The sequence below is a fragment of the Bradyrhizobium jicamae genome (genome assembly GCF_018130695.1).
GTDB classification, from domain to species: Bacteria; Pseudomonadota; Alphaproteobacteria; order Rhizobiales; family Xanthobacteraceae; genus Bradyrhizobium; species Bradyrhizobium jicamae_B.
This window is the reverse complement of the sequence record NZ_JAFCJX010000047.1, coordinates 1-42,732: the sequence shown is the minus strand read 5'-3', so window position 1 is coordinate 42,732 and position 42,732 is coordinate 1. Positions and strand designations below refer to the sequence as shown.

The 42,732-nt window shown below is 65.2% G+C and carries 37 protein-coding genes and 1 pseudogene; 15 read left to right on the top strand and 23 right to left on the bottom strand.

Features of this window, described 5'->3' with window-relative positions; all coding sequences use genetic code 11:
* Positions 1-266 precede the first annotated feature (266 nt).
* A complete protein-coding gene (locus JQ604_RS39365; protein WP_349631188.1) occupies positions 267-1,892 on the bottom strand; it encodes a flavin-containing monooxygenase in 1,626 nt (541 codons plus the stop codon).
* 233 nt (positions 1,893-2,125) lie between these two features.
* Between JQ604_RS39365 and JQ604_RS39360 the strand changes: the two genes are divergently transcribed.
* The 3 genes from JQ604_RS39360 to JQ604_RS39350 all read left to right on the top strand — a co-directional run bounded on the left by JQ604_RS39360 (position 2,126) and on the right by JQ604_RS39350 (position 5,281).
* A complete protein-coding gene (locus JQ604_RS39360; protein WP_212366137.1) occupies positions 2,126-3,724 on the top strand; it encodes a GMC family oxidoreductase in 1,599 nt (532 codons plus the stop codon).
* A gap of 7 nt (positions 3,725-3,731) precedes the next feature.
* Complete coding sequence (locus JQ604_RS39355; RefSeq protein ID WP_212366136.1) at positions 3,732-4,181, top strand: hypothetical protein; 450 nt, start codon at positions 3,732-3,734, stop codon at positions 4,179-4,181.
* 80 nt (positions 4,182-4,261) lie between these two features.
* Entirely contained in the window at positions 4,262-5,281 is a 1,020-nt protein-coding gene (locus JQ604_RS39350) for a S1C family serine protease (RefSeq protein WP_212366135.1), read from the top strand.
* Positions 5,282-5,424: 143 nt separating this feature from the next.
* Here JQ604_RS39350 and JQ604_RS39345 read toward each other — a convergent pair whose 3' ends face one another.
* The 5 genes from JQ604_RS39345 to JQ604_RS39325 form a co-directional block, all read right to left on the bottom strand.
* On the bottom strand, positions 5,425-6,204 hold the full coding sequence (locus JQ604_RS39345) for an alpha/beta fold hydrolase (RefSeq protein ID WP_212366134.1): 780 nt from the start codon (positions 6,202-6,204) through the stop codon (positions 5,425-5,427).
* Between the two features lie 4 nt (positions 6,205-6,208).
* Entirely contained in the window at positions 6,209-7,504 is a 1,296-nt protein-coding gene (locus JQ604_RS39340) for an O-acetylhomoserine aminocarboxypropyltransferase (protein WP_212366133.1), read from the bottom strand.
* Positions 7,505-7,549: 45 nt separating this feature from the next.
* Positions 7,550-8,854: a nicotinate phosphoribosyltransferase gene (gene pncB, locus JQ604_RS39335; RefSeq protein ID WP_212366132.1), complete on the bottom strand. Its 1,305-nt coding sequence runs from the start codon at positions 8,852-8,854 to the stop codon at positions 7,550-7,552.
* 61 nt (positions 8,855-8,915) lie between these two features.
* On the bottom strand, positions 8,916-12,452 hold the full coding sequence (locus JQ604_RS39330; RefSeq protein WP_212366131.1) for a molybdopterin cofactor-binding domain-containing protein: 3,537 nt from the start codon (positions 12,450-12,452) through the stop codon (positions 8,916-8,918).
* Positions 12,452-12,919, bottom strand: a complete 468-nt coding sequence (locus JQ604_RS39325; protein WP_212366130.1) for a (2Fe-2S)-binding protein — start codon at positions 12,917-12,919, stop codon at positions 12,452-12,454. The genes JQ604_RS39330 and JQ604_RS39325 overlap by 1 nt, the downstream gene beginning before the upstream one ends.
* Before the next feature lie 293 nt (positions 12,920-13,212).
* Between JQ604_RS39325 and JQ604_RS39320 the strand changes: the two genes are divergently transcribed.
* From JQ604_RS39320 to JQ604_RS39285, 8 genes are all read left to right on the top strand, one after another.
* Positions 13,213-14,661 carry a 6-hydroxynicotinate reductase gene (locus JQ604_RS39320; protein WP_212366129.1) on the top strand — a complete coding sequence of 483 codons (1,449 nt, stop codon included), beginning with the start codon at positions 13,213-13,215 and terminating at the stop codon, positions 14,659-14,661.
* Positions 14,658-15,572 (top strand): UPF0280 family protein, encoded by a 915-nt coding sequence (locus JQ604_RS39315; protein ID WP_212366128.1) that lies wholly within the window; start codon positions 14,658-14,660, stop codon positions 15,570-15,572. Before JQ604_RS39320 ends, JQ604_RS39315 begins: the two co-directional genes overlap by 4 nt.
* A gap of 15 nt (positions 15,573-15,587) precedes the next feature.
* Positions 15,588-16,172 carry an amino acid synthesis family protein gene (locus JQ604_RS39310; protein ID WP_212366127.1) on the top strand — a complete coding sequence of 195 codons (585 nt, stop codon included), beginning with the start codon at positions 15,588-15,590 and terminating at the stop codon, positions 16,170-16,172.
* A 27-nt stretch (positions 16,173-16,199) separates the two neighbouring features.
* Positions 16,200-17,402: an ABC transporter substrate-binding protein gene (locus JQ604_RS39305; RefSeq protein WP_212366126.1), complete on the top strand. Its 1,203-nt coding sequence runs from the start codon at positions 16,200-16,202 to the stop codon at positions 17,400-17,402.
* A gap of 170 nt (positions 17,403-17,572) precedes the next feature.
* Positions 17,573-19,462, top strand: coding sequence for an ABC transporter permease (locus tag JQ604_RS39300; RefSeq protein WP_212366125.1), 1,890 nt, complete (start codon positions 17,573-17,575; stop codon positions 19,460-19,462).
* Positions 19,459-20,250, top strand: a complete 792-nt coding sequence (locus tag JQ604_RS39295) for an ABC transporter ATP-binding protein (protein WP_212366124.1) — start codon at positions 19,459-19,461, stop codon at positions 20,248-20,250. The genes JQ604_RS39300 and JQ604_RS39295 overlap by 4 nt, the downstream gene beginning before the upstream one ends.
* A complete protein-coding gene (locus JQ604_RS39290; RefSeq protein ID WP_212366123.1) occupies positions 20,247-20,951 on the top strand; it encodes an ABC transporter ATP-binding protein in 705 nt (234 codons plus the stop codon). Before JQ604_RS39295 ends, JQ604_RS39290 begins: the two co-directional genes overlap by 4 nt.
* A gap of 10 nt (positions 20,952-20,961) precedes the next feature.
* Positions 20,962-21,417 (top strand): MarR family winged helix-turn-helix transcriptional regulator, encoded by a 456-nt coding sequence (locus JQ604_RS39285; protein WP_212366122.1) that lies wholly within the window; start codon positions 20,962-20,964, stop codon positions 21,415-21,417.
* Between the two features lie 124 nt (positions 21,418-21,541).
* Here JQ604_RS39285 and JQ604_RS39280 read toward each other — a convergent pair whose 3' ends face one another.
* From JQ604_RS39280 to JQ604_RS39270, 3 genes are all read right to left on the bottom strand, one after another.
* A complete protein-coding gene (locus JQ604_RS39280; RefSeq protein ID WP_212366121.1) occupies positions 21,542-22,210 on the bottom strand; it encodes a hypothetical protein in 669 nt (222 codons plus the stop codon).
* A gap of 2 nt (positions 22,211-22,212) precedes the next feature.
* Complete coding sequence (locus JQ604_RS39275) at positions 22,213-23,613, bottom strand: selenium-binding protein SBP56-related protein (protein WP_212366120.1); 1,401 nt, start codon at positions 23,611-23,613, stop codon at positions 22,213-22,215.
* Positions 23,614-23,918: 305 nt separating this feature from the next.
* Complete coding sequence (locus JQ604_RS39270) at positions 23,919-25,115, bottom strand: amidohydrolase family protein (protein ID WP_212366119.1); 1,197 nt, start codon at positions 25,113-25,115, stop codon at positions 23,919-23,921.
* A gap of 146 nt (positions 25,116-25,261) precedes the next feature.
* On the opposite strand from JQ604_RS39270, the gene JQ604_RS39265 reads away from it, so the two are divergent.
* A complete protein-coding gene (locus tag JQ604_RS39265; RefSeq protein ID WP_212366118.1) occupies positions 25,262-26,035 on the top strand; it encodes a ferredoxin--NADP reductase in 774 nt (257 codons plus the stop codon).
* A gap of 133 nt (positions 26,036-26,168) precedes the next feature.
* Here JQ604_RS39265 and soxA read toward each other — a convergent pair whose 3' ends face one another.
* The 8 genes from soxA to JQ604_RS39225 all read right to left on the bottom strand — a co-directional run bounded on the left by soxA (position 26,169) and on the right by JQ604_RS39225 (position 33,702).
* Complete coding sequence (soxA, locus tag JQ604_RS39260) at positions 26,169-26,942, bottom strand: sulfur oxidation c-type cytochrome SoxA (RefSeq protein WP_212366117.1); 774 nt, start codon at positions 26,940-26,942, stop codon at positions 26,169-26,171.
* Positions 26,939-27,259, bottom strand: coding sequence for a thiosulfate oxidation carrier complex protein SoxZ (soxZ, locus tag JQ604_RS39255; RefSeq protein WP_212366116.1), 321 nt, complete (start codon positions 27,257-27,259; stop codon positions 26,939-26,941). The genes soxA and soxZ overlap by 4 nt, the downstream gene beginning before the upstream one ends.
* Positions 27,259-27,735 (bottom strand): SoxY-related AACIE arm protein, encoded by a 477-nt coding sequence (locus JQ604_RS39250; protein ID WP_212366115.1) that lies wholly within the window; start codon positions 27,733-27,735, stop codon positions 27,259-27,261. The genes soxZ and JQ604_RS39250 overlap by 1 nt, the downstream gene beginning before the upstream one ends.
* Before the next feature lie 8 nt (positions 27,736-27,743).
* Positions 27,744-28,172 carry a sulfur oxidation c-type cytochrome SoxX gene (soxX, locus tag JQ604_RS39245; RefSeq protein WP_212366114.1) on the bottom strand — a complete coding sequence of 143 codons (429 nt, stop codon included), beginning with the start codon at positions 28,170-28,172 and terminating at the stop codon, positions 27,744-27,746.
* A 13-nt stretch (positions 28,173-28,185) separates the two neighbouring features.
* Positions 28,186-29,457 carry an NAD(P)/FAD-dependent oxidoreductase gene (locus JQ604_RS39240; RefSeq protein ID WP_212366113.1) on the bottom strand — a complete coding sequence of 424 codons (1,272 nt, stop codon included), beginning with the start codon at positions 29,455-29,457 and terminating at the stop codon, positions 28,186-28,188.
* A 54-nt stretch (positions 29,458-29,511) separates the two neighbouring features.
* Positions 29,512-31,692, bottom strand: coding sequence for a xanthine dehydrogenase family protein molybdopterin-binding subunit (locus tag JQ604_RS39235; protein WP_212366112.1), 2,181 nt, complete (start codon positions 31,690-31,692; stop codon positions 29,512-29,514).
* Between the two features lie 10 nt (positions 31,693-31,702).
* Positions 31,703-32,152: a (2Fe-2S)-binding protein gene (locus tag JQ604_RS39230; RefSeq protein ID WP_212366111.1), complete on the bottom strand. Its 450-nt coding sequence runs from the start codon at positions 32,150-32,152 to the stop codon at positions 31,703-31,705.
* Positions 32,153-32,304: 152 nt separating this feature from the next.
* Entirely contained in the window at positions 32,305-33,702 is a 1,398-nt protein-coding gene (locus JQ604_RS39225) for an MFS transporter (protein WP_212366110.1), read from the bottom strand.
* A 224-nt stretch (positions 33,703-33,926) separates the two neighbouring features.
* Here JQ604_RS39225 and JQ604_RS39220 point away from each other — a divergent pair, with 224 nt between their 5' ends.
* Genes JQ604_RS39220 through JQ604_RS39210 form a run of 3 tightly spaced genes read left to right on the top strand, consistent with a single transcriptional unit; the run spans position 33,927 to position 37,869 of the window.
* Positions 33,927-35,696 carry an ABC transporter permease gene (locus tag JQ604_RS39220; RefSeq protein WP_212366109.1) on the top strand — a complete coding sequence of 590 codons (1,770 nt, stop codon included), beginning with the start codon at positions 33,927-33,929 and terminating at the stop codon, positions 35,694-35,696.
* A gap of 21 nt (positions 35,697-35,717) precedes the next feature.
* Positions 35,718-36,743 carry an ABC transporter substrate-binding protein gene (locus JQ604_RS39215; protein WP_249159350.1) on the top strand — a complete coding sequence of 342 codons (1,026 nt, stop codon included), beginning with the start codon at positions 35,718-35,720 and terminating at the stop codon, positions 36,741-36,743.
* Between the two features lie 22 nt (positions 36,744-36,765).
* On the top strand, positions 36,766-37,869 hold the full coding sequence (locus JQ604_RS39210) for an ABC transporter ATP-binding protein (RefSeq protein ID WP_212366108.1): 1,104 nt from the start codon (positions 36,766-36,768) through the stop codon (positions 37,867-37,869).
* A 57-nt stretch (positions 37,870-37,926) separates the two neighbouring features.
* On the opposite strand, the gene JQ604_RS39205 is transcribed toward JQ604_RS39210, so the two are convergent.
* The 6 genes and pseudogenes from JQ604_RS39205 to JQ604_RS39180 form a co-directional block, all read right to left on the bottom strand.
* A complete protein-coding gene (locus JQ604_RS39205) occupies positions 37,927-38,709 on the bottom strand; it encodes an ABC transporter ATP-binding protein (RefSeq protein ID WP_212366107.1) in 783 nt (260 codons plus the stop codon).
* The gene (locus JQ604_RS39200) at positions 38,697-39,752 is read right to left on the bottom strand and encodes a dihydrodipicolinate synthase family protein (protein WP_212366106.1); all 1,056 of its coding nucleotides are present in this window, start codon (positions 39,750-39,752) and stop codon (positions 38,697-38,699) included. The genes JQ604_RS39205 and JQ604_RS39200 overlap by 13 nt, the downstream gene beginning before the upstream one ends.
* Positions 39,753-39,761: 9 nt before the next feature.
* Entirely contained in the window at positions 39,762-40,583 is an 822-nt protein-coding gene (locus tag JQ604_RS39195) for a GNAT family N-acetyltransferase (RefSeq protein ID WP_212366105.1), read from the bottom strand.
* Positions 40,570-41,607, bottom strand: a complete 1,038-nt coding sequence (locus JQ604_RS39190) for an NAD-dependent epimerase/dehydratase family protein (RefSeq protein WP_212366104.1) — start codon at positions 41,605-41,607, stop codon at positions 40,570-40,572. Before JQ604_RS39190 ends, JQ604_RS39195 begins: the two co-directional genes overlap by 14 nt.
* Positions 41,608-41,619: 12 nt before the next feature.
* Positions 41,620-42,384, bottom strand: a complete 765-nt coding sequence (locus tag JQ604_RS39185; protein WP_212366103.1) for an ABC transporter permease — start codon at positions 42,382-42,384, stop codon at positions 41,620-41,622.
* A gap of 42 nt (positions 42,385-42,426) precedes the next feature.
* Positions 42,427-42,732 (bottom strand): annotated as a pseudogene (locus JQ604_RS39180) (hypothetical protein); the annotation flags it as partial.

Genomic DNA, 42,732 nt, shown 5'->3' with positions numbered 1-42,732 from the left:
GGCGCTCGCCAACAAGGTCGCGCGCATCGCCTGGAGGTTGATGGTCAGCGGCGAACGCTACGATGCGGCACGCGCCGCTTCATTCCACGCAACACCGACCTCGAAAAGCTCCCGACCCGCCGCTTTCGCCAGTCCATGGCCGCCTACAACAACACCCCACGCAAATGCCTTGACTTCAAGACCCCGGCGGAGGTCTTTGCTGCTCAAGTGTTGCACTTCGAATGTGAATCCACCTCCTGGCTTTCGCCAGGACGACGGTGGAGGACTTACGCCAGCCTCAACTCATCATACCCATTCGCTGCGACCTCGTCGCATTTGGCGCGATAGGCCGGGGCGCTGCCGCTGTAGCGGGCGACGATTCTCGTCTGCTTTCCCTCGACGTTGGAGTTGATGCCGGTCATCCAGGAGTTGACCTCGTTGGAGAGCAGCCCGACGCCGAGCGCCTTGACGTGATCGGTCCAGGCCGCCGTTCCCGCGGGCGTCGCGTCGAGGAAGGTCAAGCCTCTCTCCGTCGCAAATGTGATCAAGCCGGTGACCCAATCGACGCTGTATTCGATGCTGCGCGGGATATTGCCGAGTGCGGTGTGCGGGCCCATCAGCATCATCATGTTGGGGAAGCCATCGACCATCAGCCCGAGATACGTTTCCGGGCCACGCCGCCACTTGTCCTTCAAGAGCGCGCCATTGGCGCCACGGAAATCGATCTTGTCGAAGCTGCCGGTGATGGCGTCGAAGCCGGTGGCGTAGATGATGATGTCGAACGCGAACTCCCGCTCGCTGGTCTTGATGCCCTCGGGCGTGATCCGCTCGATCGGGGTTTCCGAGATGTCGATGAGATCGACATTGTCGCGGTTATAGACCTCGTAATAGAAGGTCTCGAGCGGCAGCCGCCTTGTGCCGAAGCCATGGTTCTTCGGGATCAGTCTGTCCGCCACCACTGGATCCCTCACGCGCTCGCGGATCTTGCGCGCGACGAAATCAGAGATCGTGGCGTTCGCCTTGCGGTCGATCAGGATGTCCTTGAAATTGCCCTGCCAGATGCCGAAGCCGCGCTCGCCATAGAGCTTTTCATAGAACGCCTCGCGTTCGGCGTCCGAGACCTCGAACGCACCGCGCGGATCGGGCGTGTGGACGAAGCAGGCAAAGGTCTCCTGGCAGCGTCGGAAGATTTCGCCATAGCCGGCCTTGATCTTCGCCTGCGTCTCCGCGTCGATCTTGCCGTTGTGCAGCGGCGCGGCCCAGTTGGCGGTGCGCTGGAACACGGTGAGATGCCCGACCTCGCTCGCGATGGTCTGGATGGTCTGGATGCCGGTCGCGCCGGTGCCGATCACGGCGACGCGCTTGCCGGCAAAATCCACCTTCTCTTTCGGCCAGCGCGCGGTGTGGAAGGATTGCCCCTTGAAACGCTCAATGCCCTCGACGCGCGGCAGCGTCGGGGTCGACAGCGGGCCGATCGCAGTGACCAGAAAGCGGCAGCTATGGCGCGTGCCGTTGTCCAGCGTGATCGCCCAGCTGCGCGTCGCATCCTGATAGATCGCGGACGCGACGCGGCTTTCGAACTGGATGTCGCGCCGCAGATCGAACTTGTCGGCGACGAAATTGCAATAGCGCAGCGTCTCCGGCTGGCCGGCAAAGTGCTCGGACCATTCCCACTCCTGCAGCAGCTCCTTGGAGAAGGAATAGCCGTAGGAATAGCTCTCGGAATCGAAGCGCGCGCCGGGATAGCGGTTCCAGTACCAGGTGCCGCCGACGCCGGTGCCGGTCTCGAACACGCGCACCTTCAGGCCGAGCTCGCGCAGGCGATAGAGCTGATACATGCCCGACAGGCCGGCGCCGATGATGATGACGTCGTAGTCGAGCCGATCGGTCGAACTCTCGCGCGAACCGGTCACGTGGCGTGGCTCCCTGAAATGTTCGTTGTCGGCAAGGCTAACCGGAATGGGCGCGCAAACCAAATATTGAAAAGCGGGGCTGGTATCGCGATTTGCCGGGCAGGCTGGCCAAGCCATGCACCCCACCGTTCGGCTGCCTTTACTCGGTTGCCAGATTCACCCTATCGTCGCCGGCACGGGTCGCCCGCCAGGGACGACGGAAACGCGCAAGAACCAAGAACAAGGACCCAGGAATGAACGATCCCGTTGACGTCCTGATCATCGGCGCCGGCGCGTCCGGCGCGGCGGTGGCCTGGTCGCTGGCCGATACCAAGATGCACATCCTCTGCCTCGACCAGGGCGGCTGGATGAACCCGGCGGAATATCCGAGCACCGGCCGGGACTGGGAGGCGAAATTCTACGGCGAGTGGTCGTCGAGCCCGAACGTCCGCGGCCGGCCCGAGGATTATCCGATCAACGACGACAATTCGCCGATCAAGGTCGTCAATTACAATGCCGTCGGCGGCTCGACCGTGATGTACACCGCGCACTGGCCGCGGCTGCATCCCAGCGACTTCAAGGTGAAGACGCTGGACGGCGTCGCCGACGACTGGCCGATCGATTACGACACGCTGACGCCGTTCTTCGAGGAGAACGACCGGATGATGGGCACGTCGGGTCTCTCCGGCGATCCGCTGTCGCCATTGTCGCACCCGCCGATGCCGCAACAGCCGATGGGATTGTCCGGCGCCATGATCGGCAAGGCCATGAACAAGCTCGGCTGGCACTGGTGGCCGTCGGACACGACGGTTGCGACGATGGACTATGAGGGAAGGGCGCGCTGCATCAATCTCGGCCATTGCACGCCGGCCTGCGCGCAGGGCGCGAAGGCTTCGACCGACATCACCTATTGGCCGCATGCGATCCGCGCCGGTGTCGAGCTGCGCACCCATTGCCGGGTGCGCGAAGTCACCACCGACGAGGACGGCATGGCCTCGGGCGTGGTCTATTACGACAAGGATGGCGTGGAGCAGTTCCAGCCCGCGCATGTCGTGATCATCGCCTGCAACGGCGTCGGCACGCCGCGGCTGCTGCTCAATTCCGTGTCGGGAAAATTTCCGAATGGGCTCGCCAATTCATCGGGCCTGGTCGGCAAGAATTTGATGTTCCACCCCTACGCGCAGATTTACGGCTATGTGCAGGAGCCGACCGATGCCAACCGCGCGCCGCCGACCTGCCTGTGGAGCAAGGAGTGGTACGACACCGACCTCTCGCGCGGCTTCGTGCGCGGTTATGGCGTCCAGTTCGTGCGCGGCGCCGGGCCGGTGTTCGAGGCCGTGGTCAGTGAGCAGAAGGGCATCCTGCCGTGGGGCGCTGATCATCACCGCGTGTTCCGCAAGCTCAATGGTCACCGGATCGGCTTCTCCGCGATCTGCGAGGATCTGCCGGAGGAGCATAACCGCGTCACGCTCGATCCGATGCTGAAGGACAGCCACGGCATTCCGGCGCCGAAGATCGACTACACCATCTCCGAGAACAGCCGGAAGATGATGGAGCACGGGCTGGCGCGCGGCCGCGAGGTCCTCGAGACCATGGGCGCGACCGACATCTGCACCAACTCGCCGATTCCCTGGGGCGGCTGGCACCTGCTCGGCACCGCGCGGATGGGCACCGATCCCGAGCGTTCCGTCGTTAACGAATGGGGCCGCTCGCATGACGTGAAGAATCTCTTCATCGTTGACGGCAGCATCTTCGTCACCTCGGGTGGCGTGAACCCGACCTCCACCATTCAGGCGCTCGCGCTCTACATCGCCGACCAGATGAAGCAGCGCCTTGCGAATTTGTTCGATTGAGATTGCCATGTCCGTAGCAACTGAACTGACGTCTGCCCAGCGTGCCGATCTCCGCACCATCGCGGCGATGATCGTTCCTGCCAGCGACGAATACAAAGTGCCGGGTGCGGATGATCCCGTCATCCAGGCCGACATGCTGGCAACACTCGGCCGCGACACCGCGCCTGTCGCGCAGGCGCTCGATCATCTGGCGAAGCTGGCGGGGATGCCGCTCGCCGAGCTCGAACCGGCCAGGCGCGACGCGGTGGCGCAGGAGTTTCGCGCGAGCGGCGGCGCTGCGGCCGCAACGCTCGTCCGTGTCGTATTGCAATGCTACTACCGCGACGACCGCGTGCTGCGCTCGCTCGGGATCGAGGCTCGCGCGCCGTTCCCGAAGGGCCATGTGCTGCCGGAGGGCGACTGGTCGCTGCTCGATCCCGTGCGGGCGCGCGGCGGCACGCTGCGGCGGGCGACGTAGGGCTGCCCTGCGCCAGCCGCGCGGGCATCTTGCGCAGGCGGTTCCCGGCCACCATCTGAGGAGGCCGAAGGATTCTCGCCATGCTGGATTTTACCGCAGATATCGCCGATGACCGCGCGTCATCGCGAACGGCCGAGCCTGCCCGCGATGACCGGGTTTTGCTCGATGCTTATTCCAATGCCGTGATCGATGTCACCGAGCGCGTCGGCCCTGCCGTCGTGCGGGTCGAGACCGGGCCGAAGGTGCGCTCCGCACGTGAGCGCGGCGGGCTCGGCTCGGGCATCGTGATCTCGCCTGACGGCCTCGTGCTGACCAACAGCCATGTCGTCGGATCGTCGAAGGAGATTCGGCTGCGCGACACCGAAGGGTTCGTCACCGACGCCCATGTGCTCGGCGTCGATCCCGACACCGATCTGGCGCTGCTGCGCGCCGATGGCGCGCGCGATCTGCCCTATGCCTCGCTAGGCAACTCGAAGAGCCTGCGGCGCGGGCAGCTGGTGGTCGCGATTGGCAATCCGCTCGGCTTTGAATCGACGGTCACGGCCGGCGTGGTGTCGGCGCTCGGCCGCTCGATCCGCTCGGTGAGCGGGCGCACCATCGAGGACGTGATCCAGACCGATGCCGCGCTCAATCCCGGCAATTCCGGCGGGCCGCTGGTGTCGTCGAATGCGGAGGTGATCGGCATCAACACGGCGATCATCAACGGCGCGCAGGGTATCTGCTTTGCGGTCGCCAGCAACACGGCGCAATTCGTGCTGTCGGAGATCATCCGCCACGGCTATGTCCGCCGCGCCTATATCGGCGTTGCCGGCCAGACCGCCCCGATCCCGCGCCGCCACGCGGTGGTCGCCGGCGTCGACAACACGATGGGCGCGCTGCTGGCGCAGATCGAGCCGGACAGTCCCGCGGCGAAGGCCGGCCTGTTGCCGGGCGATGTCGTGATCAGACTCGATGGGGCCGAGATCAACGGCGTCGACGACCTGATCCGCGCGCTGGATCGCGACCGGATCGACCGGCGGCTTGCGATGGACGTGTTGCGCCTCGGCCGCCTGCGCGCGATCGACATCCACCCGATCGAAAGGAAGCCGGCGAAGCAGTGATGCGACGAACTGCTCTGTTAAACCCTCATGGTGAGGAGCCGCAAAGCGGCGTCTCGAACCACAGGCCCCGTCTGTGGCCTCGTCCTTCGAGACGCGCGTTCCGCGCTCCTCAGGATGAGGGGTAGGAGAACAGTGCGAGGATACTACCGCAGCGCCGCCAGCAACTCGTCGGGTTGCTCGGCCATCATCATGTGGCCGGCGCCCGCGAGCACCACGGTGCGTGCATTCGGCGTCGCAGCCGCCAGCGCCTTGCCGGCTTTCGCCGGTGTCATCATGTCGCGTTCGCCGAGGATGAAGGTCGCGGGCACCTTGACCGTGGCGGCAGCTTGAAGCGCGTTCTGATAGGCGTTGCAGGCGTTGAGGTCGTTGTAGAGCACGCCGGGCTTCGTCTCCTGCAGCACGCGCTGCGCGCCCTGGTGCATCCACAGGCCAGGCGCGAGGCTGCCGCCGAGCTCGGCCTTGAAGCCAAGGCCCCAGATCGAGACCATGTCGATCGCGGCGGGATCGTTGGCTTCGGCGGCCTTCAGGAGATCGGGGCCGACCGTCATGGTTGCGGCGGTGCCGATCAGCGCGAGGCCGGAGACCTTGTCCGGATGCCGCGCCGAGGTTTCGATCGCGATCAGCGAGCCCATCGAATGGCCGATCAGTTTTGCTTTTGACGCGCCGGCTGCAGTCAGCAACGCCGCGATCCAGTCGGCCATCTCGGCGATTGTCGGCAGCGGCTTGCCGGCGGAGCGGCCGTGGCCGGGCAGGTCGGGCGCGAGCACGGCATAGCCGTGATGGGCGAACCAGCGGCTGTGCAGCGCCCAGGTGGAGGAATCGAAGCCGGCGCCGTGGATCATCGCCACTGATGGCAAGGACGGATCGAACGGCTTGCCGCCGGTCGCGATGAACGTGTCAAAACCGTTGACGGACAGCTGCATGGGCTCAAGTCCTTTGCGAGGCGCGTAGCGCCTGGCCGAGATCGTCGATGATGTCGGCGACGGCTTCGATGCCGACCGAGAGCCGCACCAGCTCCTCGCCGATGCCGGCGGCCTTGAGCTGGTCAGCGTCCATCTGCTGATGCGTGGTGCTGGCGGGGTGGATCACCAGCGTCTTGGCGTCGCCGACATTGGCGAGATGGCTGATCAGCTTCAATGACTCGATGAACTTCTTGCCGGCGGCGCGGCCGCCCTTGATGCCGAAGCTGACGATCGAGCCGGCGCCGCGCGGCAGCAATGTCTTGGCGAGCGCATGGTCGGGGTGGTTCTCAAGCGACGGATGCAGCACCCATTCGACGCCCTTGTTGGCGGTGAGGAAATTCAGCACCGCGTGCGTATTGCTGATATGACGGTCCATGCGGACGCCGAGCGTCTCGAGGCCCTGCAGCAGCTGGAAGGCGTTGGTCGGCGACAGGCAGGCGCCGAAATCGCGCAGGCCTTCGGTGCGGGCGCGCATGATGAAGGCGGCCTTGCCGAACTGCTCGTCGAAGACGATGCCGTGATAGCCGGCATAGGGCTCGGAGAGCTGCGGGAACTTGCCGGAAGCGCGCCAGTCAAACCGCCCGCCGTCGACGATGACGCCGCCGATCGCGATGCCATGGCCGCCCATCCACTTGGTCGCCGAGTTCATCACGATGTCGGCGCCGAGCTCGATCGGCTGGCTGAGATAGGGCGTCGCGAAAGTGTTGTCGATCAACAGAGGAATTTTGGCGTCATGCGCGATTCTAGCAACCGCCGGAATATCCAGCACCTCGAGCCCGGGATTGCCGATGGTCTCGCCGATGATCAGCCGCGTGTTCGGCTTGATGGCGGCGCGGAAATCGTCGAGCGCGCGCGGCTTCACGAACGTCGTGGTGATGCCGAAGCGCGGCAGCGTGTGCGCCAACAGATTGATGGTGCCGCCATAGAGCGAGGCGGAGGCGACGATGTGGTCGCCGGCATTCAGCAGCGTCGCGATGGCGAGATGCAGCGCGGCCATGCCGCTCGCGGTGCAGATCGCGCCGACGCCGCATTCGAGCGCGGCGATGCGCTCCTCCAGCACTGATGTCGTCGGATTGGAGATGCGGGTGTAAATGTGGCCGGCGCGTTCCAGGTTGAACAGCGCCGCGGCATGGTCGGCATCCTGGAACACGTAGGACGTGGTCTGGTAGATCGGAACCGCGCGCGAGCCGGTCACGGGATCCGGGCGCTGGCCGGCATGCAGGCTCAAGGTTTCGAAGGCAGGCGGCTTGGGTGCGGGCATGCGAAACTCGTCAGGTCAGTCGATGGGATAAGCGTATCCGCAGATTTATACGTGAACTGCGGTGCGAACGCGGCCGACATTGCCGAACACGCGCAAGTAACGGTCGACCTCGGAGGGGATGCCGGTGGCCTTCTCCGGATTGTCGGAGAGTTTCACGGCGGGCCGGCCGTCGACCGACGTCACCTTGCAGACGATCGAGATCGGATCGAGCGCGTCGGAATCGTCAGGCGCGCAGCCGACAAAATCATTGGTCAGGTTGGTGCCCCAGCCAAAGCTGACGCGGACGCGGCCCTTGAAATGCCGGAAGGTCTCCTCGATCGAGCCGACATCCATGGCGTCGGAGAACACCAAGAGCTTCTCCTTGGGATCGCGGCCCTTCTGCTTCCACCATTTGATGATGTCTTCACCGGCCGTGATCGGCGGCGCGCTGTCGGGGCGGAAGCCGGTCCAGTCGGCGACCCATTCCGGCGCATCGCGCAGGAACGGCTTGGTGCCGAACGCATCGGGCAGCGCGATCAGCAGATTGCCGCCATAGGCGTGGCGCCACTGGTCGAGGATGCGATAGGGCGCCCAGCGCAGCTCCTCGTCGGAATTGGCGAGCGCTGCTGCGACCATCGGCAGCTCATGCGCATTGGTGCCGATCGCTTCGAGATCATTGTCCATCGCGAGCAGCACGTTCGAGGTGCCGGTGAAGGACGCGCCGAGGCCTTCCTTGACCGCCTCGACGCACCAGCGCTGCCAGAGGAAGCCGTGGCGGCGGCGGGTGCCGAAGTCGGACAGCCGCAGGCCCTCGAGCTTGCGCAGCCGCTCGACCTTGGACCACAGTTTTGCTTTGGCGCGGGCATAGAGCACGTCGAGCGCGAAGCGGCCGTAGTCCTTGGTCGCCGCGCGCGACCGCAGCTCGTTCATGATTGCAAGCGCCGGAATTTCCCACATCGTCGTGTGGGTCCACGGCCCGTGGAAATGCAGCTCGTACTGCCCCTCGACCTTGCGCAGCTCGTATTCGGGCAGGCTGAAATTCGACAGCCAGTTGATGAAGTCCGGCGAGAACATCTGGGTCTTGCCGTAGAACGTGTTACCGGCGAGCCAGATCAGCTCTTTCTTGCTGAAACGGATGGTGCGGGCATGGTCGAGCTGGGCCCGCAGCTCGCCCTCGTCGATCACCTCGGCAAGCCGGATCTGGGTCGAGCGGTTGATCACCGAAAAGGTCGTGCGCGTGTCCGGATAGCATTCCCGGATCATCTGCAACATCAACAGCTTATAGAAATCGGTGTCGAGCAGGCTGCGCACGATCGGATCGAGCCGCCAGCCGTGATTGTAGGTCCGGGTTGCAATATCTGTGACCGTCATGGGGGAACTTTAACGTGCCCGATGGCGCCCGCCCAGAGGGTTTTGGGCGGAACATGGCAGCTCAGCGCGCTATGGTCTGCCGAATACGGCCCACGGTTGTGGCGACGTCACCCCAGGCCGGCTTGGCGGGGGCAAATTGCCGCCTGAGATAGGACACGAGCTCGGCGATTTGGCCGTCGGTCATGCTGTCCTTGAAGGCCGGCATGTAGCCGAGATCGGTCACGGCAGGCTTGGCGATGCCGTGCAGGATCACCTGGATCAGATTGTCCGGGGCGTCGCTGTGCAGATTGCTGTTCAACGAAAGCGACGGCCGGCTGCCGAACAGCGGCGGGCCGCCGACCTCGTGGCAGACCGCGCAGGCGCCCTGATAGATCCGCGCGCCGGCGGAGGAGGCGGTCGCTGTGACTGTGGCGGCTTCGAGCTTCGCGGCGAGCGTCTGCTGCGCAGACGCATCGACAGCGGCGTCGTTGAAGGACGCGAGATAGACCGCCATGGCGCGAATGTCCTGATCGGGCAGGGCGGCGAGTTCCTTCACCACGGGCGCCATCGGTCCGGCCGCCACGCCGTGGAAGCGCGACTCGCCGGTGCGCAGATAGGCGAACAGCTCGTCCTCGCTCCACGGGATCGGCGCCTTCGACAGCGACGTCAGCGCCGGCGCTTCCCAGCCTTCGGCGAAACCGCCCGCGAGATATTTGCTCTGCTGTTCCGCGCCGAGTGCATTGCGCGGTGAATGGCAGGCGCTGCAATGACCGAGGCCTTCGATCAGATAGGCGCCGCGATTCCAGACTTCCGACTTGCCGGGATCGGGTTGGAATGGGGCCGGCTGGTGGAACAGCGCATTCCAGCCGGCGAGCAACGGGCGGATGTTGAACGGGAAGGCGAGCGCGTTGTTCGGCGTTGCCGCACGCACCGGCGTTTGCGCCATCAGGTAGGCATAGAGCGCCTGCAGGTCGGCATCGGCAGCCTTCGCAAAATGCGTGTAGGGGAAGGCGGGATAGAGATGCCGCCCGTCGCGATGGATGCCCTCGCGCATCGCGCGCTCGAAGGCGGGATAGGACCAGGCGCCGATGCCGGTTTCGACATCGGGCGTGATGTTGGTGGTGTAGATCGTGCCGAACGGCGTCTCCAGCGGCCGCCCGCCGGCGTTCAGCGTGCCGTGCTCGGCGGTGTGGCAGACCGCGCAGGCGCCGAGTGCGGCAAGCTCCTTGCCGCGGGCGATCGTCGCTGCGGAGAATACGGACGCATCGGGCCGCGCGATCGGCGCGATGGCGCGCCAGGGCAGCACGGCGGCACCGATACCGAGGGCTGCGGCGCAAAGCGCTGCGATGCCGGCCAGCACGCCGCTGCGCTTCGCAAACGGATTCTTCCATCTGTCGAGCGCAGCCGTCGGCGCGGGCGCTGCCAGCGCGGCTGATGCCGCCGGCTGCTCGCCGTGCAATCCCCTGAGGATGCGTTCGGGCGTCAACGGCAGCTCACGGAATCGTACGCCGGTCGCATCATAGATCGCATTCGCGATCGCGGCGGCGCTGGGCACGGAGGCGGATTCGCCGACGCCGAGCGGCGGCTGATCCTGCCGCGGCAGCATCAGCACGTCGATCTTCGGTACGTCGGGGAATTTGATGATGGGGTAGGTGCCCCATTCCCGTGCCGCCACTTCGCCGCGCTCGAAGGAGACTTCCTCCATCAGCGCGCGGCTGGTCGACTGGATGACGTTGCCCTCGATCTGGTGTCGCACGCCGTCCGGATTGATCATCAATCCGGAATCCTGGCCCGCGACGACGCGGGTCACGCTGACATCGCCGGTCGCCTTGTTGACCGCGACGTCCGCGATCCAGGCCGACCATGCCGCGCCATAGCCGGGAAACTTGCTGTGCACATAGAGCGCATAGGCAAAGCCGCGGCCGCGCACGATATCGCCTTCGGCTTCCTTCTCCTGCCGCACCGGGCGCGGCTTCCATCCGGCGCGCTCGGCGACCGCGTTGACCAAATCGATCGCGCGGGAATCTTTCAAATAGCGCAGGCGATACTCGATCGGGTCGACGCCGGCCTCGCTGGCGCATTCGTCGATCCAGGATTCATGCGCAAAGGTGTTGGGTAGCGCCGAGACGCCACGGAACCAGGAGGCGCGCACGATCGGCGGCATGTCGTTGGCGACGACGCGCAGGTGCTCGTAGTCGTAGGGCGGGATCGCGGTGCGATCGCCCATCTCGAAGACGGCCGGTGTCGGCGCGATGCGGCCGGTGAGCAGCAGCGCCAGGGTCGGCGCGCCGTTCGAGGGATAGCGCGTGGCAAAGTCGTAACCGGCAACGCTGCCGTCGGCGTTGAGCCCGCCATCGACGTCCATCAACTGTGCAGTGCCCTTCGGCTCCCAGGCATGCTCCTGCTCGCGGGTGAGCTGCACGCGCACCGGGCGGCCGACCGCGCGCGACAGCAGCAGCGCGTCGGCGGTGACGTCGTCGGCGCAGTTGCGGCCGTAGCAGCCGGCGGCTTCCATTCTGATAACGTCGATCTCGGCCTCTTGCCGCTCGATCAGCAGCGCGAGGTCGCCGCGCAGGATGTGCGGATTCTGCGTGCCGGACCAGACGCGGATCGCGCCGTCCCTGTAGTCGGCGACCGCGCAGGACGGGCCGATCGAGCCGTGCATCTGGTAGGGCCAGACGTAGGTGCGCTGCATCGGCTTGGCGGCGGCCTTGATCGCCGCATCGACGTCGCCCTTGTCGATCAGCGTGCGCGGCGTCGACGGATTGGCGCGCAATGCTTTCTCGACATCGGCGAGATCGGTCAGCGCAGGCCCCGGCTTCCAGGTCACGTTGAGCTGCGCCGCCGCCTTGATCGCATTCTCCTCGCGCTCGGCGACGACGCCGACGAAATCGCCGATCCGCACCACCGCGACAAGGCCGGGAATGTCGCGCACTGAATTTTCGTCGACCGCGATCAGGCTGGTGCCGACGAACGGCCCGGCATCGACACCGGCATAGGGTGGACGCACGACGCGGCCGTGCAGCATGCCTGACACGCGCACGTCGTGGACATAGACGAGCTCGCCGGTCGCCTTCGCCGGCAGATCGACGCGCGGCACGGATTGCCCAACGACCGAATAAGCGTCAATCGGCTTGACCTCGACGTGATCGGCAAGCTGAAGGCGGATGTCTTCGCCTGCGATCAGCTCGCCGTAGCTGACGCTGCGATTGTCCTTGCCGCGGATCAGCCCGTCTTCGATCGTGAGGTCCTCGGCCGGAAGCGCGAGTCGCTCGGCCGCGCGCGTCACCAGGAAATGTCGCGCCTGCGCTGCGGCCTTGCGCAGCGGCACCGCGGCGATCTGGATCGTCTCGCTCGCAATCGTCGCGCCCTGGTTCGGCACAGTCGAGGTGTCGCCGAGCACGACGACAACGCGGGCAAAGGAGACGTCGAGCTCTTCGGCGACGATCTGGCCGAGCGCGGTGCGGATGCCGGTGCCGAGATCGACATGGCCGTTATAGGCGTTCACCGAACCGTCGGCGGTGATCCGGATGAAGGTCTCGAACGTGCCTTCCGCGCCGAGGATCGAAGGGCGCACGACAGCGAGAGAACCGGACGGGGAAGGGGCGGGCGTGTCCATCACTTGCGCGCCTCGGGCGCGTGGCCGGCGGCGCGCATCGCGGCGCGGACGATCTCAATATGCGCGCCGCAGCGGCAGAGATTGTAGCGCAGCGCCTCCAGCACCTCAGGCTCGGACGGATGCGGATTGCGTGCGAGCAGCGCCTTGGTGGTGATGATCATGCCGTTGAGGCAGTAGCCGCACTGCGCGGCCTGCTCGGCGATAAAGGCGTCCTGCACGGGATCGGGATGTGCGCGACTGCCGAGGCCTTCGAGCGTCACGATGTCGCGGCCTTCGCAGCCTTCGATCGGAATCACGCACGAGCGCGCCGCAACGCCGTCGATCAACACGGCGCAGGCGCCGCATTCGCCGAGGCCGCAGCCGTATTTCGGTCCATTCAGTTCGAGATCGTTGCGCAGCACGTAAAGCAATGCGGTGTCGGGAGCGGCATCGACGTCATGGTTCCTGCCGTTCACGGTCAGGCGCATCGCTCTCGATCTCCCCTCATGTTTGCGCTGCAACGTCGCGCGAGACGGCGGGAAGGATAACGTTTGTATACAAACGTGCAAGCGGTGCCATGCCGCGCCGCAGCGTATGCCCGCTTTATGGACAAGGAGAGCAGGCAAACTGAATTATTATGCGGCAGTTGCCCAATTTGGCCGTGAACGCCGCTTGACAGGTTTCGGGACCGCGCGCAGGATCATTCGTATACGAACGATCTCAGCGGGTGACCGGAAAAGGAGTATGATGACCGGCCGCCACAAGTCCAGGCTTGTTCACGATGTCTGACACAACGACCGCTGCCGCCGGCGACAAGATCCGCTGCGATGCCTGTCCGGTGATGTGCTACATCAAGCCGGGCGCGGCCGGCGCCTGCGACCGCTACGCCAACCACGACGGCACGCTGGTGCGTGTCGATCCGCATGTCGTGCTGGAGCGCACGGTCGAGCATGGCGGCAAGCTCGTGCCGTTCCAGGTCAGCGGCGATTGGGACGGCAAGATCGTCCGTCAGCCGGACCTGTTCGTCACCGCGATCGGTGCGGGTACGACTTATCCCGATTACAAGCCTGCGCCCTTCATCGTCTCATCCGAGATCGATGGCGTCGACATGGTTACGGTCGTGACCGAAGGCATTTTCTCCTATTGCGGCGTCAAGGTGAAGATTGACACCGACCGCTATCTCGGCCCTGAGACCGCGACGGTGCGCGCGCAAGGTGAGGCGGTCGGTCACGTCACGACCAGCGAATATGGCTCGCAGATGCTGTCGCTCGGCGGCGTGCATCACCTGACGGGCGGCTCCAAGAAGGAAGGCCGCGTCACCTGCGACACCCTGATGGATCTCTCCAACTGCAAGGCGGTGGAGCTGACCATCGACGGCGGCGCCACCGTCGTGGTGCAGGCCGGCAAGCCGCCGATCGTCAATGGCGTCGCGGAAGAGCGGATGCGGGTCGGCTGCGGCTCGGCGACCATCGGCATGTTCGCCAAGCAGTGGCACGGCAAGGTCGATGAGGTCGTCGTGGTCGACGATCACATCACCGGCGTGCTCAGCGAGCACCAGGCGGGCAAGCTGCTCGATATCGCCGACACCGGCATCAAGATGAAGGGCCGGCGCTCGACGCCCGGCCGCTACTTCCAGGTTGCCGATCCCGGCACCGGGTGGGGTGGCACCAACATCTCGGATCCGTTGTCGATCCTTGGACCCTTCAATCCGAAGGAAGCGAAGGCCGGCCTGACCATGCTGATGGTCTCGACGACTGGCGAGCACGCCTCCTATTACGTGCTCGATGACACGCTGGAGCCGGTCGAGACCGAGATGCCGGCGGATCTGAAATTCTCCGTCGAGCGCATCCAGGAGAATTGCGAGCCGGCGCTGTGCACGGTGCTGTTCATGGGCGGTGCAGGCGGCTCGCTGCGCGCCGGCGTCACCGACAATCCGGTGCGGCTGACGCGCTCGGTGAAGGACGCGCTGACCCGCGTCACCAGTGGCGGCGCGCCGGTTTATGTCTGGCCGGGTGGCGGCATCACCTACATGGTCGACGTCACGCAGATGCCGGCCGGCGCGTTCGGCTACGTGCCGACGCCGGCGCTGGTCGCGCCGATCGAGTTCACGATGCGATTGTCCGATTACGCGGCGCTCGGCGGTCACATGGATTATGTCCGGCCGCTGTCGTCGCTCCGCGACAGCGCCGATGTTCGCCCGATGCCATCAATCATGGGACGGCGCGCATGACCCGGCTGCCGCAAATCGCGCTTCTTCCTGACGGCAAGCGGCTGCATTTGCAGGACGGTCCGATCGATCTGATCGTCGAGGCCAAAGGCGGCAGCGAGGTCGAGGTCCGTGCCGCCTATCTGATGGCCGCACGGCGGTTCACCGGGCTGCTGGATGAGCTTTGCGGAGAACTCACTGAGCTGCGCAGGGCGGCCGATCCCCGGAAATGCAGCCTGAGCGGCGTTGTTGCGCATCGCATGTACACCGCGGTGGCGCCGTTTGCGGACAAGTGCTTCATCACGCCGATGGCGGCGGTGGCAGGCTCGGTCGCGGAGGAAATTCTGGGCGCGATGCTGCAAGCCGCGCCGCTCGACCGTGCCTATGTCAACAATGGCGGAGATATCGCGCTGCATCTGACCGGCGGCGAACAGTTCTCCGTTGGATTGCTGGACCGTCCGGATCGCCACGGCGTGATGCGGACCATGACGGTCGATGCCGACTCTCCCGTGCGCGGCATCGCGACCAGCGGTCGCCACGGCCGCAGCTTTTCGCTGGGCATCGCCGACGCCGTCACCGTGCTGGCGCGGTCGGCGTCGCAGGCCGATGCAGCCGCCACCATCATCGCCAACGCGGTCGATCTGCCCGGACATCCCGCGGTGCTCCGCGTTCCCGCCGACGAGTTGCAGCCGGGCAGCGACCTTGGCGCGCGGCTGGTGACCCGCGACGTCGGCCGGTTGTCGCCCGCCGAGATCGAGCAGGCGCTGGAGACGGGTGCGGCGCGGGCGCGCGGGCTCCTTACGTCGGGATTGATCGAGGGCGCGGCGTTGCGTCTACTGGGTGAAACCGTGGTCGTCGGCGCCGCGGCGGAGGCATTGCCGGCATCGCAGGCGCTTCATGGAAGCGCGATAGAAAACGTCATGCATGTGTTGTGAGCGGGAGCGAGGCTTATGAGCGCGGTCATTCGCAAGATCGTCACCGTGGTCGAGGAGACCCATCTTGAGATGGGCAAGACCATCTCGCCGCCGACGCGGCGGGCGGCGGCGATCGCCGTGATCGAAAATCCGTTTGCCGGCCGCTATGTCGAGGATTTGTCGCCGTTGATTGCGATTGGCGAGGAACTCGGCGAATTGCTGTCGAAGCGTGCAGTGGCCGCGCTCGGCATCGATGGTGCGAAAGCGCATTCCTACGGCAAGGCCGCCGCCGTCGGCGAAAACGGCGAGCTGGAGCACGCGGCCGCGATCTTGCATCCGAAGATGGGCGCGCCGGTGCGCAAGGTGCTGAGCAAGGGCGCGGCGCTGATTCCGTCATCGAAGAAGCGCTCGGGGCCGGGCACCACGCTCGACATTCCGCTCGGGCACAAGGACGCGGCGTTCGTGCGCAGCCATTTCGACGGCATGGAGGTGCAGATCAACGACGCGCCCCGCGCAAACGAGATCATGGTCGCGGTTGCCGTCACCGACAGCGGGCGGCCGTTGCCACGCGTCGGCGGGCTGACGGTCGGCGAGATCAAGGGCGAAGACGGATTACGATAAGCAACTTTTAGAAACTGGAGGTACGGGATGCGTGGTTATTTCGTAGGGGCTGGCTTGGCGATTGCGCTTGCGGGCATGGCTGGTCCAGCCATGGCGCAGAGCGGCGAGATCAAGATCGGCGAGATCAACAGCTACTCGCTGCTGCCGGCGTTCACCGAGCCCTACCGCAAGGGCTGGCAGCTCGCGGTGGAAGAAGTCAACGCGGCCGGCGGCATCAACGGCAAGAAGCTGGTCGTCATTTCCAAGGATGACGGCGGCAAGCCGGCCGATGCGCAGACCGCAGCGAATGAGCTGGTGTCGAGCGAGAACGTCGCGATGCTCGCGGGCACGTTCCTGTCCAACATCGGCCTCGCCGTCAGCGACTTCGCCAACCAGAAGAAGGTGTTTTTTCTGGCAGCCGAGCCGCTGACCGACGCCATCACCTGGTCGAAGGGCAACAAATACACGTTCCGTCTCCGCCCCTCGAATTACATGCAGGCGGCGATGCTGGTGGAGGAAGCCGCGAAGCTTCCCGCAAAACGCTGGGCGACGATCGCGCCGAACTATGAATACGGCCAGTCGGCGGTCGCGGTGTTCAAGAAGCTGATGTCGGAGAAGCGTCCGGACATCCAGTGGGTCGACGAGCAGTGGCCGCCGCAGGGCAAGATCGATGCGGGCCCGGTGGTGCAGGCGGTCGCAGCGGCGAACCCCGAAGCGATCCTCAACGTCACGTTCGGTGCCGACCTGGTCAAGCTCGTGCGCGAGGGCAATACCCGCGGCCTGTTCAAGGATCGCAAGGTGGTCAGCTTCCTGACCGGCGAGCCGGAATATCTCGATCCTCTGAAGGACGAGACGCCGGAAGGGTGGATCGTCACGGGATATCCCTGGTACGCGATCAAGACCCCCGAGCACGACGCGTTCCTGAAGGCCTATCAGGCCAAGTACAACGACTATCCGCGGCTCGGCTCGATCGTCGGCTACCAGACCATCAAGTCGGCGGCCGCGATTCTCGCGAAGGCCAACTCCACCGATCCGGAGAAGCTGATCGCGGCGACCGAAGGTCTGCAGGTCGCGTCACCGTTCGGCGAGATCACCTTCCGCAAGATCGATCACCAGTCGACACTTGGCGCCTTCGTCGGCAAGACCGCGCTGAAGGACGGCAAGGGCGTGATGGTGGATTCGGTCTATCGCAAGGGCGCGGACTATCTGCCCAGCGACGCCGAAGTCGAGAAGCTGCGGCCGAAGGATTGATGCTTCCTCCTCTTCTCCCCGTTCTTACGGGGGGAGGGTTGGGGTGAGGGGCTCTCTCCACGAGTTCAGCTCGCGGAGGGTTCCCCTCACCCGAATTCAAGCTGTCGCTTGAATTCGACCTCTCCCCGCAGGCGGGGAGAGGTGACTTTAAACTCCAACGCGGACCGCCTATGGCCTTCTACATCGTCCAGTTCCTGACCGGTCTTGCCAGCGCGGCGTCGCTGTTCCTGGTCGCATCTGGCCTGTCGATCATCTTCGGCGTGACGCGGATCGTGAACTTTGCGCATGGCGCCTTCTACATGCTCGGCGCCTATGTCGCCTTCACGCTGACCGAGCGGCTGTCCGGCGCGCTCGGCTTCTGGGGCGGCATCGTCGCCGCCGCGCTGATCGTCGCCGCGATCGGCGTGCTGGTCGAAATGGTGCTGCTGCGGCGGATCTATCACGCGCCGGAATTGTTCCAGCTGCTCGCGACCTTCGGCCTGACGCTGATGGTCGAGGACCTCGTGGTGCTGATCTGGGGCCCGGACGATCTGCTCGGCCGCCGCGCGCCCGGTTTCAAGGGCGCGGTCGATTTCTTCGGCCAGAATGTGCCGAGCTATGATCTGTTCCTGATCGTGCTCGGGCCCGTCGTGCTCGGCATCCTCTGGCTCTTGTTCCAGCGCACCCGCTGGGGCGTGCTGGTGCGCGCCGCGACGCAGGACCGCGACATGGTCGCAGCGCTCGGCGTGAACCAGAAATGGCTGTTCACATCCGTGTTTGCGCTCGGCGTCTTCCTGGCCGCGCTCGGCGGCGCGCTACAGATCCCGCGCGACGCCGTCAATCACGCGATGGACCTGCGCGTCATCGTCGAAGTCTTCGTCGTGGTCGTGATCGGCGGCCTCGGCAGCATCATCGGTGCCTTCGTCGCCGCCGTGCTGGTCTCCGAGCTCAATGCCTTCGGCATCCTGATCTTCCCGAAGATCTCGATCATCCTGGTCTTCCTCGTGATGGCGGTGGTGCTGATCGTTCGGCCCTGGGGCCTGTTCGGCAAGCCGGAGGCGCCGGCGCGGCGCACGCCGGGCCTCACCGTCAATCCGTGGCGGCCATTGACCACGAACGAGCGTTTCGCTGCGCTTGCGGCGTTGGTCGTCGCGGCAGCGCTGCCGCTGTTCGCCGGCAATTACGCGCTGACCGTAGGCTCCGAGATCGCGATCTTCGTGATCTTCGCCGTCAGCCTGCATTTCCTGATGTCGGTCGGCGGGCTCGCCTCGTTCGGCCACGCCGCCTATTTCGGGCTTGGTGCCTACGGCATCGCGTTCCTTGCCAAGATGGCGGGGCTCCCGATGATCGTGTCGTTGCTGCTCGGGCCGTTGCTCGGGCTCCTCGGTGCCGCCGTGTTCGGCTTCTTCGCGGTGCAGCTCTCCGGGGTCTATTTCGCGATGCTGACGCTGGCCTTTGCCCAGATCGTCTGGTCGATCGCGTTCCAGTGGGTCTCCGTCACCGGCGGCGACAACGGCATCCTCGGCGTCTGGCCGGAGAAATGGGCGGCGGGCCCGTCGCATTTCTACTGGCTGTCGCTCGGTATCGCCGCGCTCGCGGTGGTGATCCTGCGCATCATCGTGTTCTCGCCGTTCGGCTATGCGCTGCGCGCCACGCGCGACTCGCCGCTGCGCAGCGAATCGATCGGCATCAACGCCAAGCGCATCCAGTGGACCGCCTTCGTGATCGCAGGCACCACGGCCGGCGTCGCCGGCGCGCTGTTCGCCTACCTCAAGGGCAGCGTATTCCCCGACAATATGGGAATTCCGCTTTCGGTCGATGCGCTGGTCATGGTGCTGCTCGGCGGCGTCGAGACGGTGTCCGGCGCGGTGATCGGCGCAATCGTCTACAAGGCGCTGAACATCTGGCTGGTCAGCCAGACCGAATGGTCCAAGCTCGTGCTCGGCGGCTTCGTCGTGCTGATCGTTGTCGCATTCCCCAAGGGCATCGTCGGCACGCTGGAGTCTATGATGAACCGCCGCGGCAACTCCACGCCGGCAAAACCCGCCATCCTCACCTCCCGCATCGAGACCGCCGAATGAGCATGGTCCCCACATTGCTGTCGGTCGAGGGGCTCACAAAGTCCTATGGCGGCGTGCACGCCGTGCGCGGCGTCTCGTTCGAGCTGCGTGCCGGCGAGATTCTGGCGCTGATCGGGCCGAACGGGGCGGGCAAGAGCACCTGCTTTGACATGCTCAACGGCCAGAACACGCCGGACTCCGGCCGCATCCGCGTGATGGGGCAGGAGACTACCGGCAAGAAGCCGCGCGTGGTCTGGCGGATGGGCGTCGGCCGCACCTTCCAGATCACCGCGACATTCCCGACCATGACGGTGCGCGAGAACGTCCAGGTCGCGCTGGTCTCGCACCGGCAGCAGCTGTTCAATCTCTGGCGCTCGACTACGAATTTCGCGCGCGAGGAGGCGGGCCGGCTGCTCGATCTCGTCGGCATGGGTGCCTATGCCGAGCGCCCCTGCGGCGAGCTCGCCTATGGCGACCTCAAGCGGCTGGAGCTTGCAATCGCGCTCGCCAACCAGCCGAAACTGCTGTTGATGGACGAGCCCACTGCCGGCATGGCGCCGCGCGAACGGATCGAATTGATGCGGCTGACCGCGCAGATCGCGCGCGAGCAGTCGCTCGGCGTGCTCTTCACCGAGCACGACATGGACGTGGTGTTCGAGCATGCCGACCGCATCCTGGTGCTGAACCGCGGCACGCTGATCGCCGAAGGCTCGCCCGAGGAGGTCCGCGGCAACGCGCAGGTGCGGGCGATCTATCTTGGCGAAGGCCTCGTCTATGACGCCCGGCATCGCGAGGGAGCGCACGCATGAAGCTCGCGGTGAAGGATCTCAACAGCTTCTACGGCCCGGCGCACATCCTGTTCGACATCGGTTTCGAGGTCGGGGAGGGTGAAGTGGTTGCGTTGCTCGGCCGCAACGGCGCCGGCAAATCGACCACGTTCCGCTCCATCGTCGGTCTCGTCCAGAACCGCTCCGGCCAGATCGTGTTCGAAGGCAAGGACGTCTCGCGCGAGCCGACGCATGCGATCGTGCGTGGCGGCCTCGGCTATGTGCCGGAGGAGCGGCGAATCTTCACCGATCTGACCGTCGAGGAGAATCTCGAGGTTGGACGCCAGCCGAAGCGCGCCAACGCACCGGAATGGGATCGCGAAAAACTGTTCAAGCTGTTTCCCAATCTCGGCGAGATGCGCAACCGCCCCGGCGGCCGCATGAGCGGCGGCGAGCAGCAGATGCTGACGATCGCGCGCACCTTGATGGGTAATCCCTCGCTGGTGCTGCTGGATGAGCCGTCGGAAGGGCTGTCGCCGAAGATCGTCGAGCAGATGGTCGATGCGATCCTCGCCATGAAGAAGGAGGGGGTGAGCATCGTGGTCTCCGAGCAGAACCTGCATTTCGCGCGGTTGATCTCCGACCGCGCCTACATCATCGAGCGCGGCCGGATCTGCTTCGGCGGCACCATGGCCGAGCTCGACGCGCGTCCGGACATCCGCGACGCGCATCTGTCGCTGTAGGGGCGGGACGATGGCAAGGAACGGGTCTCCCAAGCGAAGCGTCAAGGCAGCCAAATCGCCCTATGTGCTCGACGAGCAGATCGGCTTCATCCTGCGCCAGGTCTCGCAGCGCCACGCCATGATTTTCGCCCGCGACATCGGGATCAACCTGACGCCGACGCAATGGGCCGCGCTGTCGAAACTGTCCGAGGTCGGCGCGTGCTCGCAGAACCAGCTGGGGCGGCTGACCTCGATGGATGTCGCGACCATCAAGGGCGTGATCGATCGGCTCACCGCGCGCGGGTTGACTGAGACGTCGCCCGATCCCGAGGATGGGCGCCGCCTGCAGGTCAGTCTCTCGCGTGCAGGCCAGCAACTGGCCGAGAAAGCCGCACCCGCCGCGCTGGCGATTTCCAAGGAAACGCTGGCGCCGCTTGATGCCAAAGAGCGCGAGACGCTGGTCGCGCTGCTGAGTAAATTGCGTTGAGTAGGGTGGGCAAAGGCGCTTTGCGCCGTGCCCACCATTCCCGGCGTGCTCGCGATGGTGGGCACGCTTCCGTCTTCGCTCGTTGAGCTACCGTGGACGGGGTCGCTTTGCCCACCCTATGTATCTACGCTTCGAGGCCGAACGCCAGTGCGACGGCGCCGACCAGCACGAGACTGGCAGCCCAGACGGTATCCAGATTGAACCAGCTCCGGCTGACGAATTTGAGGCCGAGATAGCGGTAGACCAGCCACGCCAGGCATCCGCCGGCGGCGATCATCGCGCTCGCGTGGACGATGGAGACCAGCACGGCCATCGTCAGGTTGACGTCGATCAAAGCGCGAGCGGCCGCGTGGCCCGTGTCGGCATCGGCCTCCCGGCAGAGCCCGAGATAGATTGGCACCAGCATCAGCGCCGCGCCATGGGCGATCGCCACCGCGAAGGACCACAGGCCGAGCTGCGTCGGCGGTATCCGCGCCAACGCCTTCGGATGCCGCCGGTCGATCAACCGATAGAGGCCGAAGCAGATGACAAGCAGGCTGGCGCTGATCCGGATCGGACGTTGCCAGTCGACAAGCGCGACCAGCAGCGCGAAGGGCAGGATCACGAGCAGCATCGCGAGCAGGTGGCCGATCGCGAGCGGCCCGAGGGCAGCCACCAGCGCACGCGAGCTTCGCTGCATCAATCCGGCCGAAACCGCGAGCGGCCAACCCATGCCGGGGTTGATCCCGTGGTAGAGGCCGCTCGCAATGACAGCCAGCCACAGCCAGGCCAGTGTCCAATCGGCCGCGCTCACATTCACGCCGACGGATAGCAGAACGAATCCGTCGAACAGTCACCGCCGTCGAGCCGGATCTGGTGCGCACGGTAGCCGTCGGGGAGGCTCACCCAATAATCCTTTGCGAGTTCGAGGCCGCCACCCGGGCTCGCATTCGCCATCACCTCGGCGCCCGGAATACCCTGCGGATAGAACTGGTCGTCCCAGGTCGAGTACAGCGAATTGGTCCAGTAGACCCGCTTGCCGTCGCGGCTGATCTCGACCATTTGCGGACCGCCGGCAAAGGCCTGGCCGTTCGGGTGCGGTGCGCGGCGAACGATGCCGCCGATGCGGACCGATCCGGCGAGCTTCGGCTTGCGGGGATCGCTGACGTCGTATTGGCGCATCTCACCGGTGCCCCAGCAGGCGACGTAGAGAAACTTGTCGTCCATCGACAGGTCGATGTCGGTCACCAGCGGCGGCACCGCGCCAAAGCCCTGCAGCAGCGGCGGCAGCTGGTCCTTCTGTGCTGCCTCGGGCGGGATCGTCGCCGTCTTCTCGATGTGAAACTTGCCGCCCTCGCGCCACCAGGTCCAGATCGAACCCTCGAGGTTGGTGGTATCGACCACGACGCCGACGAAGCCATATTCGCGGACCGGATCATGCGCGGGACGCACCTCCAGCGCCATTTGATGATTGGCGCCGAGATCGATGGTCTGGACATTGCGCCGCGCCCGCAGATCCCAGAAATGCAGGCGATGGCCGTATTTGTTCGACAGCAGATCCTCCGGCACGATTCCGTTCTCGAACTGCGGCGGCAAGGCCCATTCACTGCTCACCATGTAATCGCGCGGCAGGTTCCACCAGAAGTCATAGTGCTTGGTCTGCGAACCGCGATCGATCTCCCAGCGCCCGAGCACCTCGAACGTCTCGCAGTCCATGATGAAGATGCCGGGCGGGCCATCGGTGCCGTCCTTGCCGCCACCGCCGAGTGTCGAGACATAGATGCCCTCCGGGCCGCAGTGGATCGTGTGCGGCCGCGAGTAGCCGGTCTTCTTGAAGACCTCCTCGGGTTCGATGATCTTGTGGATCTTGGCTTCCCTGGGATCCGGCTTGGTATCGACGATGTAGATCCGTGAGGATCGCATGCCGGGAATAATGAGATAACGGCGCTCGATGAAGGCGTGTCCCGCGAGCGGGGACAGGGCCGATGAGCAGGCGTTCCATCCGAAATGGTGAAACTCATCGCCCTTGTTGGGCATCGTCACGGTGTGGACGATCTTGCTGTAGGTCGGTGATCCCGGCTTGACGTCGATCACGGCGAGCGCGTCGGGCTTGGAAAAGTCCGGGCTGAGCAGCACGGTGTAGGCGAAGGTCTCGGCCGGCGCTTCCATCGCAAGCTTCGGCGAGGCGTGAAACGTGGGATCTGGCCTCATCGTCATCGTGCTGCCTCCTGTTTGCCTGGTGTGAATCAACACAGCTCGGCGGCGTGCAGCAGGAACTATTCCGGATCGAAAATGCCTCTTGCGAGTGCCGCCGGCTAGGTTCGCTTTGGGCGCAGGATACACCTCAATGACGACGGGTGAAAGGAACGGCTCGCACGTCAATCCATGCGACGACTGGCCGCGGATCGCAGGACGATCCGGTAGGGTGGGCAAAGGCGCGCAGCGCCGTGCCCACCATTCCCGGCGTGCTCGTGATGGTGGGCACGTCGCTTCGCTCCTTTGCCCACCCTACAAATAGCGGGCTACTTCGCCACGATCTCCGGCACCTTGCCGGCCGGCGGCGTGTTGCGGCTGCGTTGCGTGCGCACGATGCCGTCGATGATGGTCATGCCGATGCCGGGGAGGTCGCCGAGCTGCACGCTCTCCAGGATGTTCTTGCCCGGTGAGTGCTGGGCCTTGTCCATCAGCACGAAATCGGCGGAGCGGCCGACCTCGATCAGGCCGCAGTCGAGCTCGCGCATCCGCGCGGTATTGCCGGTGGCCAGACAAAAGGCGAGCTCGGCCGGCAGCTCGCCAAGCGAGGACAGCATCGAGACCATGCGCAGGATGCCGAGCGGCTGCACGCCGGAGCCGGCCGGCGCATCGGTGCCGAGGATGACGCGATGCAGATCGCCCATCTCCCGCGCGGTGCGCAGAGTGAACAGCGCCGAGCGCTCATTGCCGTTGTGAACCAGCTCCAGCCCGCGCTTGCAGCCCTCGCAGATGCAGCGGATCTGGTCGTCGGGCAGGGCCGTGTGGCCGCCATTGATGTGGCCGACCACGTCGGTGTCGGCCTCCAGCACCACGTCCTTGTCGATCAGTCCGGAGCCGGGGATCGAGGGGCCGCCGGTGTGGATCGTGCTCTGGATGCCGTATTTGCGCGCCCAGCCGACCATCTTGCGTGCGGTCGGCCCGTCTTTGACGCCGCCGAGACCGACCTCGCCGAGCAGCTTGACGCCGGCGGCCGCCATTTCCTTGAAGTCGTCCTCGACCATCTCGCATTCGATCACCGGCGCGCCGGCGTGCACCTTCACGCCGCCGGGCCGCAGCGTCCAGAACGCGCGCTGCGCGAAGATCGCCATCGCCTTGACGCCGACGACGTCGCGGGGACGGCCGGGCATGTGGACCTCGCCGGCCGAGATCATGGTGGTGACGCCGCCATGCAGATAGCTGTCGATCCAGTTGATCTGGTTCTGCCGCGGCGTCCAGTCGCCCGCCACCGGGTGGACGTGGCTGTCGATCAGACCTGGCGCGACGGTCGTGCCCATGGCATCGACGATGGTGGTGGCGCCCTCGGTATCCACATCCTTCAGGCGGCCTATTGCAGTGATCTTGCCGTTCTCGGCCACGATGGTGTCGGCATCCAGAATCGGCCGTTCCAGGTCGCCCGACAGCAAAAGCCCGATATTGTGGATCACCAGCTTGCTCGGGCCGGTCGCCTGGGGTGCATCGTGCGCCATGGTTTTTCCTTTTGGTTCAAGGCCTTCGCCGACCATTCTGCATGTGCCTTGACGGTCGGATCAAGCTGGATTATTCATTTGTATACTAACGATCGTGTACGAATGATTTTGCCGCCAATCCGGCCCCTTGGTCAAGGAATGTGACGATGAGCAACTTCAACCAGGAAAGCGTCCTGAGCGTTCACCACTGGACCGATACGCTGTTCTCCTTCAGGACCACCCGCAATCCGTCGTTCCGCTTCCGCAACGGCGAGTTCACGATGATCGGGCTCAAGGTCGGCGAGAAGCCGCTGCTGCGGGCCTACAGCGTCGCCAGCGCCAATTACGAGGACACGCTCGAGTTCTTCTCGATCAAGGTTCCGGATGGCCCGCTGACCTCGCGCCTCCAGCACCTGAAAGAGGGCGACGAGATCATCGTCAGCCGCAAGGCCACCGGCACGCTCGTGATCGACAACCTCGAGGACGGCCGCAACCTCTATCTGGTCGGCACCGGCACCGGCCTCGCGCCGTTCCTCAGCGTGATCAAGGACCCTGAAACCTACGACCGCTTCGAGAAGGTCGTGCTGCTGCACGGCTGCCGCAAGGTGAGGGAGCTCGCCTATGGCGAGATGATCACCGAGCAGCTGCCGAAGGATGAGCTGATCGGCGAGCTCGTGCGCGACCAGCTGATCTACTATCCGACCGTGACCCGCGATCCCTTCCGCAACCGTGGCCGCATCACCGACCTCATCACCTCGGGCAAGCTGTTTGCCGACATCAATCTGCCCGCGCTCGATCCCGCCCATGACCGCGTCATGATCTGCGGCTCGCCGGCGCTGGTCGCCGACACCCGCACGCTGCTGAACGGCCGCGGCTTCGTCGAAGGCAACCACGGCGAGCCCGCGCAGTTCGTGGTCGAGAAGGCGTTCGCGGAGCGCTGATTTAGCCGCACCAAGACTTGACCCTCACCCTGAGGAGCTTGCGCAGCAAGCGTCTCGAAGGGCGAGGCCCGAGTGGGGCCTCATGGTTCGAGACGCGCTATGCGCTCCTCACCATGAGGGGATGGACTGCTGCCTACGGCCGCACAGCCGGTGCCTCCATCGGCATCCCCCGCGCGCGCGACATCAGATAGAGCTCGAGCGCGACCAGCTCGGGTGAGCCCCAGTCATAGGCCTGCGCGCGGATGCCGGTGATGCAGGCGCGCAGCCGCCGTTGCAATGATCCCAGCGACTGCCATTCCAGCCGGTACAGCGGATAGCCAGTCGGGTGTCCTTGCGTGATCGCAGACCCCGCAAGCTTCTTGTCCCAGTTATCATCGTGGCAGTTGGCGCAGCCGAGATTGAGCTGTCCCTGTCGCTGCATGAACAGCTCGCGTCCCTGTTCGACGAAGGGCTTGAGATCAGGATCGTCGCCGGCCTCGATCGGCATGCCCCGTGATTGCTGCGCGACATAGGCCGTCAAGGCGAGCAAGTCGCGGCTTTCATAGGGAAGCGGCGTCGCCTGCTGGTGATTGGCGCGACAGAGATTGATGCGCCCTTCGAGGTCGAGCGGCCGGCCGAATGCTTTCTCATAGGCGGGATAGTGCGCGGCCACGCCCTTCATGCTGACGCGCGCGTCATAGTGGCAATCGGCGCAGGATTTGTCCGATGTGCCCGCCTTGCGCTTCCACAGCGCCTCACCGTCGAGCACCCAGAGCATGCCGGGATTGACGGTGTCGTCGTCCTGCATCGCCTTGGTATCAGCGCTCATGAAGCTATAGCCGGAGCGGCGCTGGTCCTGCGGAATCTCGGCCGCCAGCGCGGCGCCTGCAAGCGCGCTCGCGAGAGCAATGCAGCCGAGCAGTCTCATTCGACCGTGATCGAGGCGGACGCGGTCTCCGAAAATCCCTTGTCGCCGATCCATTCGAATTCGAACTTGCCGCTCTCGGTGGCTGTCGTGAAGAACGAGATGAACGGATTGGCCGCGATCGCCGGGTAAAGATCGGCGCGGAAGATCTCGGTGCCGTTGTAGCGGCAGGCAAAGCTCGTGATGATGTCGCGCGGCACGACCTCGCCCGAGGCGGTGTGGCGATAGCCGGTTTCCATGATGTGCGACATCAGCGTCTTGATCTCGATGACGTCGCCGCGCTTCGCTTTGGGCGGGACATTGATCAGGGCGGACGGCATCAGATCACCTCCTCGGTGCAGGCGGCGAGCGTCACCACGATATCGACCGTTGCGGACCAGAAGGTGTCGTCGGAGAGGCGCGCGATGACGACCACCTTCTGGCTGTCGGCGAGGCGAATCCGGGTCGAGATCTGCGCGCGGCCGGCGTGCGGGCCGAGATGGAAATTGCCGATATTCGGCTGCGGGTTCTTCTCGTTGAAGACGTGAATGCTCTTCACGTGGTCATCCGCGGTCATTGGGCTCGCTACGCTCACCGTCATCGGCACGGTGTTGCCGTTCTCGACCAGCGGCGGAATGTCGAGCTTCACTTTGCCGGTCCGCACATTGGCTTCGCCGACCACATTGCGGATCGCCGTTTGCAGCATCGCCGGTGTGGCCTCGACTGGCCGCACGATCACAACAGGGACAGTGCCCAGGACGGCCGCGCCGCCGGCAAGTCCCAAAAATGTTCGGCGCGTATGGTCCGTATCCGCCATTCTCTGTCCTAGTCCCGCAGCGTCACCAGATACGCCACGATATCCTCAATCTGCTCCGCCGACAGGATCGGCTTGCCAAGCCAGGATCGGCCGACACGATTGAGGCCATCCACGCGATAGTACGATGGCATGATCGTCGTCGCATTGAGACGTGACGCATCCACCAGCCGCAACCGCAATTGCCCTTCCGACCAGCGGCTGCCGCTGCCGGACAGGTTCGGCGCCAGATCGCCCTGAGACTTCTGTTCGGGAAATGGGCCGTTATGACAGAGGATGCAAGTGCTAGTGCGTTCCACGATCAGGGCACGGCCACGCGTCGCATCGCCCCTGGTTCCCGTCAGCGAGTCGGGAACGGCATCGCCGACGACCGCGTAGGGCCGCAGGCCCTGTGCGCTTGCGGCAGATACGACAGCCAACAGAATGGCCGCGCTGGTCATGGATCGTAGCGCGTTAGCCAAAGGCGTCTCCCGTGATGGCCTTGAACCAGCCGAGTGCTTCATCGGCTTCGCGCTGACGCACCTCGCGCGACGCATCGACCGGGCTGGTCACCACCTCCGCCTCGGCATACTGGCCATCCTTCGGCTGATAGATTCCCCTCAGCGAGAAGGCGTAGCCCGGCGCGACCGTGTTGTAGCAGGCGCCGTTCAGCCGTGGCGTATCCGGTGCCTTGCCGGCGAGCGCATTCACGATCGCGGCCGCACAGGCCTTGCCTTGCGCGCTCGCCGCGGACGCCGATTTCGGAATGCCGCCGGCGATGCAGGCGTCGCCGATGACATGGATATTGGGCAGCAGCTTCGAGGCAAAGGTCACGGGATCGATCGGGCACCAGCCAGTGTGGTCGGCGGCGCCGGCAATCTCGGCGATGCGGCCGGCCTTCTGCGGCGGAATGATGTTGGCAACCTGTGCGGTGTAATTGCCGAAGTCGGTGACGATCTCGTTCGTTCCCGGATCGATCGACGTGACGCGCCCGCCCTGTGACAGCGCGATGCGCTCGATCATGCCGGGATAAAGCTCCTTCCAGGCGTTCTCGAACAGCTTTTGCTGCGAGTAATTGTCCTTGGCGTCGAGGATCAGGATCTTCGAGCGTGGCTTCTTCGTCTTCAGATAATGCGCGATCAGGCCCGCGCGCTCATAAGGTGCCGGTGGGCAGCGCAGGGGAGCGGCGGGGACCGCGATCGCGACAGTGCCGCCATCGTCCATCGCTTCCAGTTGCTTGCGCAGCAGCAACGTCTGCTCGCCGGCCTTCCAGGCGTGCGGCATCTTCTGTGAGGCCGCCTCGTCATAGCCGGGCAGGGCGTCGAACCGCATGTCGATGCCGGGGGCCAGCACCAGACGATCGTAAGCAATGGTGCTGCCGTCGGCGAGACCGATCGTGCGCGCCTGGTTGTCGACCTTCACGGCAGCCTGCGCGGCCACCGTCACGCCATCGGCCGCAACCTTGTCATAGGTGAATTGCTGTTCCGTCAGCTCCCGCAGGCCCGCGATGACCTCATTGCTGAAGGGGCAGGCGGTAAAGATCTTGTTCGGCTCAATGAGAGTCACCTGCAGCCCGGCATCGAGCCGCCGCAGCGCCCGCGCGCAGGCCGCCCCGCCAAAGCCGCCACCGATCACGGCGACGCGTGGTGACGCTTGCGCCAGCGACGGACATGCCAACGTCACCGCTGCGACAGCAGCGGCTGACCGGACGACATCCCTGCGCGTCGGTCGACGCGTGACGGCCATGCATGGAATCCAAAAAAGGAGAGCGGCGGCCGTGTGGGCCGCCGCTCTGTTGTATCAGGCGAAAGAGATATTCTGGTCGCGCAGCGGGAACGAACGCACCCGCTTGCCCGTCGCCGCGAAGTACGCATTGAGCACCGCCGGCGCCGCGACGCCGATGGTTGGCTCGCCGACGCCGCCCCAGAACCCGCCGCTCGGCACCATCACCGATTCCACCTTTGGCATCTCGTTGATGCGCATCGAGTTGTAGGTGTCGAAGTTGGTCTGCTCGATGCGGCCGTCCTTCACGGTGCAGCCGCCGTAGAACAGCGCGGAGAGGCCGTAGACGAAGGAGCCCGCGATCTGCCGTTCCACCTGCGCCGGATTGACGACGTATCCGGGGTCGGTGGACGCGACGATGCGCAGCACCTTGATCTTGCTGCCGTCGGTCACCGAGACTTCTGCGGCGCCGGCGACATAGCTGCCATAGCCCATCACCTGCGCGATGCCGCGATAGACGCCCTGCGGCGCCGGCTTGTCCCAGCCGATCTTCTCGGCCACGGCGTTCAGCACGGCGAGGTGCTTGGGATTTTTCGCCATCAGCTTGCGGCGGAAAGCGAGCGGGTCCTGGCCTGCGGCCTTGGCCAACTCGTCCATGAAGCATTCCATGTAGATCGCGTTGTGATTGACATTGACGCCGCGCCAGAAGCCCGGTGGCACATGCGGGTTGCGCATGGAATGCTCGACCAGCAGGTTCGGCACGGAGTAGCCGAGCGCCGCTTCACCTGTTTGAGCGACGCCCTGGAAGGCGGCCGGATCCATGCCGTTCTGCAGCGCTTCGGGGCGTACCGAGAACAGGATGGACTGGCCAGACAACCGGTAGTGCAGCGCGACCAGATTGTTGTCGGCATCGAACGCGCCGGTCAGCTTGCACTGCGTGATCGGATGATACTTGCCGTGCGCCATGTCCTCTTCGCGCGACCACAACAGCTTGATCGGCGTGCCCGGCATCTGCTTGGCGATCGCAACCGCCTGCCGCACATAGTCGGTCATGCCGCGCCGGCCAAAGCCGCCGCCGAGCATCAGCTTGTGCACGTCGACCTTTTCGGCGGGCAGGCCGGAGGCCTCCAGCGCCGCGGCGAACGCCGCTTCGCCGTTCTGCGTGCCGCACCACACCTCGCACTTGTCCGGCGTGTAGAGCACGGTGGCGTTCATCGGCTCCATCGTGGCGTGGTTCTGGTAGGGATAGCTGTAGACCGCCTCGACCTTCTTGGCCGCACCGGCAATGGCAGCGAGCGCGTCGCCGTTCTTGTTGCCGACATAGGCCGGCTGCGCGTTGTCGAGACCCTCAGTGAGCCACTTCGCGATCGACTCGCTGGAGACTTTTGCGTTGTCGCCTTCGTCCCAGACGATCGGCATCGCCTCGAGTGCGGTCTTGGCGTGCCACCAGGTGTCGGCGACGACGGCGACGGCGCTGTCGCCGACCTTCACCACCTTCTTGACGCCCTTCATGTTGGCGATCTTGGCTTCGTCAAAGCTCTTCAGCTTGCCGCCGAACACCGGGCAATCCTTGATCGCGGCGTTCAGCATGCCCGGCAGCTTGACGTCGATGCCGTAGGTCATCGCACCCGTGGTCTTGTCGACGGTGTCGAGACGCTTCACGCCCTTGCCGGCGATCTTCCAGTCCTTCGGGTCCTTCAGCTTGACGTCGGCCGGCGGCTCGAGCTTCGCGGCGGCTTCCACCACCTTGCCGTAGGTCGTGGTCTTGCCCGATGGCGTGTGGGTGATGACGCTGTTGGAGGCCGTGCATTCGGAGGCCGGCACTTTCCACTCGTTCGCCGCTGCCTGGATCAGCATCACGCGCGCGGTGGCGCCGCCCTTGCGGACATAGTCCTGCGAGGAGCGGATGCCGCGGCTGCCGCCGGTGGAGAAATCGCCCCAGGCGCGCTTGCGGGCGACGCTTTGGCCGGGCGTCGGATATTCGGTGGTCACTTTCGACCAGTCGCATTCCAGCTCCTCGGCGACGAGCTGGGCGAGGCCGGTGAGGCTGCCCTGGCCCATTTCGGAGCGGGCGATGCGGATCACCACGGTGTCGTCGGGCCGGATCACGACCCAGGCATTCACTTCAGGCGAGCCGTCGGCGGCGCGCACCACGGTCGGACCGCCAAAGGGAAGGTCAAGGCCGATCGCGAGGCCGGCACCCGCGGTCGCGGTGCCGATGACGAAGGCGCGGCGGTTGAGCTTGACGTGCTGATTCATGGCCGCCCCCTCACGCGCTTGCGGCAGCATGGATCGCCTCGCGCACCTGCTGGAAGGTGCCGCAACGGCAGATATTGGTGATGGCCTCGTTGATGTCGTCGTCGGTCGGCTTCGGCTTCTCCTTGAGCAGCGCCGCCACGGCCATGATCATGCCGCTCTGGCAATAGCCGCATTGCGGGACGTCATTGGCGATCCAGGCCTGCTGCACCTTGTGCAGGGCGCCGTTGGCGCCGAGGCCTTCGATGGTGGTGATCTGCTTGCCGGCGGCTTCGCTGACGGTCACGCCGCAGGAGCGCATCGCGACGCCGTCGATATGGACGGTGCATGCGCCGCATTGTGCGATGCCGCAGCCATATTTCGTTCCCGTCAGTCCAACGTTCTCACGAATCGCCCAAAGCAGCGGCGTGTCGTCCTCGACATCCACATTGATTGTTTTGCCATTGATAGTGAGGTTTGCCATCGCGGTCCCCTGATCTGTCCGATCCTCCGATCGAACTTCGGCGCGATGTTGGACTCGAAACCGGAGCGGTTCAAATCAAGAATATGCGTTTGCGATACGGGAAGAAAATTGATGGCGCGGTGTTGGGCCGTACTGCGCGTGCGGCATGGCCGTCATGCCTTTGGCTTCTGTGTAAACGCCAGCCGCGATACGCTCATTACGCTGCCGAGCACCGCAAATCCTGCGCCGAGTGCCAGCGCCCATGTTGCGCCCTCATGGCCGGCCAGCGCGAAGCACAGTGCGGCGAGCGCTGCACCCGTGGTCTGGCCGGTCAATCGTGCCGTCGCGACGATGCCGCTGGCGCCGCCGCTGCGATGGGTCGGGGCGCTCGACATGATCGCCCGCATGTTCGGTGTCTGGAAGAACCCGAAGCCGATGCCGCAGATCACCATGCGCCAAACGATGTTGGCGACGCCGGGCTCCGCGGGCAGGGTCGCGAGCAGCACCATGCCGAAGCCGAGCAGCAGCATGCCGATGCTGCCGAGAATACCGACGGGGTAACGGTCCGAGAGCCGACCGCCAATCGGCGCCATGATGGCAACCACCAGCGGCCAAGGCGTCAGGAAGAAGCCGGTCTCGACCTGCGAGCGATGCAGCACGTCCTCGAAGTAGAACGGCAGCGAGACGAAGGCGAGGCCCTGCACAGCGAATGAGCAGACCGCGGTCGCTGCCGAGAGCGCGAAGATTGGACGACGAAACAGATCGATCGGCAGCATCGGCGCCGGATGGTCGGCCTGCCGTCGGGTCAGGATCCAGCCGACGACGAGCGCGCCGACGAGCTCGGCGATCACCAGCGGCGGTGACGTCTTGTGGGCACCGCTGCCAATCCCGATGATGAAGAGGCCGAGGCAGATCGAGGCGAGTGCGGCGCTGGTGAAGTCGAAGCCATGGGTGGCGCGTGGCGTTGCCGGCAGCGTCCTCATGCCGATCACGAGCGCGATCACGCCGAAGGGTAGGTTGACCGCGAACAGCCAGGGCCATGGACCAAAGGCGAGGATGCTGGATGCGATCGTCGGTCCCAGCGTGAAGGCGGTACCGACCACCAGTGCGTTGTGGCCAAGACCGCGGCCGAGCATGCGGCTCGGATAGACGAAGCGCACCAGCGCGGTGTTGACGCTCATCAGCCCGCTGGCGCCGAGCCCTTGCAGCGTGCGCGCCACCAGCAGGCTCGGCAGCGACCATGCGAGCGCACAGCCGAGTGACGCCAGCGTGAACAGCAAGAGACCGCCGAGATAGATGCGCTGATGGCCGACGATCTCGCCGAGCGCGCCGAGCGGCAGCAAGGTCGCGACCAGCGCAATCTGATAGACGTTGACCACCCAGACCACCTCGGCCGGGCTGACGTGAAGGTCGCTCGCGATCGCGGGCAGGGCGATGTTGGCAATCGCGGTATCGAGCGAGGCCATCGCCAGCGCCGTGAAGATCGCGGCCACCGCCCAGCGGCGGCGTTCCGGCGGCAGGCCGTCCATGACAGGCGGAGAGACCACCTTCGCCGCGACCGTATCCAGCATTGTGAACGATTCTCCGTCCGGCGGCGCGATGCCGCCCTTCTAGAAGGGCTGTACACCGACGATGCCGCGGACCCCACCGGCACCGCTGCATGATGCATATGCGAAAGGCGATCTTCCGCGGCATATCAGCCGCCGACTTTCGGCTAGCTTGCGCCACCTCGGCGATGGACTAGGCTTGGTATACAAGACCGCGACGTCAGAGCGCGGCCAGGAGGGGAAGCGCATTGCACGGACAGGCGGACCGGCGCAGCGACGTCTCGCGGGGCGCTGGTGAGGGAACTCGCCGGCGCCTGCTCACCGGCCTGTGGGTCGGAGCCCTGCTCGCGATCCTGACCTTCCTGGTGATCTATCCCGTCTTCATGCTGCTGCTGGGGGCGCTGACCAACACCAACCCGGTGGTCGATGGCGTCAGCCTGAGCGGACTCTCGATCGGCAATTTCCTCACCGTGCTGGCGAACCCGAATGTCGGCGAGGCCCTGCTCAATACGCTGATCGCCTGCGGCGGCGGCACCGCGATTGCGGTGGCGATCGGGCTGTTCTTCTCCTGGATCGTGGTGCGCACCAATACGCCGTTCAAGGGCTTCATCGCCGCCGCCAGCATCCTGCCGCTGTTCGCGCCGCCACTGGTCGCGGGCGTCGCCTGGGCCATTCTCGGTTCGCCGAAGACGGGGCTGATCAACACCCTGTTCAAATGGATGGGATCTGATTTCCGCGTCGACTTCTATTCGATGTGGGGCCTCGTCTTCGTGTTCGGCATCTATTACGCGCCCTATGTCTACATGTTCACCTCGTCGGCGCTACGGAACATGGATCCGAGCCTGGAGGAGGCCGCCGAGATCTCCGGCGCCAGCGCGTTCGCGACGCTGTTCACGGTGACGTTCCCGTTGATCATGCCGGCGATCGTCTCGGGCATGCTGCTGTCCTTCATCGTGATGCTCGGCATCTACGGCATTCCGGCGGTGCTGGGCGCGCCGACCAATCTCAGCGTGCTCACCACCTACATCTTCAAGCTGACCAACTGGTCGCCGCCGCTCTACAACACCGCGGCTGCGGTCGCGATCATCCTGATGGTGGTGACGGGCCTGCTGGTCTATCTGCAGCAGAAAGTGCTGAGCGGGCGCAGCTACACCACGGTCGCCGGCAAGGCATTCCGGCCGCGCAGCCTCGATCTCGGCCACTGGCGCTGGCTCACTTTCGGCATCGGTATCGTCTATCTGCTCGTCGTCGTGGTGCTGCCGTCGCTGGCGCTGATTGTCGCGGCGTTCCGCAAATTCATGTTCATCCGCGACGTCGCCAGCCTGTTCGACATGCGGCAATATTCGCTGGTCCATTTCGAAAGCATCTTCGACAATCCGCTCACGATCCGCTCGATCTACAACGCGGTCGAGGTCGGCGTGGTCACCGCCGTGGTCGGCGGCGCGCTGGCGTTTGCGATCGGCTACACCATCCATCGTACCCAGGTGAAGGGCCGGCGTGCGATCGATTTGATCTCGACGCTGCCGGTCGCGATTCCCGGCCTCGTGGTCGGCGTTGCCTATCTCTGGGCCTGGATCGGCGTGCCCGGCGGCCTCTACGGCACGGTGTGGATCCTGGCGCTCGCCTTCATTGCGCGCTTCATGCCCGATACCGTCAAGGCGCTGTCGACCTCGTTCCTGCAGATCCATCGCGAGCTCGAGGAAGCCGCCTGGGTCTGCGGCAAGGGCATGCTCGGCACCATCAGGACCATCGTGCTGCCGCTGGCGCGGCCGGGCGTCCTGGCCTCGATGACCTTGCTGTTCGTGCTGGCGATCCGCGAGCTCGGCTCGTCGCTGTTCCTCTACACCAGCAACACCATGGTGATGTCGGTGTTGCTGCTCGACTATTACGAGGGCGGCAATCTCGGCAAGACAGCCGCCTTTAGTTTGGTGCAGACCGTGCTGCTCGGCGTGCTCATCGGCGGCGCCAACTGGCTGTCGCGCGGCTCGGCGCAGGGCAGCGTCGCGCGAACCGGATAACAAAAAGAGGGAGGATTGGCGATGGATCGACGAACCTTTACCAGACTGGCTTTGGCCGGCGCCGCAGCGTTCGGGATGGCGTCGTTCGCGCAAGCCCAGGAGTTCGGCTCGCCCGAGCTGATCGCGGCGGCGAAGAAAGAAGGCAAGCTGGTCTACTACACCGCCAATTTCGCCGAGGTCGAGCAGCAGGTCATCAAGGCTTTCAACAAGCGCTTTCCCGAGATCAAGGTCGAGATGGTGCGCGCGCCCGGCGGCCAGCTGATCACCCGCGTGAAGACGGAAGCCGCCGCCGGCAAGCTGATCGCCGACGTGGTCGATCATTCCGACCGCGCGCTGATGCAGCCGCTCGCCGACATGTTCCAGGACTACGCGCCGCCGAATGCCGCCGACTACAATCCGCAGGCCCAGATCGCGCCGCAGCTCTGGCCCCGCGTGACCCTGGTGTGGTCGATCGCCTACAATACGGAGATCGTGAAGGATCCGCCGAAGACGTGGAAGGATCTGACGCTGGCGAAATACGACAAGCTGACCGGCCAGGTATTCGCGCAATCCGGCGGCACCACCTGGACCCGCATCATGTTCGAACGGCAGGTGCTGGGCGAGGACTATTGGGCCAAGCAGGCTTCGACCCATCCGATCCTCTATCCGTCGGGCGCGCCGATGTCGGATGCGATGGTGCGGGGCGAGGTCGGCGTTGGGCCGCTGCTCTACAACGCGATCTATCCGAAGCAGAAGGACGGCGCGCCGATCGAGATCTTCTTCCCGCCGGAAGGCGCGCCGGTCAATCCCTACGCGACGGGCATCCCGAAGACTGCCGCGCATCCGAACGCGGCAAAGCTGTTCCTGAACTGGTGCCTCTCGAAGGAAGGGCAGACCTTCATGATCAAGGAGCTCGGCAATCTCACCTCGCTCAAGGAGCCGCCGGCCTTTCCGCCCGGCTTTGATCCCAAGGTCGTCAAGGTCTGGTATCCGAAGTTCGACGAGTACGTGAAGCTGCACCACGACTGGGTCGCGGAGTGGGACAAGACGTTTGGCTATCGGCAGTGAGTGGCGTGAGCACGACGTAACGATGACCGCAACGCTGGAAGTTACCGAGCTCAAGAAACAGTTCGCGATCGGGCGTCCGGCGATCGACGGCGTCAGCTTCGCTGTGCCGGCCGGCGAGATCGTGGTGCTGCTCGGCCCAAGCGGCTGCGGCAAGACCACGACGCTGCGCTGTGTCGCCGGGCTGGAACATCCGACCGGCGGCGAGGTCAGTATCGCGGGCCGGGTGGTGTCGTCGCCCGCGCGCGGCATTCTCGTGCCGCCACGGGCGCGCGATCTCGGCATGGTGTTCCAGTCCTATGCGGTGTGGCCGCACATGACGGTGCGGCAGAACGTGGTCTATCCGCTGAAGCACCGGAGCATCAGCCGCGCGGAGGCCAACCGCAAGGTCGAGGAGGCGCTGGCGCTGGTCGGCCTCTCCGAATATGCCGATCGTCCGGTGGTCGCGCTGTCCGGCGGACAGATGCAGCGCGTCGCGCTGGCGCGCAGCATGGTCTACCGGCCGCAACTGCTGCTGCTTGACGAGCCGCTGTCGAACCTCGACGCCAAGCTGCGCCTGCGGCTGCGCGACGATCTCCGCGTCATCCTGAAGCAGACCGGCATGACCGCGCTCTATGTCACCCACGATCAGGCCGAAGCGGTCGTGCTCGGTGACCGCATCGGCGTGATGCGCGACGGCAAGCTGCTGCAGATGGACACGCCCGATACGATCTACAACCGTCCGGCCGATCTGTTCGTCGCCAATTTCACCGGCGCCACCAATGAGCTCGCGGGCACGCTGGTCGCGCGCAACGGCGATTTCGGCGTGGTCGATTTCGGCGATGGCCGACGCGGCGAGGTCGTGCTGTTTCATCAAGTGGCCGAAGACGAGAAGGTGCGCGTTGCGCTACGGCCGGAGAACGTCGCGATTGGCCGGACCGATGGCGCCAACACCTTCTCCGCGAAGGTGCTCGACCGCCGCTATCAGGGCACGCAGACCGCTTACGGCATCGAGCTGTTCGGCAAACGGCTCGAGGTGATCGAGCTCGGCACTGCCGCGCGCCACCAGGTCGGCGTCGAGGCGCCGGTCGCGCTGGCGCGCGAATGCCTGTGGGCCTATCGCGACACCGGGCCGTCGTCTTACGAATAGAGCATGATCCGGAAAAGTGTGAACCGGCTTTCCGACAAGATCATGCTTAAACCAAGTTCAGGCGTGCGCGCCGAAACCGAGGCGCGCGTAGATGCGCCGCGCATATGCGCCGAATTCGTCCGTGGTCTTGATTGGCAGGTCGCGCGGAAAGGGCAGCTCGATCGGAAAGTACTCGGCCATCTTTGCCGGCCCGGCCGTGAGCACCGCGCAATGCGAGGCCAGGAACACGGCCTCCTGGATCGAGTGGGTGACGAAGATGATGGTCTTGCCGCTCTCGCGCCAGATCCTGAGCATTTCGAGGTTCATCTGCTCGCGGGTCAGCGCGTCCAGCGCGCCGAACGGCTCATCCATCAGGATCAGCTTTGGGTCATGCACGAAGGCACGCGCGATCGCGGTGCGCTGCTGCATGCCGCCGGAGAGCTGCTGCGGATATTTGTCCTCATAGCCGGCGAGCCCGACCAGATTGAGCAGATCGCGTGCACGCTCCCGTGCGGCCTTCATCGGGAGGCCGACGATCTCCGCGGGCAGCAGCACATTATCGAGGATGGTGCGCCATTTCAGCAGCAGTGCCTGTTGGAACACCATGCCGATGTCGCGCGCCGGATCGAATGACGTTTGCGCATTGCCGATCTTGATCGTGCCGCCGTCGGCGTCGTGCAGGCCGGCCAGGATCTTCAGCACCGTTGTCTTGCCGCAGCCGGACGGGCCAACCAGCGACACCAACTCGCCTTCCTGCACGTCCATCGTGACGTCGGACACCGCAAGGAATTCGGTGCCTTTCGATCGGTAGGTCTTTCGGACGTTACGCAGGCTGATGAAGGGCTCGGTCATGCCAGCCATTTTTGTAAGTGGGCGGCAACGAACGCATCATCCGAGAGATCGGCGTGCTCGCGGCAGACGCGGTCGATCTCGGCCATCTGGCCGGGGCTGAGACCCTCCTCGGGATCGAGGCACCAGATGCCCTGCATCAAACCCTGGCGGCGCAGGATCTCGTGGCAGCCGGCGATGCAGCCGTGAAAATTGTTGGCGACGTCGAAAAACGCGCTGTTGCAGTCGGTGACGCGGGCGTCGAGCGCCAGCAGGTCGGCCGGCACAATGTCCTTGTGCCGCGCCGCCTTGCAGGTCTCGAACTGCTTGATCGCGCTCGCGGTCCACACCGACCAGTGGCCGAGCAGACCGCCCTTGAAGTAGGTGCGGGTGGTGACGCCGTTGTCGCGCAGGTCGAACGGCAGGGTCAGGTCGAGCAGGATGTGATCGTCATTGCCGGTATAGAGCGCGATGCGGTCGAGCGCGCCGGCCGCGGCGACGCCGCGAAGCACGTCGAGGGTGCGGTAGCGGTTGAACGGTGCGATCTTGATGGCGATGACGTTGTCGATCGCGGCAAAGCGCCGCCAGAAATTGGCGCTGAGGATGACGCCGCCGACCGCCGGTTGCAGGTAGAAGCCGACCAGCGGAATCTCCTTCGCCACGGCTTCGCAATGCGCAATGATCTCATCTTCAGAGGCCGATTTCATCGCGGCGAGGCTGAGCAGGCCGGCGTGATAGCCGATGCCGCGCGCGATCCTGGCCTCGCCCACGGCTTGCTGCGTCGGGCCGGCAAGACCCGCGACCATCGCCAGCGGACGCCTGGTCCAGTTCGCCGCCGTCTCCGCGGCGAGCTCCAGCACGGGCTTGTAGAGGCCGACATCGCGGATCGCAAACTGCGTGGTGTGGACACCGACCGCGAGTCCGCCGGCGCCGGCGTCGATGTAGTAGCGCGTCAGCGCGCGCTGGTGCCTGACATCGAGTTGGCGGCTGGCATCGAGCGCCAGCGGATGGGCCGGCAACACGGTGCCGTCGGCGATCAGCTTGCGAACCTCGGACTTGATCTCGCTGTGGTGCATGGGCGCGTCCTATCCAAATTCCGGGCCGGCGACTGCAAAGGGCAGCTCGGTGGCTTGCGTAGTCGGCGGTCCCTGCCGCATCCGCTGGAATGGCCGCTCGATGCTCCAGCCGGCACCGGTCAGGCCGTTCACAAAATTGGTCTGCGAATGAACGGCGTCGATGATCAGCGGCCCACGCTCGGACCGCGCGATGCTCTCAACCAGGGCCAGGGCGCTCGTGGCATCGTTAGCGAACACCGGGCCGATCTGACGGGCTGTGCGACCATCGCGAACCAAGGCAACTGCGTCGCCGTCAGAAACAAGACGCGATCCCGGGCGACCGTGAAACGCCCTCAGCAGCCTGCCGCGCTCAAAACCGATCGTGCGGCGATCGCGCGCAATGAATTCGTCGATGGAAGCGGTCACGAGCGACGCTCCCGCACCTGATCCCGCATTCGCGAGCCGCAGCCGCCGCAGCTCGATCGTCGGCGTAAAGCCGAGCGGGCCGTAAACCGCAGCGCCCGCCGGCGTCGCGTCGAGCCATGTCGTCAGCCCGCGCTTTCGCGCGGCGTCGAGGCAGGCATCGACCAGCTTCGTCGCGATGCCGCGGCGGCGCCAGCTCGCCGTCACCAGCACCATGCTGATCCAGGCATTGCCGGCGGAGTAGGGCAGCAGCGCGGCCGTCGCACCCAACTGCGCGCCGTCGCGAACGCCGAACACGATGCCATCGGTGAGAAAGGTCCGCCAATCGGCCTCGTTCTGATTCCAGTGCGCCTCGGTCGACAGAAGCAGGCCGGCCTGCGCATCGTCAGGCCAGAGCTCGACGATCGCGATGTCGTCAGTAGCGGCCATCGCGCACCTCGTATTTGGTGGGCTTGCCGAGGCTCGGCATGGAACGCGCGACCCAGTCGGCCGTCCAGGTGATGAGCCGGTCGGTATCGACGACCGGTTCCCCAAACAGTTTCACCGCCTGCGACGTGTTGGTCAGCCACGCCGTCGGCTCCTCCTTGCCGACAATGACTGGCGCGCGGCCAAACCGCTCGCCGAATATGTCGGCGAGATCGCGGACAGTCAGGATCTCGTGGCCGCTGACATTGATCGGCGAGGTCGGCGTGTCGCAATGCGCGAGGCAGCGCAGTGCCTGCGCCGACGCATCGCCCTGCCAGATAAAATTGACATGGCCGAGGCCGACGTCGATTGGCTTGCCCGTCAGCACCTTGGTGGCGATGTCGTGCAGCACGCCATAGCGCATGTCGATCGCGTAGTTGAGGCGGAACAGCCGGCCAGGTGTCGAGAATTTTCGCGAGAAATACTCGAACATCCGCTCGCGGCCGACGCAGGATTGCGCGTATTCGCCGGGCGGGTTCGGCGCCATCGCCTCATCCGAGCCCTTGCCGTCGACCGGCACGAAGGGATAGACGCAGCCGGTCGAGAACGCGACGATGCGCGAGCCGGCGAAGGCCTGGGCGACCAGCGCAGGGACATGCGCATTCATCGCCCAGGTCAGCGACAGATCGCCCTCGGCGCCGAACTTGCGGCCGGCCATGAAGATCACGTTCGGGCTCTTCGGTAGCCGCCTGATCGCGGTCTCATCCAGCAGATCGCAATTGATGGTCTCGATGCCGCGCGCCTGCAGCCAGTCCTTCACGCTGGTATCGCTGAAGCGCGCCACACCGATCACCTTGCGATCCGGCAGCGCGCGCCTGGCCAGGCCGGCGAGCGTCGGCCCCATCTTGCCGGCGACGCCGAGGATCATGATGTCGCCGTCGACCTTGCGGAGGTCATCGATCAGCGCCTGGCTCGGCCGGCACAAGAGTTCGTCGAGCGCTGCGATGTCAGGGATCGTCTCGGGCAGGGTGTCGCGGGTGAGCAGCATGTTTCGTCCCTGTCAGGTTTGCAGCCTGACGTCGCGGACCACGAACAGCCGTTCGAGGGCGAGCACCAGGCCGTAAAGGGAGACGCCGAGCAGGGTCAGCAGCACCACGGCCATCACCATTGCCGGCGTGTCGAGCGAGGACTGCACCTGGATCATGAGATAGCCGAGCCCGCGCTCGGAAGCGATGAATTCGCCGACGATGGCGCCGGCAACCGCCAGGATGGCGCCGACCTTCATCCCGGAGAACACGTAGGGCAGCGAGCCCGGCAGCTGGATCTTGCGGAACAGCGTCCAGCGCGAGCCGCGCAGCGACTTGACGAGATCGAGCAGATCGGGCTCGACCTCGCTCAGGCCGCGCGCGGTCGTGAGCAGGATTGGGAAGAAGCAGATCGAGAACGCGATCAGGATATTCGGCCAGATGCCATAGCTGAACCAGACGATGAACAGCGGCCCCAGCGCGACCTTCGGGATCATGTTCAGCGTCACGAACAGCGGCAGCAGCACCAGGCTGACCAGCGGCGACCAGGTGAACAGCACCGCGAGCGCGACGCCGACGAAGGCGCCGAGGCAGAAGCCGCCGAGGATTTCGGCCGCGGTGACCCAGAGATTGGATAACCAGGCATATTTGGCCGAGCCCAGCGTCGCTACGGTGGCGAGTGGTGAGGGCAGGATGAATTTTGGCACCTGGAACAGGTCGACGGTGATCTGCCAGAGTACGATCACGGCGAGGTGCACGATCAGGATGATCGCGAATGATCGTGCTCCGTCGGTGAACACTGCATGCTCCCTTATCGCGCCTGGTCGCGGCGCCGGCTCACCCTATCGCGGCCGTCGGCGACTTTCAACCATATGGTTGATTAGCCATCCACGTCGTCCTGGCGAAAGCCAGGAGGTGGATTCACATTCGAAGTGCAACAGTTGAGCAGCAAAGACCTCCGCCGGGGTCTTGAAGTCAAGGCATTTGCGTGGGGTGTTGTTGTAGGCGGCCATGGACTGGCGAAAGCGGCGGGTCGGGAGCTTTTCGAGGTCGGTGTTGCGTGGAATGAAGCGGCGGGTGCCGCATCGTAGCGTTCGCCGCTGACCATCAACCTCCAGGCGATGCGCGCGACCTTGTTGGCGAGCGCC

Coding starts and splice junctions, on each gene's coding strand:
- JQ604_RS39285 (WP_212366122.1), top strand. CDS start 20,962: ATGGCAAGGAACGGGTCTCCCAAGCGAAGCGTCAAGGCAGCCAAATCG.
- JQ604_RS39270 (WP_212366119.1), bottom strand. CDS start 25,115: ATGGCGCACGATGCACCCCAGGCGACCGGCCCGAGCAAGCTGGTGATC.
- soxA (WP_212366117.1), bottom strand. CDS start 26,942: ATGAGACTGCTCGGCTGCATTGCTCTCGCGAGCGCGCTTGCAGGCGCC.
- JQ604_RS39265 (WP_212366118.1), top strand. CDS start 25,262: ATGAGCAACTTCAACCAGGAAAGCGTCCTGAGCGTTCACCACTGGACC.
- JQ604_RS39310 (WP_212366127.1), top strand. CDS start 15,588: ATGAGCGCGGTCATTCGCAAGATCGTCACCGTGGTCGAGGAGACCCAT.
- JQ604_RS39240 (WP_212366113.1), bottom strand. CDS start 29,457: ATGGCCGTCACGCGTCGACCGACGCGCAGGGATGTCGTCCGGTCAGCC.
- JQ604_RS39200 (WP_212366106.1), bottom strand. CDS start 39,752: ATGCACCACAGCGAGATCAAGTCCGAGGTTCGCAAGCTGATCGCCGAC.
- JQ604_RS39340 (WP_212366133.1), bottom strand. CDS start 7,504: ATGCCCGCACCCAAGCCGCCTGCCTTCGAAACCTTGAGCCTGCATGCC.
- pncB (WP_212366132.1), bottom strand. CDS start 8,854: ATGACGGTCACAGATATTGCAACCCGGACCTACAATCACGGCTGGCGG.
- JQ604_RS39330 (WP_212366131.1), bottom strand. CDS start 12,452: ATGGACACGCCCGCCCCTTCCCCGTCCGGTTCTCTCGCTGTCGTGCGC.
- JQ604_RS39345 (WP_212366134.1), bottom strand. CDS start 6,204: ATGCAGCTGTCCGTCAACGGTTTTGACACGTTCATCGCGACCGGCGGC.
- JQ604_RS39230 (WP_212366111.1), bottom strand. CDS start 32,152: ATGGCAAACCTCACTATCAATGGCAAAACAATCAATGTGGATGTCGAG.
- JQ604_RS39315 (WP_212366128.1), top strand. CDS start 14,658: ATGACCCGGCTGCCGCAAATCGCGCTTCTTCCTGACGGCAAGCGGCTG.
- JQ604_RS39210 (WP_212366108.1), top strand. CDS start 36,766: ATGACCGCAACGCTGGAAGTTACCGAGCTCAAGAAACAGTTCGCGATC.
- JQ604_RS39325 (WP_212366130.1), bottom strand. CDS start 12,919: ATGCGCCTGACCGTGAACGGCAGGAACCATGACGTCGATGCCGCTCCC.
- JQ604_RS39355 (WP_212366136.1), top strand. CDS start 3,732: ATGTCCGTAGCAACTGAACTGACGTCTGCCCAGCGTGCCGATCTCCGC.
- JQ604_RS39215 (WP_249159350.1), top strand. CDS start 35,718: ATGGATCGACGAACCTTTACCAGACTGGCTTTGGCCGGCGCCGCAGCG.
- JQ604_RS39225 (WP_212366110.1), bottom strand. CDS start 33,702: ATGCTGGATACGGTCGCGGCGAAGGTGGTCTCTCCGCCTGTCATGGAC.
- JQ604_RS39300 (WP_212366125.1), top strand. CDS start 17,573: ATGGCCTTCTACATCGTCCAGTTCCTGACCGGTCTTGCCAGCGCGGCG.
- JQ604_RS39320 (WP_212366129.1), top strand. CDS start 13,213: ATGTCTGACACAACGACCGCTGCCGCCGGCGACAAGATCCGCTGCGAT.
- JQ604_RS39205 (WP_212366107.1), bottom strand. CDS start 38,709: ATGGCTGGCATGACCGAGCCCTTCATCAGCCTGCGTAACGTCCGAAAG.
- JQ604_RS39190 (WP_212366104.1), bottom strand. CDS start 41,607: ATGCTGCTCACCCGCGACACCCTGCCCGAGACGATCCCTGACATCGCA.
- JQ604_RS39195 (WP_212366105.1), bottom strand. CDS start 40,583: ATGGCCGCTACTGACGACATCGCGATCGTCGAGCTCTGGCCTGACGAT.
- JQ604_RS39305 (WP_212366126.1), top strand. CDS start 16,200: ATGCGTGGTTATTTCGTAGGGGCTGGCTTGGCGATTGCGCTTGCGGGC.
- JQ604_RS39250 (WP_212366115.1), bottom strand. CDS start 27,735: ATGGCGGATACGGACCATACGCGCCGAACATTTTTGGGACTTGCCGGC.
- JQ604_RS39295 (WP_212366124.1), top strand. CDS start 19,459: ATGAGCATGGTCCCCACATTGCTGTCGGTCGAGGGGCTCACAAAGTCC.
- soxX (WP_212366114.1), bottom strand. CDS start 28,172: ATGACCAGCGCGGCCATTCTGTTGGCTGTCGTATCTGCCGCAAGCGCA.
- JQ604_RS39350 (WP_212366135.1), top strand. CDS start 4,262: ATGCTGGATTTTACCGCAGATATCGCCGATGACCGCGCGTCATCGCGA.
- JQ604_RS39360 (WP_212366137.1), top strand. CDS start 2,126: ATGAACGATCCCGTTGACGTCCTGATCATCGGCGCCGGCGCGTCCGGC.
- JQ604_RS39290 (WP_212366123.1), top strand. CDS start 20,247: ATGAAGCTCGCGGTGAAGGATCTCAACAGCTTCTACGGCCCGGCGCAC.
- JQ604_RS39275 (WP_212366120.1), bottom strand. CDS start 23,613: ATGACGATGAGGCCAGATCCCACGTTTCACGCCTCGCCGAAGCTTGCG.
- JQ604_RS39235 (WP_212366112.1), bottom strand. CDS start 31,692: ATGAATCAGCACGTCAAGCTCAACCGCCGCGCCTTCGTCATCGGCACC.
- soxZ (WP_212366116.1), bottom strand. CDS start 27,259: ATGCCGTCCGCCCTGATCAATGTCCCGCCCAAAGCGAAGCGCGGCGAC.